Below are 54954 nucleotides of genomic sequence, written 5' to 3'. Positions count from 1 at the left end.
TGCAGATGATTTTCGAGCGCGCCCGGCATCATTTCGACGCCGCGCGCCGCGGTGATAAGGCGGGCGACACCCTCAAGGGCCTCACCCAGATCAATCTCTTTTTTGAGAACTCCACCCGCACGCTGGCGAGTTTCGAGATCGCCGCCAAGCGCCTAGGCGCAGACGTGGTCAACTTCGCCGCCGGCAGCGCCTCGATCTCCAAGGGCGAAAGTCTCGATGACACCGCCCTCACCCTCGCCGCCATGCGCCCCGATGTGCTGGTCGTGCGCCATAAATCAGCCGGCGCGGCGGCGCATTTCGCTCGCGTCACCGGCGTGCCGACTGTGAATGCAGGCGACGGCGCCCATGAACACCCCACCCAGGCCTTGCTGGACGCTTTCACCCTGACCCGGCGCTGGGGCGAGGTGGGCGGCCGCCGCATCCTGATCGTCGGCGACATCCTGCATTCGCGCGTCGCGCGCTCGAACGTCTCTTTGCTGAACCTTCTGAACGCCGAAGTGCGCCTGTGCGGTCCCGCCACCTTGTTGCCCGCCGACGCGGATCGCTGGGGCGTCACGGTGTTTCATGATCTTGAAGAAGCGCTGGAAGGGTGCGACGCCGTGATGGCGCTGCGCATCCAGAAAGAACGCATGACCGGCGGGCTGATCCCGTCTGACCGCGAATACGCCGCGCTCTGGGGGCTCAATGAAGCCAGGCTTGAGCGCGCTAGCCCAGAGTGTCTCGTGATGCATCCTGGCCCGATGAATCGCGGCGTGGAGATCGACGGCGCTCTCGCCGATGATCCCGATCGCGCGGTCATCCTTGATCAGGTGGAAAGCGGCGTCGCCATACGCTCCGCCATTCTCGAACTGATCACCGGACGCGCGCCCAACGGCGCCATCGCCGACATGCGCGCTCACGACATGGACGGGCTGGGAGACGGCGCATGATGCTCTTTGAAAACGCCCGCCTGATCGACCCCGCCACCGGACGCGATGAGTTCGGCGCCCTGCGCATTCGAGACGGCCTGATCGTGGAGAGCGGGCCTGGCCTGACGCCGATGGATGAGGAGCGCGTCATCGACGCCAAAGGCGCGGCCCTGGCCCCGGCGTTGATCGATATGCGCTGCACGGCGGATCCCGCCTCAACGGGCGCCCGCGGCGTGGATGCTGCGGCGCGCGCAGCGGCGGCGGGCGGTGTGGCGACGCTGGTCCTGTCGCCTGAAAGCGGTGACGGCTTCAAGCGCCCTGAAGACATTGCGGCGGTGGATGCGGCGGCTCTGACCAGCGCGGTGCGCCTTTATGCGGCCGGGCTGTGCGTCAGCTCTCAAGAAGACATGGCGGAAATCGGTTTGATGCTGCGAGCCGGCGCGCTCTATCTGGGCGATGGCGGCGAGCCGATCCTGGATACGCGCCTGGCCCGCAGGGTGCTCGCCTACACGGCGGGCTTTGACGCCTGGATCAGCCTGCGCCCCGAAGATGCCGGGCTCAGCCGCGGCACAATGGCGACCGAAAGCGATCTGTCCATGCGCCTGGGTCTGCCCTCGCGTCCCGCGCAATCTGAAACCATGGCGCTCAAGCGCGACGCCGCTCTGGCGGCGCTCACAGGCGCACGACTGATCTTTGACCGGGTCACCACGCAAGACGCCCTGAACGCCGCTTCAGACGCGCGCGCCAGCGGTCTGGAAGTCGCGGTCACAGCGCCGCTCACCCATTTCACCTTTAACGACCTGGATACGGGCGGACTCGACCCGCGCTATCGGCTTGAACCGCCCTTGCGCAGCGAAGCCGACCGTGAAGAGCTGATCACCGCCCTTTCGGAAGGCCGGATCGACGCCATCGTCTCAGACCATGTGGCGTGCACCAGTGAATCCAAAGCCCATCCCTTCCCCGAAGCCGCGCCCGGCTCGGCCAGCCTTGAAGCCTTGCTGCCGGTTCTGTGCACGATGGCCGAGGATGGCCGAATGAGCTTGGCGGACGCCCTGCGGCCCGTCACCTCCGGCCCTGCGGACATTCTGGGTCTGGAACAGGGACGGTTGGACGAAGGCGCCCCCGCCGACCTGGTGGTGTTTGATCCCAACGCGCCCTTCGTTTATGGCCGCGGCCCGATGCAATGCCGCGCCCCCAGCGCCTTTTCTGGCCGCCGATTGTTCGGCAAGGCCTTGATCACCATCGCGGAAGGCGCGATTATCTATCAACTGGAAGACGAGTAGTCATGTTTGATCCCTGGTTCGCGGCGGCGCTGGTCGTCGGCTATGTGTTCGGTTCGATCCCGTTCGGCCTGCTGCTGACCCGGCTGGCGGGGCTGGGCGATATCCGAGCCGTGGGGTCGGGCAATATTGGCGCGACCAATGTGCTGCGCACGGGCCGCAAGGATCTGGCGCTCGCCACTCTTATTCTCGATTCGGGCAAGGCGGGCTTTGCGTGTCTTCTGTTCGCCGCACTCGCCTCACCCACCGCCGGTCTGATCGCCGGCGGCGCAGCGTTTTTCGGACATTGCTTCCCGGTCTGGCTGAAATTTCAGGGCGGCAAGGGCGTCGCGACTTTTCTGGGCGTGCTGCTGGCGGCGTTCTGGCCCGTCGGCGTGCTGACCTGTCTGGTCTGGCTGGGCATGGCGCTTCTGATGCGGATGTCTTCGCTGGCGGCGCTTACGGCCGCGCTGGCCGCGCCGCTTCTGGCTTACGCCTTCGGCCAGGAAGCCGTCGCCGTGCTGGCCCTGTTCCTGGCGGTGCTGCTCTATTGGCGGCACAAGGACAATATCGGCCGCATCCTCACAGGCGATGAACCCAAAATCGGGGCGAAGAAAGCGTGAAGCGACAGCTCCTCTCCCCGAAAGAGCGTGTGGACTGGCTTCGCCTGTCGCGCACATCGGGGGTTGGACCTGTCACCTTCGCCAAGCTGATCGAGCGGTTCGAGACTGCGTCAAACGCCATCGACAATCTCGCCGATCTGTCAAAACGTGGCGGACGCGCCAAGCCGCTGAAAGCCATCTCCCGCGAGCAGGCTGAGGCCGAGCTAGAGGATCATGACCAGTTTGGCGCGCGTTTATTGTGTGCGTGCGAGCCTGACTTCCCCGCGGATCTCGCCGCCATTGATCCGCCGCCGCCGGTGATCAGCGTCAAAGGCAAGCTGGGTCTCAAGGACCGAATGATTTGCGCCATGGTCGGCGCACGCAACGCCTCCGCAGCGAGCCTGCGCTTTGCGGGCGATCTGGCGCGGGGCTTGGGCGAACGCGGCGTGATCGTAGCGTCCGGATTGGCGCGCGGCATTGACGGCGCCGCCCATGCCGCGAGCTTAGAGACCGGAACCCTCGCCGTGCTGGCGGGCGGGCTCACCTCCATCTATCCGCCCGAACACGAAGCGCTCTATCACGCCATCGCCGACCAAGGCCTTCTGGTGAGCGAAACGCCGCTGCGGTATTCCCCACAAGCACGCGATTTTCCGCGCCGGAACCGGTTGATCTCCGGAGTGTCGCTGGGCGTTCTGGTGGTGGAAGCCGCCGAACGCTCGGGCTCTTTAATCACCGCGCGCTACGGGCTGGAGCAAAATCGTGAAGTCATGGCCGTGCCCGGCTCGCCCATGGACCCGCGCGCACGGGGCTCGAACCGCCTACTGCAGGACGGCGCCGCGCTGGTCCAAGGCGTGGAGGATGTGCTGGCGGTGCTCTCCGGCGCCCGCCGCACCAGCCTTCAGGAGCCCGGCGGATCAGAGTTCGAAGACGAGTTTGACGACGCGGACGCGCTGAATGACGCCGTTGAGGATATCCGCGAACGCATCGCCGCCCTGCTCTCGCCCACGCCGGTGTCACGCGACGAACTGGCGCGCCTGACAAAAGCCCCCGCCCGTGTGGTTCTGGCCGCCCTTGTGGAGCTGGAGCTGGCGGGGCGCTGCGAGATCTGGCCCAACGGCATGGTCTGCAGCGCCTATCAGCCTTGATGCGGCCTAATCGCGCGGGCTGCCGTCAGGGTAGAAGGGAAACAGCGTGTCCGCATCGACGCCCGGGGTCGCCTTGGGCGGGTTCTGCGTCAGATGCCTGCACTCTTGCTCGATCACATGGGCGGCGGTGGCCAGCATGACCGACGAATTGTTCAGATCCGCCCTGTGCGCCACATGAGACAAGGCGGAGAGCATTTCGATGAGATAGCCTGCCGCTTCTTCAGTCTTGGCGGACGCAGGCGGCGTCTCGTCACTATTGGATGAGTTTTGCGAGGGAGATTGTATCATGCGCGCGCTTTGATTGCTCGTGGAACAACTTAATGGCGAGCCGTATACCTGTGTTCGCGCCAAGGCAAGCGGAAGCGCCATGTTGACAGGTTGGGGAACTAACCCCACCTTCCGCCGCCATTGTCCGGGCTTGCTTGACGCCGGTCGCCCCTGTCCTGATATCAGTGCTCCTATGAACGTCGTTGTCGTCGAATCCCCGGCCAAGGCCAAAACCATCAACAAATATCTGGGGAGCGATTACACCGTGCTCGCCAGTTTCGGCCATGTGCGCGACCTGCCGCCCAAGGACGGGTCGGTGCGCCCGGACGAAGATTTTGCGATGGACTGGACCGTTGAGGGCAAATCCAAAGAACGCATCAAGGCCATCGCCGACGCGTTGAAAAACGCCGACACCCTGATCCTGGCCACTGACCCGGATCGCGAGGGTGAAGCGATTTCCTGGCACCTGCTTGAAGCGCTGCAGAAGCGCCGGGTGCTCAAGGACAAGCAGGTTCAGCGAGTGGCGTTCAACGCCATCACCAAGAAAGCCGTCACCGACGCCATCGCCAATCCACGTGAGCTCGATATGGAGCTGGTGGAAGCGTATCTGGCGCGCCGGGCGCTCGACTATCTGGTGGGTTTCACCCTGTCCCCGGTGCTGTGGCGCAAGCTGCCCGGCGCGCGCTCTGCGGGCCGTGTGCAATCGGTCGCCCTGCGCCTGATCACCGAGCGTGAGACCGAGATCGAACGCTTCGTCACCCAGGAATACTGGTCAGTGGACGCCGATGTGCGCACAGACGGCGCCGATACGCTGATCGCCTCCAAGCTGACCCGGTTTGAAGGCGAGAAGATCACCCGTCTGACCATTGGTGAGGAAAAGCGCGCCCGCGCCGCGGAAGCCGCGATCAAAGCGGCGGACTTCACCGTCGCCTCGGTCGAGGCCAAACCCACCAAGCGCAATCCGCCGCCGCCCTTCACCACTTCGACGCTGCAGCAAGAAGCCGCGCGCAAGCTGGGCTTTGACGCCCAACGCACCATGCGCACCGCGCAGCGCCTGTATGAAGGCGTGGAGCTGGGCGGTGAGACGGTGGGTCTGATCACCTATATGCGGACCGATGGCGTCTCCATGGATATGGGCGCGATGATGCAGGCCCGCGACGTGATCGGCGAACGTCATGGCGCCGACTTCGTGCCGGAAAAGCCGCGCTTTTATTCCACCAAGGCCAAGAACGCCCAGGAAGCGCACGAAGCGATCCGGCCCACCAGTTTCACCCGTCACCCCGATGATCTGCGCCTCGACGCCGACCAGGCCCGGCTCTATTCGCTGATCTGGAAACGCGCCGTGGCCAGCCAGATGGAAGCGGCGCGCCTTGAGCGCACCACCATCGATTTTGAAAACGCCGACCAGTCGCTGGCCCTGCGCGCCACGGGTTCGGTCGTCACCTTCCCCGGCTTCTTCGCGCTCTATCAAGAAGGCCGCGACGACGAGGAAGACGAAGGCGAAAACCGCCTGCCGCAAGTGACGCAAGGCGCCAAGGCCAAGGCCGAGAAAACGCTGGCCGAACAGCACTTCACCCAGCCCCCGCCCCGCTTCACCGAAGCCTCGCTTGTGAAGAAGATGGAAGAGCTGGGGATTGGCCGCCCGTCGACCTACGCCTCGACCCTGTCGGTGCTGCGCGATCGCGACTATGTGCGGATGGAGGACAAGCGCTTCATCCCCGAAGACAAGGGCCGCGTGGTCATCGCCTTCCTGGAAAACTTCTTCCAGCGCTATGTCCAGTATGATTTCACCGCCTCGCTGGAAGACCAGCTCGACAAGGTGTCGTCGGGCGATCTTGAATACAAACAATTGCTGCGCGACTTCTGGAAAGACTTCCACGCCTCCATCGAAGACATCGCGGATCTGCGCATCGGCGATGTGATCGACGCCATGAACATTGCGCTGGCGCCGCTGATCTTCCCGCCGCGCGAAGACGGCTCGGACCCCAAGATCTGCCCCAAATGCAATGTCGGCGCGCTGTCGCTGCGTCTGGGCAAGCACGGGGCCTTCGTGGGCTGCTCGAACTATCCGGACTGCCGCTATACGCGTCCGCTCGGCGGCGGTGATCTCGATGCGGTCGAGGGTGATGGCGAGCTGGGCGAGCACCCTGAGACCGGCGCGATGATCGTGCTGAAAGACGGCCGCTTCGGTCCCTATCTGGAAATGCAGGTCGAGGACGAAGACAAACCGCGCCGCGGCTCCATCCCCAAGGGCTGGAACCCTGCCGACGTGACGCTGGAAAAAGCGGTCGCGCTGATCGATCTGCCGCGCAAGGTGGGCGTGCACCCTGAAGACGGCGAGATCATCGAGGCCGGGATCGGTCGCTATGGCCCGTTCGTCAAGCACGGCAAGACCTATGCGAACCTGTCGAGCGCCGAAGAAGTGTTTGAGGTCGGGCTCAATCGCGCTGTGGACCTGATCGCTCAGAAAATCGCCAATCCGCGCGGTCGCGGGGGCGCAGCGGCGGCCCCGCTGAAAGAACTGGGCGAGCACCCGCAAGACGGCGGCGCGATCAATGTGATGAGCGGCCGCTATGGTCCTTATGTGAAGTTCGGCAAGATCAACGCCACCCTGCCCAAGGATATGACGCCAGAAACCGTCACCCTGGAACAGGCGCTGGAGCTGATCGCCGCAAAAGCGGCTAAATCGCCTGCCAAGAAAGCGCCGACGAAGAAAAAAGCGCCCGCCAAGAAACCGGCGGCGAAAAAGCCAGCCGCAAAAAAGACCGACGGCGACACCAAGACCGCCGCAAAGAAAACGCCGGCGAAAAAACCGGCCACCAAGAAACCCGCGACAAAGAGCACAAAGGCTAAATCTTGAACGACGATCCCTACGCCCAATACGGTTTCACCAAGGATGCGCTGATAGAGGCGGTCCGTCTGGGCGAAGGACGCTTCACCAAGCGCGAACTCGCCAAGGCCCTGAAGCTGAAGGGGGATCAACGGTCAGGCTTGAAGCTCGCCCTGCGTGAGCTCGAAGATGGCGGCGAGATCCGCAAGAACGAGCAAAAAGCCTATGAGCTGGCCGACCAATTGCCGACAGTGACTGTGGTCGAAGTGATCGACCGCGATGTGGATGGCGAGTTTATCTGCCAGCCGGTCAAACCCGAGCTCCAAGGGCCCAAGATCATCCTCAAGCCGGGCGAGCGCACGCGCGGTCCGGCGGCGGGGATTGGCGACAAGGTACTGGCGCGCCTGACGCCCATGACCGATGAAGACGGCTATGAAGCCAGCGTCATCAAGAAGCTTGGTCAGTCCGCCCACAAGATTCTCTGCGTGCTGCGCGACAATACCCGCGGTCCAGCCCGTCTGGTCCCGGTGGATCGCCGGTCGCGCCATGAACTGGTCCCCGCGCGCGGCGAAACCGGCAAGGCCGAAGACGGCGATCTGGTGGTCGTGCGCATCGCCTCCGAGCGTCGGCACGGGCTGAAAACCGCCCTGATTGACGAGGTCATCGGCCGGGCGGACAGCGCCCGCGCCGGCTCGATCATCGCCATGGCCGAACATGGCGTGCCCGACGGCTTTCTCGACAGCGAGCTCAAACAGGTCGACGCCATCAAGCCTGTCACCATGGGCGATCGCGAGGACTTGCGCGACATCCCGCTGGTCACCATCGACCCGGTGGACGCGCGCGACCATGACGACGCCGTCTGGGCCGCGCCCGATGACGATCCGAAAAACAAGGATGGCTGGATCGTGATGGTCGCCATCGCCGATGTGGCCGCCTATGTCACCGCCGACAGCCCGCTCGACAAGGGCGCGCGCGCCCGCGGCGTGTCGGTGTATCTGCCCGACCGGGTCGTGCCGATGCTGCCTGAACGGCTGTCGAATGATCTGTGCTCGCTGCGCGAGGGCGAAGAGCGTCCGTGCCTGGCTGTGCGCATGGTGTTTGACCGCAACGGCAATCAGATCGGTCATCGCTTTATCCGTGGCTGGATGAAATCCGCCGCCAAGCTGGCCTATGAAGACGCCCAGGCCGCCATTGACGGCGCCGGGACCGGCAAGGCGGAAACGCTGCTTGAAGACGTGCTCAAGCCGCTCTGGGGCGCGTATGAGACGCTGCGCCAGGCCCGCAAGCGGCGCGAGCCGCTGGAGATTGATGCGCCTGAGCGCAAGGTGATCGTGGGCGAGGACGGCCGGGTTCAGGGCGTGCGCCTGCGCGAGCGCTTTGATGCGCACAAGCTGATCGAAGAGATGATGATCCAGGCCAATGTCGCCGCGGCGACGGCGCTGGAGGCCAAGACCACCCCGCTCATTTATCGCATCCATGACGAGCCGGGCTCTGAGAAGCTGGATAATCTCGCCGATTTCCTGCCCCATGTGGGCCTGAAATGGACCCGCGGCGAGCGCCCGACCGCCGCGCGTTTCAACACGTTGCTCAAAGCCTCCCAGCCCACAGACCATTATGAAACCGTCAATGAAGTGGTGCTGCGCAGCCAGTCCCAGGCGGTCTATGACACTGACAATATCGGCCATTTCGGGCTCAATCTGGCGAAATACGCGCACTTCACCTCGCCGATCCGGCGCTATGCCGACCTGACGGTCCACCGCGCGCTTATCCGCGCCTATAACCTGGGATCGGACGGGCAAAGCGATTCAGAACGCAGCCAGCTGCAACGCATCGCTGAAGACACCACCCAGAATGAACGCCGGGCCATGGCCGCCGAGCGCGATGCGACAGACCGCTTCATCGCCGCCTGGCTGGCGGATCGGGTGGGGACCGAATTCGCCGGCCGGATCACCGGCGTCACCCGCTTCGGCCTGTTCGTGCGCCTGCATGAAACCGGCGCGGACGGGCTGTGTCCGGTCTCGCGTCTGGGGCAGGAATACTATGTGCATGACGAGGCGGCGCACGCTTTGGTGGGGCAGAGCTCGGGCGGTCGCTACCGGCTGGGCATGGCCGTGACGGTGCGCCTGGATGAAGCAACCCCCGTGACGGGCGGGCTGTTATTCGACATTCTAACGCCGCCCGAACCAGGAAAACCGCTCAAGGGTCACGGTCGGCCGCGCGACAAGTACGAGCGCCGCGGCTCTCCCCGTGCGAAGAAACACAATGCCCGACGCAAACGATAAGACAGCGACGCCCAAAACCAGTCCCCGCCCCAAGCTCGCCTCGTCTCTTCTCCTGCGCCGCAAACGCGCCAATGGAGAGATTGAGCTGTTGTTTGGTCGGCGCTCGACCCGTCATGTCTTCATGCCGAAGAAATACGTCTTTCCCGGCGGGCGGGTGGACGCCACAGACGGCTATGCGCCGCTGGCGGAAGAGCTCAATGATCAGACCCGCTCGGTGATGACGCGCGTTCTGACCGAACGCCGCGCGCGCGCCGCAGCGGCTGCGGCCTTGCGCGAAACCGCGGAAGAGACCGGGCTCATCTTAGGCAAACCGGCGCAAGACGCGTGCAATTTCAAGCCGCCCTGGGCGCCGTTTGAAGCGGCGGGCGCTGCGCCCAACGCTGCGCCGCTGGACGTAATCACACGCGCGATCACACCGCCCAAGCGCCCACGCCGCTTTGATGCGTGGTTCTTCACTTGCGATGTGGAGCATGTGCACGGCTCAACGGACCTGACCAGCAATGGCGAGCTGGAAGACCTCAAATGGGTCAGCCTAGCGGATCGCGACACGCTCGATCTGCCTATCGCCACGCATTATGTGATCGGCGAGCTGGAAACCTGGCTCAAGGATCCGGCGCGCCCCCTGCGCTTCCTCAAAAGCACGCGCACCGGCCCTCAGGTCGAAACCCTATGAGCGCGCGCCCGATCAATATGGCGGCGCTGTTCCTGGCGGACCCGCATTCGCGTCAGATCGCCCTGGTGCGCACCGAAACCGGCTATCGCGCCCCTCAGGCGCGCCCTGTGCGCGGAGATGGATTGCCTGACTTCGGTGGCCCGGTGATTTCGCGCAAACGTCTGGGCGCGCCTGAAGCTCAGTCCGGCGCCTTCATGGACGCGGCCATAAGGGCGCTTTCAGAGGAGCTCGGGCAATTGCTCGCCCGGCCGCTGCATCCCGACATCCGACCGCCCCACACAAACCCCTGGGCGCGATTGGCGCGGCATCATCTACAACCCGATCGGGACTCGCTTACTTATCTGGGCCGCGCTCTGGACCCGGCGGACGCGTCTACACGTCGCCATGTGCGCGTTTTTACCGCCCCGGTCGCACGGATCTCAAATTCGGTGAAGCGTCGCAGCGGTGAGCGGGTGGCCTGGGTCAGCCCGGAAAAACTGCCCGATCTGTTGCAGGATCCGGCGCTCAATGTCTTTGGCGAGACCGCTCTGGCGTCGCTGGGCGGACGACCAAGGCCGCTAATGGTGTCATTCCGGGCGGGACACAGGCAGCAAGTCCGGCTATAGCCCGGTCGATGATCGCCAGATTCCTCTCCTCCCCAGACAAAGCCCGGACCCGGTCTCTGATCGCCGCGATCAGCTGCGCCGCGCTCGCCGGGTGCGGCTTCGGCCTGTTGATGCCGCTCGTCGCGCTCAATCTGGAAGCCATGACCGGCTCCGCCGCCGTGGTGGGCGCAAACGCCGCCGCAGCGGCGCTCTCAACGCTATTGGCGACGCCGCTCATCCCGGCCTTGATGGCGCGCACGGCGCCGCGCCAGACCGTGATCATCTGCGCCCTGATCACAGCGGCGGGATTTGTGCTGTTTCCCGCCATGCCAGACCCTGTGATCTGGTTCGTTTTGCGCTTTATAATGGGATTGTCGGTGACGATCATCTTCGTCGCCAGCGAGACCTGGATCAATCAGCTCGCCAAACCTGAAAGCCGCGCCAGCCTGCTCGCCGTCTACGCCACCGTGCTGGCGGGCGGGTTCGGGTCTGGCGGATTGCTGCTCTCGGTGCTGGGCTCGCAAGGCTGGACGCCCTGGATCGCCGGCGGGGTGATCTATGCGCTCGGCGCCCTGCCGATCATGATATTACGCGGCCCGCCCATCACACCGCCCTCTCTGGAGGAGTCCGGCCTCAAAGCCCTGCTGTCAGCGGCCCGCCTGGCGCCTCTGGCCATGCTGGCGGGGCTCGTGTTCGGCGGCCTCGAAACCAATGTCTTCGCGCTGATGCCGGTCTATGCCGAACGAATCGGCATTGCAGAGCGCGGCGTCGGCCTTCTGGTCGCTATCGGCGCCCTGGGGGCGATCGCCTTGCAGATTCCCTTGGGCAAGCTGGCGGACCGCACAGGCCGTGACCGCACTCTGTCCGGGGTCGCGCTCAGCGCTGTGATTCTGTCGGTCGCCATGGGGCTGGCGGGCGCGAATCTGTGGCTGTTGATCCCGATGGTGTTCTTTTTCGTCGGCGCCAGCAGCGCGTTCTACACGATCGGTCTGGCGATGATCGGCGAGCGGGTGCAGCCCGGCGCCCTCGCCTCGGCGAACGCCGCTTTCATCTTCGCCTATGGCCTGGGCTCGCTTCTGGGGCCGGCCCTGGGCGGCGTCTCCATGGACATCGCAGACCCCTGGGGCCTGATGGTCGCCTTCGCCGCCATGGCCGGACTGTACTTTACGCTGTCACTTGTGAGCAAAGGCCGCTCGAGGCATTGACAGCGTCGCGTGCGCGGGTATGTTCCGCGGCTCGCAGCGCCAGCCTCCTTGTCTGGCGCGCCAAGTTTATGTGTACGGGTGCGCGACTATGGCCAAGCCGACTACCATCAAAATCCGCCTGAATTCGACGGCGGGCACGGGCTATTTCTACGTGACCAAGAAAAACGCCCGCACGATGACCGAGAAACTCGTGCTGAAAAAGTACGATCCGGTCGCGCGCAAGCACGTCGAATTCAAAGAAGGCAAGATCAAGTAAGCCTGCGCTTTCGCGCGACTTGATCAGCTCTGACTGGAATAAGAAAAGCCGCCTGTGTATTCAGGCGGCTTTTCGTTTGGCCTCTATCACCCGGTTGCGCCCCGAGCGCTTGGCTTCATAGAGCGCCGTATCTGCGCGTTCGATCAGCGCTTCAACGCTATCGTCCATGAAGGCTTCGGCGATGCCGGCGCTCATGGTCACGTCAATCACATCGCCCGTTTCCCGCAAGGTCACCGGCGTGGCGCACACCGCCAGACGGGCGCGCTCCATGGCGTCTGACGCCTCTTTGGCGGTGGTGTTTGAGAACACGACCAGAAATTCCTCACCGCCATAGCGGCCCGCAACGTCGATGGCGCGCAACTCGCCGCCCAGACGTGCGCAAATTTCCTGCAGCACCTGATCACCGGCGTTATGGCCCCAGGTGTCGTTGATGCGCTTGAAATGGTCGATGTCGATCAATCCCACCGCCAGAGGCTCATGGGAGGCGTTCAGGCCGTCCAGAGCCTGACGCAAGCGTGAGACGGTATAGCGGCGGTTGAACAGGCCGGTCAGCGCATCGCGCACCGACATTTCAAGACTTTCATCCAGACGGTCGCGCAGGGCGTCGGCATAGCGTTTGCGCTTGAGCTGGGTGGAGCTGCGCGCGGACAGCTCGCCGGGGTCCAGCGGCCGAGAAATCACATCATTCACGCCCAGATCGAGCGCGCGCACCATGGTGCGCTTGTCCATCTCGTCGACGACGCCCAGAAGCGGCACCTGGCGCGTGTCCACATCCGAGCGAATACGCGCGCACAGCCGCAAGCCGTCAAAGCGCGGCGCGCTCAGATCGACAATGATCAGATCGGCATGTTCGGCCTGGGAGATCGCCAGACGCGGATCGCCATAGCCTTGCGCGTCCAGGGTGTCAGGCAGCGCCTTGACGATGCGTTGGGCGGCGTTCTGGTCCGCGGCGGCGACAATCACGCGCCCGCCGCCATTGGCCGGTTCGAATGAGGACATTTCAACGCCGCTGCTTTCGCGCTGGCGCAGCTCGTCCATGACGCTGGTCAGGCGCAACAGAGAGCGCACGCGCGCAAACAGGGCGACATCGTCCACAGGTTTGGTCAGAAATTCGTCAGCCCCGGCCTCAAGCCCGCGAATCCGGTCCGAGCGCTGGTCCAGCGCGGTCACCATCACGACAGGGATATGCCGGGTCGCGGGATCGGCTTTCAGCCGGCGACAGGTTTCAAACCCGTCCATGCGCGGCATCATCACATCCAGCAAGATCACGTCAGGCTTCTGGCTGCGGGCGAGGTCGAGACAGCTCGGCCCGTCCTCCGCCATCAAGACATCGAAATACTCAGCCGTCAGTCGGGCTTCCAGCAAACGCCGGTTCGTTTCGATATCGTCGACAACCAGTATGCGTGCGCTCACCGAAGGCTCCTTCTATTCGAGAAAATCCCGAACGGTTTTGATGAAGGACGCAACCGTGATGGGTTTGGATAGATAGCCTTCGCATCCGCCTTCACGGATACGTTCCTCATCGCCTTTCATGGCGAAGGCCGTCACCGCGACCACAGGAATGGCGGACAGCTCGGTGTCGTTCTTGATCCATTTGGTGACATCAAGACCGGACACTTCAGGCAGCTGAATATCCATGAGGATCAGGTCAGGCTTGTGCTCACGCGCCATATCGAGCGCCTTGAGGCCTTCACTGGTCTGCACGGTCTCATAGCCGTGCGCTTCGAGCAGATCACGAAATAACTTCATGTTCAGCTCGTTGTCTTCAACGATCAGAACTTTTTTGGACATGACCTGCAGCATTATAACCGCGCTTTCCCCAAATCGCCCCGCCGTCTTTGCAGCGTGAGCATCTTGACCATCCACAACGCATTAAACCCCACTTTCCTTAATCAACAGTGAGTCCCCGCCTTCGCATCGCGATTAGAACAAGATATGAACGCTGAAAGCGAAGAAAAAGAGGCGGTCCGTGTTGCGGTTAGGCGTGGATCTCGGCGGCACGAAAATCGAGGCCGCCCTGGTGGATGAGGCGGGCGCGTGCCTGATTCGGCGACGAACGCCCACGCCTGCCGCCTATGACGCCAAACTGGACGCCATTGCGGCGCTAGTGGCGCAGGTCGAGGACGAGGCGGGCGTTGCATCGCCCTTACCCGCCGGGGTCGGCCATCCGGGCTCGCTCAATCCGCGCACCGGATTAATGCGCAACGCCAATTCCACAGCGCTGAATGGCCGACCGCTTGATCAAGACCTCGCCGCCCGGCTGCAGCGCCCGGTGCGCTGCGCCAATGACGCCAACTGTTTTACGCTGTCAGAAGCGCGTGACGGCGCGGGTGCAGGCTGCACGAGCGTGTTCGGCGTCATCGCCGGCACGGGCGTGGGCGGCGGCCTGGTGATCAATGGCGCTCTGGTGACGGGTGCGGACGGCAATACTGGCGAGTGGGGCCATACCGCCCTGCCCTGGATCACCGCCGAGGAGCTGGCTGTCAGTCCGCCCTGTTATTGCGGCAAGACCAATTGCGTCGAAGCCTGGTGCTGCGGCCCGGCCCTGTCCGCTGATCATTTCCGCAACACAGGCCAGGAATTGAGCGCCCAGGAGATTGCAGACGCCGCCGCCAAGGGAGATGAAGCGTGCCAGGCCAGCCTGGAGCGCCACGCCCAGCGCTTCGCCCGGGCGCTCGCGAGCGTGGTCAATATCGTTGATCCCCAGATGATCGTTCTGGGCGGCGGCCTGTCCAACCTGCCCGGCTTTGCCTCAATACTTGAAACGCATCTTCAGGACTGGGCCTTCACCGATGAGCTGGTGACGCAGGTGCGCTCCGCCGTGCATGGCGACAGTTCCGGCGTGCGCGGCGCGGCGTGGTTATGGCCATGACCGCGCTCGCCTCGTCTCAGAGCTATTGCCGCAGCTGCCTCAACCCCGCCCCGCCCGGCGCGCAATGCCCATCCTGCGGCGGCGGGCCGGTGCTCAGCCATCCTGAACTTGATACGCTTTCCATCGCCCATATCGATTGCGACGCGTTTTTCGCCTCGGTGGAAAAGCGCGATAATCCTGAGCTTGAAGACCAGCCGGTCATCATTGGCGGCGGCCAGCGCGGCGTAGTGTCCACCGCCTGCTATATCGCCCGGCTCTACGGCGTGCGCTCGGCCATGCCCATGTTCAAGGCGCTTAAAGCCTGCCCGGACGCGGTCGTGGTGCGCCCGCGCATGGCGGTCTACGCCGCTGACGGCAAACGCATCCGCGCCATGATGGAAGATGTCACCCCGCTTGTGGAGCCGCTCTCCATCGACGAGGCCTTTTTAGACCTCTCGGGCACTGAAAAACTGCACGGCGCCGCCCCCGCGCAGACCCTGCTCAAGCTGCAGCGCCGGATCCTGGATGAGGTAGGCGTCACGGTTTCGGTGGGGCTGAGTTTTAACAAGTTTCTCGCCAAGACCGCGTCCGATCTCGACAAACCCAACGGGTTTTCGGTGCTGGGGCGGCAGGACGCGCCTGCTTTTCTGGCGCAGATGAAAGTGGGCGATGTCTATGGCGTCGGGCCGGTTCTGGGCAAGAAGCTCAATGCGGACGGGCTCTACACCCTGTCTGACGTTCTCAAACGCTCCGAAGGCGATCTGGCGCGCAAATATGGTGAGTCCGGGCTGCGCCTGGCTCGACTGGCGCGCTCTGAGGATACGCGCAAGGTCAGCCCGGCCCGGACAAGCAAATCGGTCTCGGCGGAGACCACCTTTAACGATGATGTGTCTGACAAGGCGGTTCTTAAAGACCGGCTCTGGCCGTTGTGCGTCAAGGTCGCCGACCGGATGAAAGCGAAGGGCGTGGCGGGTCGTGTGGTGACGCTGAAGATCAAGACTGACCGCTTCAAGACGATCACCCGGCGGCGCACCCTGACCGACCCGGCTCAGCTGGCGGACACGCTCTTTCGGCTCAGCGCTGACATGCTGGACAAGGAACCCGAAGGCGTGCGCTATCGCCTGATCGGCGCCGGCTATTCGGTGCTGGAGACCGCGATCGCGGATGCGGGCGACCTGCTGGACCCCAACGCGCTCAAACGCGCCGCGGCGGAACGCGCCATGGACGCTGCGCGCGCAAAGTTCGGCGACGCCGCCATCATCAAGGGCCGCATGTTGAAAAAGGACCGCGATTAGGCGCGGCGATGCGCCGGATCCGCGTCCAGCGACAGCCAGCGGAAAACCTGCGGCCAGAACACATCCGCCATGTTCGAGCGAAAGAGCCCGTCATGGCCCAAGGCGCCGAGCCCGGTATCCTCATGACGCACAAGCTTCATTTCGGTCGGCGCGTTTTCATACCGCTCCAGCAGCCAGCGCACGGTCTGAGGATTGGCGATCGGGTCGTCATCAGGCGTCCAGGCGCGCACCGGCGCGGTAAAGCCTTCATAGCGCGAGGTGAGGCCCAGCTCGGCGATGGCGTCGCGGAAGCATTCAGGGTTCACCCCGAATTCGCGCCAGTCCGCGAAAACGCGCGGCGGCAGCGGTTCGCCGCGCCAGAGCACGCCTTTGGGAATATGCCCGCGCAGCAACAGATAGGCCGGGCCGAACAGGCGCCAGAACGCCCAGGCGAAATATTTCAGCGGCGCGGACTGATCCCCCCAATACCCCGAAGACGCCGAGAGCATGGCCAGGCGGCGCACCGGCAGCGCCGGGTCGATCAAGGCTGCGAACTGCCCGCCGATGGAATGACCGACAATGTCCAGCGGCAAGCCGGGAAAGGCCTGACAGGCGGCGTCCGCGGCAGCGGGTATGTCATAGACCGCCCAGTCGAGCATGCGGGCGGTTTCCCGCCGGGGATGGCAGCGCGCGGATTCGCCCTGTCCGCGATAGTCAAAGGTCAGCACCGCCCAGCCGTTCTCAGCGGCGGCCTGGGCGAAAGGCGCATAAAAGTCCTTGCGATACCCCGTGGCCGGGTTCACCACCATCACAGCAGTCGGATCATCGGGCACGGTGAAACACGCCGACAGCAATTTGCCGTCCGCCGTCCGCAAGCGGACTGGTCTGAGCGTGGTCAAGCTGGCTGCATCGCGCGCCATGTGTTCACCTTGTCATGAACGTGCACCATGCAGGCCGGACCCACTGAATTCAACCCGCCCGCATCATTGCCAGACAGGGCCTCAAGCGCCTAACTGACAGTCTGATTTCCCCAACGGAGCGCCCCACATGGCTGATATCGACTCCCGCCTCAAGGAACTGGGCCTGACCCTGCCTGAAGCCGCCGCCCCCGTGGCCAATTACGTCCCCTACGCCCAGAGCGGACAGATCGTGCATATTTCCGGTCAGATCTCACTGGGTCCGGATGGCCTGGTGACCGGACGGCTCGGCGACGGCGTCTCTCTGGAAGACGGCCAGGCGGCGGCGCGGCTGTGTGCGCTGAACCTGATCGCGCAGATCAAGGCAGCCTGCGGCGGCGATCTGGGACAGGTCAAACGCATCGTCAAGCTGGGCGGTTTTGTGAACGCGCACCCTGACTTCTACGACATTCCCAAAGTCATCAATGGCGCCTCGGATCTGATGGTCGAGGTGTTCGGCGACGCCGGTCGGCACGCACGGTCCGCCGTGGGCGTTGCGGTCTTGCCGCTGAATGCTGCAGTTGAAGTGGACGCCGTCGTCGAGATCGCGTGATCAGGCTCGAAGATCAGTCCACGTCACCCTATATCCCGGCTCAGCTGAGACGTCTGGACGGGGCATGACCGACATTACCGTGCGCATGATCAGCCGGATGGCGCAGATTGATCCCGCCCAATGGGATGCTTGCGCCAATCCGGCGGGTCAGCCTTATGACCCGTTTTTAAGCTGGGACTTTCTCGACGCGCTGGAAACCTCCGGCAGCGCCGTGGAAGAGACCGGCTGGGGGCCGCGCCATCTCATCGCCGAAGATCAGGCTGGACACGTGGTCGGAGTCCTCCCGCTGTACCTCAAAGGTCATTCTTATGGCGAGTACGTCTTTGATCATGCCTGGGCGGATGCGCTAGAGCGGGCGGGCGGGCAGTATTATCCCAAGCTGCTGACCGGTGTGCCCTTCACTCCGGCGACCGGTCGGCGCTTTCTGTCGACTGACCCGGAAATTCGCCAAGCGCTGATCAACGCCGCCCGTCACGCGGCGCGAGAGCTGGGCGTCTCAAGCTGGCATGTGCTCTTCCCCGATCCACACACCCAGTCCGAGCTGACAGAAGCTGGCCTTCTGACTCGTCAGGATATCCAGTTCATCTGGGAGGATGACGGCTATGACGATTATGAGGGCTTCCTGTCCGCCCTCTCCTCCCGCAAGCGCAAGGCGCTGCGCAAGGAGCGCGCTGCGGCGCAGTCCGGCGTCGTGATTGAACAGCTCACCGGCGAGGCCCTGACCGAGCATCATTGGGACGTCTTCTTCGCCTGTTATCAGGACACGGGAGAGCGAAAATGGGGCACGCCCTATCTCAATCGCGAGTTCTTTGCCCTGGTCCATGAGCGGATGGCGGACAAGGTCTTGCTGGTGATGGCGAAAGACGGCGACCAGTACATCGCCGCAGCGCTCAACTTCATCGGATCTGACACGCTCTATGGCCGGTATTGGGGCGCGCTCGCCTTCTCAGACCAGCTTCATTTCGAGCTCTGCTATCATCAGGCGATTGATTACGCGCTGAGCTGCGGGCTCAAACGTGTCGAGGCCGGCGCCCAGGGCGGTCACAAGCTGGCGCGCGGCTACCGCCCGCAGCTCGTCTATTCCGCCCATGACATCCTGCATGACGGCCTGAGCGGCGCCGTGGACCGCTTCCTGCGCTCAGAACGCCGGGCGGTGGAAACCGAACGTCTGGCGCTCGACGCGGAGTCTCCGTATCGCAAAGATGGATAGGTCTTGGACCCGCTGCAGGTCTGGTCTAGGACTTTTGGGACTTAAAGCTGAGCAGGAGCGCGATCCATGAGCCTTCACGGGACCTATGACGACCAGAACATCTTCGCCAAGATCCTGCGCGGAGAAGCGCCCTGCGTGAAGCTTTATGAAGACGAGCACGTGCTGTCCTTCATGGACATTTTCCCGCAAAGCAAAGGCCATACGCTGCTCATCCCCAAGGAAGCCGCGCGCAACCTGCTGGAGATGTCAGACGCCGGCGCCGCCGAGGCGATCAAGCGCGTCAAAAAAGTCGCCAAAGCCGTCGAGACCGCGCTCAAACCTGACGGCGTCACCATCGCCCAGTTCAACGGCGCGCCGGCGGGCCAGACCGTCTACCACATCCATTTCCACATCATTCCCCGCTGGGAAGGCCAGGACATCGCCGGCCATGGCAGCGCCGGACAGGCGGATATGGATGAGCTGAACGCGCTGGCCGAACAGATCAAGGCCGCGCTCTAAGCCTTATCCGCACCACACGCCCGGCATGTCATAGGGACCGTGCCGGGCGGCGGACGCCCCGTCTGGATCACGCTCCACGATTTCAAACTGCGCCGTATCCACCGGCAGGATCGCATCGGCGTCTTCAAGCGGCTCAGCACCCAGCCCGGCGCCCGTCCGCGGCCCCAGAGCGCCTGTCTCATCCACCATTTCATGGCCGCCGCTGCTCCAGCGTGGATCAAACGGGTAGGTGCGCGCCATGACCTCGCCCTGACAATCATAGGCGATCCACTCAAGCCGCGAATGCGGCGCGCCCCTATCGTCTTCGACATAAAACCGGCGTCCGCCGAAGGCCTCCACACGCGCGGGCTCTTGGGTGAAATCAACCGCCACCACACGGCCCGTGACCGCGCTCTCAGACGCCGGATGAGCCAGCAGGGCCGTCAGCACGCTGGCGATGTGTAAGGCGCTCATCTGAAATCTCCCAGTCTGATCAGCGGTCAATCACTCCAGGATGCAAGCCATGCATAAGCTTGGCTTCACGCTCAAGACCAATCGCCCTAGCGTGCAGGAAATTTTTCAATTGAGATTTGACGCATGACCTCCGCCTTCTCGCTTGCCGCCAACTCGACCGCCGCCCTGTTTCCACGCACCTTCAAGGCGTCGGTGGCCCGTCAGTTCACCCGGCCGCGGGTGAAGCAGCAAACCGATCGCGGCCGGGACTGGCTCGAAAGCCTCGACAAGCAGACCTTCACCGGCCCTCAGGGCGAACAGCGGGTGTATCGCGGCGGCGACGGACCGCTGGTGTTCTTCCAGCATGGCTGGGAGGCGGACAGCGCGGACCTCTCGACGCTGGGGCAAGCGGTGATGGAGGCCGGATTCTCGGTCGCCATGATCGACGGCCCCGCCCATGGCCAGAGCGAAGGCCGCAAAGCCCATATCCTGCTCTTCGCCGAAGGCCTGGGCGCCGCGGCGGCCCAGCTGGGCCAGCCCCACGCCATGCTGGCTCACTCCATGGGCCTACCCGCGACTGTCCTCGCCAAGGCGCGCCATGGGCTCAAACCAGGCCGCGTGATCGGGCTGGGCGCGCCAGACGCCCTGCCCCGCAATGTGGAATTCCAAAGTCAGGCCATGGGGCTATCAAAGCGCGCCGTCCGCCTGATGCTGGAGTCGGTCAGCGAGCAGTTTGGCGAACCCGCGACCAATCTCGACATCACCCTGGACGCGCCGAACTTTGAGACGCCCGCCCTGATCCTGCACGGCGCCAATGACCAGATCGCCCCGCCCGTATGCGCCGAACGCATCGCCGCATCCTGGCCGGGCGCGCAATGGGAGGTGTTTGACGGCATCGGCCATCGCGGCGTGTTGCGCGATGACCGAGTCGTGAAGCGTGTTCTGGCGTTTCTGCGCTAGAGGTGCGGCCCCCACATGATCAATGTCGCGCCCACACCCCCTAATGCGGTGAGACCCGCGGCGGTGAGCGTAACGAGGGTGCTGCTCCATTTCAGCGCGGCGGAGCGGCTTTTCTGGGCGCTGAGATAGAGCTGCAGACCCGCCAGCGGGATCGCCATCACCCCGAACGCCAGGAAGATATCAAACCAGCCATTCATCTGGTTTGTGATGCCCACCGGGCCCACACTCAGCAACCAGGCGCCATAAAACAGGCGCATGAACCACACCCCGTTGGCGACCATGAACAAACGCATGGCCCAGGGCCTGTGACGGGCAATGTCGCGTTTCATGGCGAAATGAACCGTAAGCGCTGCGAACACCAGAATGAGCCCGGTGTTGAGCGTGGACGCGATCGCCCCGATATCATTGAGACGCGTCCCGCGTCCCCACACCATCCACAGACCGCCAAGCGCCAGATAAACGGCCAGCACCAAAAACACCCGACCGCTCATCCGGTGCAGCCTGGGCGCCCAATTGCGCAAGGGCGCGGTGAGTTGCATCAGCCCCGCCAGCGTCATGATCGCGGCAAGTAGGACATGGGTGATGAACATCAGATTGCCGAAGCCGTCCCCCGCCTCATACCCTTTTATCAACCCCACTTCGTCCCAGCGTTCAAACTGTCCGATAAGGGTTTTGGGCAGATAGGCGACGAGGATGTAATAGATGAACATCAACTGCCCGGCCGCGGCGGCCAGAAACCAAAGCTTGCCAGACAGGCTGTGCGCGCGTGCGACCCATGCCACCGAACGGGCGGCGGATTGTGAGGATGCCAAGGTTTGCGTCATCGAACCAACTCCTAACTTCGCCCGGTCTTTTTGCCGGGCCGATAAGAGCGATTTGCTGAATTGAGCGCCTTTCGGTCTTGCCGATTTGCATTCCGGCCAGAAAAAGCTGCAGATTGCGTACAGACATCGTCGCACCCGACGCCAGATGGACCATCGTCATGCTCGCCTTCGGCCTAGGCCTGAAACTTTTTTGCGCGATCTGGGCGGCCGCTTGGGCAGGCTGGGTGCTGATGCGCGGCCAGCGCACCCCGCTGCATCTGAGCTGGGGCGTGTTCACTCTGTGCATGGGCGCCTTGCTGGTAGCTGAAGGTCTGGGCGACTCGCTGGGGTCGGCGCGGCTTTGGCTGCTGATGCTCAGCGGCGGAACCTGTTCGGTCTTCTGGCTGTTCACCCGCGCCCTGTTTCACAAAACCACCGCCTTTGGACCGTTCGAGCTGGCGCTGGTCGCCGGGATCATCGCCCCGTCTATGATCAAACCGGTTTTGATCATCTCTGGCTTTAACGCACCGATAGACATTCTCGTGAACGCCCAAACCATGCTGAGCTCGACCGCTTTGATGCTGTCAGTCTGGGAAGCTGCGCGGAACTGGCCGAGCGCCGAACACATGAATGAGCGGCGCTTGCGCATTGGCTATCTGGCCGTTTTCTGCTCAGGGGTGTTTTTGTGCGCGATTGTGTTCAACACAGGTGCGCCGATTTCACCTCAACTTGTCACCTTGATTGAAGCCTTGTGCGCGGCCGCGATTCTCACCGTCGGCAGCGTCGCGATTGTCTACAGACACGCCCATCCCGCACCCGATTGGCGGCCTGCGCCAGAGGCGACCGAGACGGATGTGCAGCTGGGACAGCGCCTGATCCGCCTGATGGATCGTGAGCAGCTGCATCTCGATCCCGACCTGAACTTGCGATGTCTGGCGCAAGCTCTGGGCGAGCCGCCCAACAAGGTCAGCCGCGCTATCACCGCCGGTCTGAAGGCCGCCAATGTGAACCAGCTGATCAATGCGCGCCGGATCGCTCACGCCCAGTCGCTGCTGACGGATCCCGACAAGGATTCGCTGACGATTTTGCAAGTGGCGCTGGAAAGCGGATTCAATTCGATCGGCCCGTTCAACCGCGCCTTCAAGGCGATCACCGATCAAACCCCGCGTGACTATCGGCGAGGCCGGGATCCTGCTGCACAAGGATTGGCGGCTGAGTGAGAGACCTGAGCTAGCGTCTTACCACAGCTAAGGTTTCAAACGCCCGCTCCAGCGCCAGATCCTCGCCGTCGGGACCAAGCCTGTCCGCGCTGTCGAGCACGATATCGGCGCGATAGTCTTCTCGCGGCGCGCCATCCACATGATAGAGCGTCTCAGTGGGCAGCTTCACCGTCCAGCCGGTTTCGGGCAGGTCATAATCATAAATCGCGCCCAAAAGCCCGGCCATGGGCGCGGCGATCGTCACGGCGTCCGCGACAGCGTCGAGCCCCATCGTCAAGCCTTCGCCCATCGACCCGGTCCAGCGTCCCGCCAGCACCACGACCGGAACGCCCGCCAGGCTGTCGCCACGCGGCAGGACCTCTTCAACCCATTGCCGGGCGACGCCGGTATCGCGTTCAATCTGAGGCAAGGCGTGGCGCTGATAGGGTTTCGTCTCATCGACCAGTCGCCCCATTAGGGCGCGGGCGTAAAGCGTGTCGCCGCCGCCGGGCGTATCGCGCAGATCAATGATCAAGCCGTCAGGACGCGGTCCCGAGAGCGCTTCATCAATGGCGGCGATCAGATCGCTGTTCCCCAGAGAATCGTTAAAGCGCAGCACCCGAACGCCCTCGCGCTCGGTCACGCTGATCAGCGGGCGGTTTTCTGTCTCCACCTGATAGAGATTGGGCAAGGTCAGCGCTTGCTCTTCTCCATCAAAGTCAGAGAAGACGAACACCCGTTCCTGGTCGCGCGGCCCCGCCGTCAGAACACGCGCGGCGAAGCCTTTGCCGGCGCCTGTCTCATAAGGACCGCCGCACAAACCGGCGACAGCCTCTTGCATCGGTTGACCAGCCACAGAACTGATCCGCCATCCCGGCTCCACACCCGCTGTTTGGGCGGGCGATCCCCGCCGTACATCCGTCACCACATAGGCTTCGTCGCGAAACTCGACCCAGAGATCATTATAGCTTGGCGTCAGACCATAGGAGCTGGGCGACGACACGCCGAGAATGGCATGATGGTCTTGCAGTGCGTTCACCGCGCATTCGGCAAACCGCAACAGGCTGGCCGCATCTGTAACGCTCTCGACATCGACGCCCTGAGCGCCGCGAGCCGGATTGCCTCCGTCAAAGCGATGCGCATAGGCGTATTGGCGGTCTATGAGATCGAGCACAGTCTCGGCGTCGGCGCGATAATCGGGCGTTTGCGCATATGCGCCAGCGCCCAAAAAGAACGCGCCGCTGAGGATCAGCGACGCGTTTTGAACGCTCAGGAGCTTCACTTGACCGTCTCTTCAGTCTTTTTCTTTTTGCGCTTTGGCTTTGCGTCGTTGAGACGGTCGCCCGGAATGATCTCGAAATCGAGACGTTCAGGATCCGCCGCATCCACGTCGACTTTCACCACGCCGCCTTTTTTCAGCTGACCAAACAGGATCTCTTCCGCCAGCGGCTTCTTAATGTGGTCCTGAATGACCCGGCTCAGCGGACGCGCACCGAATTTCTCGTCATAGCCGCGCTCACCCAGCCAGCGATTGGCGGCGTCGGTCAGCTCGAACGTGACGCCGCGATCGGCCAGTTGCGCCTCAAGCTGCAGAACGAACTTCTCGACCACGCGGCCGATCACGTCGATCTTCAGACCCGCAAACGGGATGATGGCGTCCAGACGGTTGCGGAATTCAGGCGTGAACAGACGCTCGATGGCGGCCTGATCCTCGCCGTCGCGCTTGCCGCGGCCAAAGCCGATGGCTTCCTTGGCGGCGTCGGCGGCGCCGGCGTTTGAGGTCATGATCAGGATGACATTGCGACAATCCACGGACTTGCCGTTGGCGTCGGTCAGCTGACCATTATCCATCACCTGGAGCAGGATGTTGAAGATGTCCGGGTGCGCTTTCTCGATCTCATCGAGCAGCAGCACCGAATGGGGATGCTGGTCGATGGCGTCGGTCAGCTGGCCGCCCTGATCATAGCCCACATAGCCCGGAGGCGCGCCCAGAAGGCGGCTCACCGTGTGGCGTTCCATGTATTCCGACATGTCAAAGCGCAAGAGCTCGACGCCCAGCGTATCCGCCAGCTGTCGGGCCACTTCGGTCTTGCCCACCCCGGTCGGGCCGGAGAACAGGTAAGAGCCGATCGGCTTGTTGGGTTCGCGCAGACCGGCGCGGGCCAGCTTGATGGCGCTCGCCAGCTTCTCGATGGCGTCGTCCTGACCGAACACCACGCGCTTGAGCGACGTGTCGAGATCACGCAGCACGGACTCATCGGACTTGGAGACCGATTTCGGAGGAATGCGGGCAATCTTCGCGACCACAGCTTCGATATCTTTGACGCCGATGGTTTTCTTGCGTTTGGATTGCGGCACCAGACGCATGGAGGCGCCCGCCTCGTCGATCACGTCGATGGCTTTGTCCGGCAGTTTGCGGTCACCGATATAGCGATCTGACAGTTCCACGGCGGTTTTCAGCGCCTCCGCTGTGAAGCGGATATCGTGGAAGTCTTCGAAATACGGCTTCAGCCCCGTGAGGATCTTGATCGCGTCGGGAACAGACGGCTCCTTCACATCGATCTTCTGGAAGCGCCGCGCCAGGGCGCGGTCCTTCTCAAAGTGCTGGCGGTATTCCTTATAGGTGGTCGAGCCCATGCAGCGCAGACCACCCTGTTGCAGGGCCGGCTTCAAGAGATTGGACGCATCCATCGCGCCGCCTGACGTGGCGCCGGCGCCGATGACAGTGTGAATCTCGTCAATAAACAGCACCGCGTTCGGACGCGCTTCCAGCGCCTTGACCACCTGTTTGACGCGCTCTTCAAAGTCGCCGCGATAGCGGGTGCCCGCCAGCAAAGCGCCCATGTCGAGCGAATAGATGGTGGCCTCGGCCAGTACTTCCGGCACTTCGTGTTCAACGATCTTGCGCGCCAGACCTTCGGCGATGGCGGTTTTGCCCACGCCTGGATCACCGACGAGAAGCGGGTTGTTCTTGCGGCGGCGGCACAGCACCTGGATGCAGCGCTCCACCTCATGCTCGCGCCCGATCAGCGGATCGACGCCGCCCTCGCGCGCTTTTTCATTCAGATCGACGCAATAGGCGGACAGCGCGTCGTCTTTTTCCTCGGCGCCCTCACCCAACTCGGCGGCGTCTTCGTCCGCGCCCCTGGCGGGTCGCGCTTCGGATTCGCCAGGCTTTTTGGAGATGCCGTGGGAGATGTAATTGACCGCGTCATAACGGGTCATGTCGCGTTCAGCGAGGAAGTATGCCGCATGGCTTTCGCGCTCGGCGAACAGCGCCACCAGCACATTGGCGCCCGTGACTTCGTCGCGACCGGAATTCTGAACGTGGATGACCGCGCGCTGGATGACGCGCTGGAAGCCGGCGGTAGGCTTGGCGTCCTCGCCATCATCCACGATGAGGCTCGCCAGTTCTTCGTCCACATACTCGTTGAGCGTGTCGCGAAGTTCGTCCACATCCACGTCGCAGGCGCGCATCACCGCGGACGCATCCACATCTTCACACAGCGAGAGCAAGAGATGCTCCAGCGTTGCGTATTCGTGCTTGCGTTCGGTCGCGGCCGTCAGGGCGCGATGCAGGGAACGTTCGAGAGTGGGTGAGAAAGAGGGCAAGGCCTAATCCTTTTCCATCGTGCACTGTAACGGATGCTGAGCACGGCGCGCAGCGTCCATGACCTGGGCCACCTTCGTTTCGGCGACCTCGTATGTGAAAACGCCACACACGCCGACTCCATGTTGGTGCACATGGAGCATGATGCGAGTCGCGTCTTCTTGCCCCTTGTGAAAAATGCGCACCAAGACCTCGATGACGAACTCCATGGGCGTGTAGTCGTCATTGAGCAGTAAAACCTTGTACATCGACGGACGCTTGGTCCGTGCGCGCGGCTTGACTGTTACGCCGGTCTCCTGATCGGGCAGGTCTGGCTTGTTCGGCTCACTCATAGGCAGTCTGGCGTCTCGCTAGCGTTACGCCCCAGCTTGATCCGGTTTTTCAGCCGCGGCAATCAATCATGATATTAAATAAGCGCGGCAGGGTTACAGAGAACCCCCTCAACTGATCACAACACAGTTTAAAGCCTAATTGACCGTGGAAAGCGGACAAAAAAATGGTCCGGCGCGGACGCCGGACCAGTCAGGGAGGACTCGAGGCCGGGCGACGCGTCGAGGCGACGCCCGGCGATAGGGTGCGCCTTAACGCTGGGACTGCATCAGTTCCAGGGCGGCGGAGAAACGCTCATTGATCGGCTTGAAGGATTCCTTGAACAGGTTCGACATCAGGTCGGAACTCTTGTTCATCTCAGCCATCAGGGCGTCCATGGACGACTTGGTGTAGTCGGACTGGATCTCGATCAGTTCCTGGACCGATTTCGCGCCCGCCATGGATTTCGCGGCGGTCATGCCGTCTTCCATGGTTTTCTTGGCGAAGGCCAGATTGGCGGCGTTCAGTTCTTCGATGGATTTGGCGGCGGTGGTGCTCGACGCGATCACGGCGTCCACGCTGTCCTTGTGGAATGCGCTGAACTCGTTGACTGCGGTCATGGACTTTTCAAAGCCGTCTTTCAGGGCTTCGTTTGACGCAGTGGTCATGGTTTCGATCGTGTCTTTGGCGGTATTTTTTGCGGTGGTCATCGACGTGTCTCCAGAATATTTGCGCGGGGGCGAGGGTTTTCGGGCTTTGCTTTGACCCGTTGTCTTTTTGGCGGCCCGCTTCACCGGCGCCTTGGCGGCCGGTTTGGCGGGTTGAGCCGATTGCTTCGCTGGCTCAGCAGCAGCCTTTGACTTCGCTTCCGATTGAGCGCCCTCACCGGTTTTCGCTGTTTCAGCGGCCGTTTGAGGCGTCTCTGACGCAGTTTTATTCGGAGTCGCGTTCGCCATTTGGGGCTCCATGCGTTCCCTGTTGTGTTAGCAGGTGCAGCATATATGACGCGCGAGCACCCCTCAGTCAAGCAATTATTGTGCGCTGCACAAAACGCCGCACCCCTGCTGGGACAGTGGATCGACACAGTTAACGCTCGAGCAAGGGCTTAGCGGCGAGTATGCGTTCATGGCTCGTTTTCTGATTGTCTTTGTCTGCTCCCTGAGCATGCTCGCCCTCGCCCCTCGTGCGCAGGCCAGCGAGCGATACGCCGCTTTCGTGGCCGATATGCAGACGGGAGAAGTTCTGCACGCCCGGCGTGCGGATGCGCTGCGCTACCCCGCCTCACTCACCAAGATGATGACCCTCTACATGCTGTTTGACGCGCTCGAGCGCGGCGAGCTCGCTTTGGACGACCCGATCACAGCCTCAGCAGAAGCCGCCAGCCGCCCCGCCTCTCGGCTCGGTTTGCAGGCGGGACAGACGCTGACTGTCGAAACCGCGATCCGCGCCCTGATCATTCAGAGCGCCAATGACGTGGCGGTCGCCGTCGCCGAACATCTGGAGAGCGACGAGGAGCGTTTCGCAGAGGTGATGACGACCCGCGCCCGAGAACTGGGCATGGCGAACACCGTCTTTCGCAACGCATCAGGACTGCCCGATGCACGCCAGCAGACCACGGCGCGCGACATCGCCCGCCTCGCCTATGCGCTTCACCGTGATTTTCCGCAACACTACGCGTATTTCAGCGAGACCCGGTTTCGCTGGAACGGCGCCACACATCGCACCCATAACACGCTGGTGGGTGACCAGCCCGGCGTGGACGGGCTTAAAACCGGCTATATCCGCGCCTCGGGCTTCAACCTGGCCGCCAGCGCCGAACGTGACGGACATCGCATCATCGCCGTGGTGATGGGCGGCGCTTCAGCATCCGTGCGCGACGCCCATGCGCGCGAACTGATTGAAGCCGCGTATTCCGCCATCAACGCCCGCACTGAAAGCCGCATGCTGGCGTCGCTGAACATGCCGCGCCTCAATCCCGTGCGTGAGCAGGAGATTCTGACCGCCGAACTCAGCACCCTGCCCGCCCAGACGGCTCAGGGCTCAGCCCCCGGCGTTCCAGCGGCGCGGGTCGAGCTTGAGCCTGTCGGCGAACCCCGCGCATTCAGCACGTCTGAAACGCCGCCGGGCTGGGCCATACAGGTGGGCGCCTATACGTCACAGGCCGCCGCCTCCGCCCGGCTTGAAAGCGTTGCGATGATGGGGCTGCATACTTTGCTGGGCGACGCTCAGGCGCGTGTGGAGCCGATGCAGCGCAATGGACGCCAGCTCTGGCGGGCGCGCTATGCCGGCCTTGACGGTTCTCGCGCGCAATCCATCTGCCAGCGCCTGGAAGCGAGCGGAGAATCCTGCTTCGCCGTGCCGCCCGCCGCTTAATCGCCCAGCAAAACGTCACGCGCTTGCTGGACTTTGGCGGCCAGTGCGTCGCTGCCGCCCTGATCAGGGTGCACCCGCTTCATCATGGACCGATGCGCCTTTCGGATCTCGGCTTCATCGGCGTCCGGGCCGACGCCCAGAATCGCACGCGCTTCGTCAACACTCATGCCGGTTCGCGACGGTGCAGCGCTGCGTCCGTCGGTCTGTTGATCCGTACCGCTTGAGCCTGGCTTTGCGCCGCGCATGGCGACGCCCAGAAAGCCCAGGGCGGCCCCGATCAGCGGCACGCCCGCCACAGCCAGGCCGCGTATGGTCAGCAAAGCACCCAACACGACGCCGCCAACCCCCAGCACCCACCGCAGCAGCCGGGCCGCGTCTTTCGACGGCAGGCGCGCCATCACCACCGCGAATACGATTGCCAAAGCGGCCAGCGCCAGAAGTCCGTAAAGGATCATCAATCGTCCTCAGATCGCCATCAGAACGGAAACGGCTTCCCGCTCAGTCCGGGCAGTTTGAGCACGATCAGCAGCTCGCGCAATTCCTGGCGGGCGGCCACATGGCTCATGGTGAAGGTCATCGACGAGCCCGCCTCGGTCAGATCCAGCAAGGTGAGCCCGGCGGGAAACAGCTCGCGATAGATCACGCGCTCTGAAAAGCCCGGCGCCAAGCGGAACCCAACGCGCTCTGACAAGGCCTTCAACCCTTTGCCCACACGGCGCTTATTGCGCGAATCCAGATTGGAGATCCGGTTGCGCATCACCAGCCAGTCGATGGATTTGCGCTCGCGCATGGCTTTGCGCTTTCGGCATTCCCAGACCATTTCAGAGTACACGCTAGGTCGGCCCACCTCGAACGTATCGCCGTCGATTTCCGCCAGCAGGGCGAAGTCGACGAAGCTGTCATTGATGGGCGTGATCAGGGTGTCGGCGCTGGAATGAGCGAGCCGGGCGTAATGGGTGTCGCCGCCGGGCGAATCCACAATGATGAAATCACAGCCGCGGCAAAGCTGCCCCAGGGTTTCCTCCCAAGCGGCGCGCTCTTCGGATTCCACGTCATCCAGCGAACGCGATTGAGAGATCGGCAGGCGCCCTTGAACGGGCATGGGCAGCGAGACGCCGCGCGCATCCGCCCATTTCCGGCGATTGTCCAGATGCCGGGTCAGGCTCGCCTGGCGCAGATCGAGATCGATCACCCCCACGGTCTGCCCCATGCGCATCAGAGCCACGGCCAGATGAATGGCGACGGTGGATTTACCCGCCCCGCCCTTTTCATTTCCGACCACGATCACATGCGCGCCCTGAGCGGCGCGACCTGGTGACTCAACGGCGCCAGCAGACACGGTGACGACTCCCCAAACCCTTATTGACTGCGGCGCTAGCATGCTCCGCAGATATTCGAAAGGTCTGTTATGGCCCTAACCGGGCAGCGCTTCACCGGTAAAATGCGTCGCCTGACACCACAGGCCCGCCGCTTCCGCTTGCGCACACAGGTCCAGCGCCTCCGCCCGGCTGTCAAACGGCCCCGCTTTCAGGCGCAAAAACTCTCCCTGCTCCAGCTGCACGCGTTCGATGCGCGGCTCCGCCGCTGACAGGGCCGGCAACTGAACGCCGAGCTGGCGCCAGCCGATCTGGGCGTTGCTGAGCAAGCGATAAGACGCCAGATGCGCCCCATACATCAGGCTTTGTGCGCCTTCAAGGTCCGGCGCGGGCGCGAAGCTCATCGCCTGAACAGGAGCAGGTAAGGGCTCGGGCGACGTGTGAGGCGCGGTTAAAAGCGCGGCCCGCAGCGCGCCCATTTCAGCGCTGGCCGCCTCGACGCGATCAGGATGACTGGCGGCTGTCTCTTCCAGAAGCTGCGCCAGTTCAAGCGCAGGCTGGGCGCGCGTTTCCACAGATGGCGATCCCAGACTGACACAGCCCGTCAGACCCAGTGTCGCAATCATGATGAAGACCAAGCGCATGCCGTATTCCCTAAACCGAGTCGCACGCTTGCGAGACTGCCACGGCTAAGGCTAGCGTGCAGCCGGTATTTTCGCCCAGGAGGCCGCCGTGACCCACGGTCCCGAACTCGCCTTGCCCGCCGCCTACTCCATCGCCGCTGTCAGGGACCAGGTCCGCCACTGGCGCTCGGACCGTCTGCGCATTGGTTTCGTACCCACCATGGGCGCCTTGCATGAAGGGCATCTGGCGCTGGTCAAACAAGCGCTTGGATCGGCAGATCGCGTCATCGTCAGCATTTTCGTGAACCCGACCCAGTTTGCCCCTGGCGAGGATTTTGATGCCTATCCGCGCACGCTCGAACAAGATGCGGACAAGCTGGCGGAAACGGGCGCGCATCTGGTCTACGCCCCGGACGCACGCGAAATGTATCCCGAAGGCTTTGTCACCAACGTCTCGCTCACCGGCCCGTCCCACGGCATGGAAAGCGTGTCGCGTCCTCACTTCTTTAACGGCGTTGCAACTGTGGTGTGCAAGCTGCTCAACCAGGTCCAGCCGGATGTGGCGGTGTTTGGCGAGAAGGACTACCAGCAGCTCATGGTGATCCGGCGCATGGTCACTGACCTTAACCTGCCCGTCGAAATCCAGGGCGGCGAGACCGTGCGTGAAGATGACGGCCTCGCCCTCTCCTCGCGCAATGTCTATCTCAACGCCACCGAGCGCGAGCGCGCCGCGCGGCTCAATGTGATCTTGCAAGAATTCGCGGATGCCCTGTCGAGCGGCGCGAATGTGGCGGACGCCCAACACCAGGCCCAGCTCAAGGCGCAATCGGCGTTTGATGGCGTGGATTATGTGGTCGCGAGGGACGCTGAGACCCTGGACGCCCTGCCGTCCGGCCCGATTGATCGCAATGCGCGCGTGTTGGCGGCGGTGCGGGTCGGCAAGACGCGTCTCATCGACAACCGAGCGGCGCCCAAGACATAGGCTACCAGGCGCCCAGCTCGATCAGCTTGCGGCGCAGCTCGTCCGGCAAATCCTCGCCGCCCGCATGTTCAGTCAGGTCGGCGGGCGCATCTTCCGCCTTCAGATAGCGCCAGCCCTGGAAGGCGCGCCGGGGCGACGGCGCCGTGCGCACCAGCTTGTTCTCAAGCCAGATATTGCAGCGCTTGATCCCTTCGGAATCGGTGAACTCTTCCAGATCGAGCACGGTCTGGCGCACCTGGATCACCCGCTTGATCACCCAGTACAGAGAGCCGCCCGCCAGGATTTCATCCTTGCGTTTGGGCGTCATGCGCGTGGTGTGCATGGTGGGCTGGCCATCATGACGGTCGAGCCAGCCTTGCAGCTGTTCAACGGAGTCCACGCCCACGCACAATTTGACAAGATTCAGCGCCATACCGCCGAATTAGTGCGACTCCGTCGCCTCAACAACCGACCCGCCTGCAGTCGGCGCAGCCCATTCAACGTCAAGAATCTCAATCGTCATGTTCTCGTCAAACGACTGGAACGCTGCAGACCCGGCGATGTTGAAGTGCATGCCTGCCAGACGCGGGCCGTTCACCGTCTCATCAAAGACGAAATCCTGCAGGAACTGGAAGCCGTCAATGCGAGCGGCGAAATTGGGCTTCACGCTTTCTTCGAGCCTGAGATGAAACGCCTGCACATGACCATTGGCGGCGTTCACATGGACTTCGCCCTGCATCGCTTCGAGCATGCGCTGTTCCGTCCGGTCCGGTTCGCCCTCTGAATCCGGCATGGCGAGCGGCACGAAGCCGTAGATCAGGCGACCGTCTTCCTCGCGCAGAAAACGGACATCGTCACCGATGATTCTGCGAATTTCTTCCGGGTCAAAACCCTCAGCGCCGAACCCTGAGCTTTCATCGCTGTCTTCAGACGATTCATCGCTCTCATCGTCGTCCGAAAGATCGACCCACAGCTCTCGCTGGGCTTCATTGAGGGTGTCTTCCGGCGGCGCCAGCAGCGTGTAATCGCTCTCTCCGGCCTCGGATTCGACCATGCGCACCATGATGCGATCATTATTGACGCCAATACGCATATCCACGCGCGCCGCGACAGGCTCATTGATCGGCGCAGAAAGCGCCTGTTCCAGCGGCTCTGGCAACAGAGCAAAAGCGGAAGTCGCGGAAAACAGTGCGGCGCAAGCGCCCAGCATCAGGCTGCGAACCATGGGGGAAAAGCCTCTTCTCATCCAGAAAGCGACAGTTTCGCCTTCCTAATACGGCGAGACTAGGGCGTGTACCGGACAAAACGCCTCGGAGTCAGGCGGGTGCGCGATCGGTCAGGCCATCCTTGCGCGCCAGATCCACATCAAACGTGGTGTCGCTTTTGGGCGCCGGGCGCGTCTGACCGCCGAAGGCGCTCTGATAGGCCTTGAAAGCTTTTGACAGGCCCAGCTTGGCGTAGGCCTGCACACCACGGCTTGAGGCCGTGCGCGGGGTCCAGCCCGCCTGACGCAAAACGCCATTGGCGTGATAAACGCCGTTCTGAAGGGTGGATTGCGGCGTCACCATCTCGACGGTGATCGACACGTTCAACCCGTCGAGATTTTCCACCCGGTGTGGCGAATGCAACGGCCAGGACACAAACGCGCCCGGATCAAGGTCAATCTGGGCGGCCTGGGCGTCCCAGGACGGGTCAAATGGCACGTCCTCGGTCTGGGTCTTGTGAAGGATCGCCTCCATGGACTGCTCATCCACGAAGGGCGCGCGCGGCGGATAAATCCGGAAGCGCTTCTTGCCTTTCACATGCAGCAGCAGGGTTTCGGAGACGTCGGAATGATAAAACACCTGTGCGCGCGGGCTGGAGATAAGAATGCCGCCATAGGCGCGCAGCGGGTTGAATCCCGGATTGAGACGCTTGAGCTGAGCGATCAGGGCCTCAAAGATCGGCTTGTAGATCGCATCCGTATCCATGGCCTGGCGAAGATTGATCCACAGCTTGCCGGCGCGGACGGCCTCGACCAGCTCACGGCCTTTCAGGTCGCCGCCTTCTCCCGCCCGCCAGCTTTCGCGGTCGGTCGGATCGTCGCCCATGGTGCAAATATCTGTCAGGGCTTTGGGATGCCGGTTCAACAGCGCCGCGAGCGCCAGCTCGCTGAAGGCCGGATCCATATGAAGCCGATGGCGCGCGGTGACGACGCCGGCGCGGAAATCTTTCCGCTTGTCTTCATTCCAGTCGATCAGCACAGGGTCGGTCATCACACAGCTCCGTCGCAATCTGGGACGCCATGACGTCCCTGGTCACGAGCTGTGCATCGGATGGGCCAAACTCAGGCCTTGAGGTCTTATTCGTCGGCGAGCGTGACCAGCACGGCGCCGTCTCCGACCTGTGAGCCTTCAGAGGCGCCGACGCTTTCCACCACGCCGTCACGCGGCGCGGCGAGCGCATGCTCCATTTTCATGGCTTCCAGCACGGCCAGGGTCTGGCCCTTCTTGACGGCGTCTCCGGCTTTCACCGGCACCGACAACACCTTGCCGGGCATGGGCGCCTTGATCGCGCCGCCCGCTTCAAGAGCGTCCGCCAGCGCGGCGGGATTATAGAGCTCAATCAGATGGGTTTCGCCCTGACAGGTCACTAGCACGCCCCGCCCGCGCAGCTCAACGCGCGCCGACACAGTGCGGCCGTCCAAGCGAGCGTGAACCTGCGAGCCCGTGAGACACAGATCGGTCAGCGCATAGCCCTGATCGCCGATCTGAGCTGTGAGCTGAGCCTTGTCGCGCTTGAGCGAGACGGACAAGCGCGCCTCCTCTGCCTGGAAGCCCAGCTCGATCACGGCGTCAGAATTCGTGCGGAAGCCGTCACGCACCGACCAGGGGTCGGTTGATGTTGCAAATGCGCCAGCTCCATCCGTCAGACGCAGCGCCGCTGCGAGATAGCTGAAGGCTGGCGGCGATTTGGGCGCCAGCTCTTCCAGTCGGGCGTCAATGAAGCGGGTATCCACCTCGCCGGCGCGGAAATCGGCATGGGTCAGGGCCCGGCGCAGGAAGCCCGCATTGGTCTTGACCGGATAGACGCGCACTTGCGTATCCAGCACGTCCACCAGACGGTCGATCGCGTCTTCACGGGTCTCAGCGAAGGTGATCAGCTTGGCGATCATGGGATCATAGTGCAGCGAGACTTCACCGCCCTGACGCACGCCCGAGTCCGTGCGCACGCCGTTGGCGAGATCGGTGTCAGGCAGATCAAGATAATCCAGCGGTCCAATGGAGGGCAGGAAGCCGGTGGCGGGATCTTCGGCATAGAGCCGCGCTTCCATCGCCCAGCCTGACAGGCTGATCTGATCCTGTTGCGGCACGGACCCGCCCGACGCCACGCGCAGCTGCAGTTCGACCAGATCGGTTCCCGTCACCGCTTCCGTCACCGGATGTTCGACCTGAAGACGGGTGTTCATCTCCATGAAGTAAAAGCCGTCTTCACGCAGCGGACCGGAGCCGTCGACGATGAACTCCACTGTGCCGGCGCCGACATAATCCACAGCCTGAGCGGCCCGCACCGCCGCCGAGCACATGGCGGCGCGCACATTGGGCGTCATGCCCGGCGCAGGGGCTTCCTCGATGACTTTCTGGTGGCGGCGCTGCAGCGAGCAATCACGCTCGAAGAAATGCACCACCCGGCCCCGACTATCGCCGAACACCTGCACCTCGATATGGCGCGGGCTGGAGATGAATTTCTCGATCAGCACCCGGTCATCGCCAAAGCTCGACGCCGCTTCGCGTTTGCAGCTTTCCAGCGCTTCCAGGAAGGCGTCAGACGCCTCCACCTTGCGCATGCCTTTGCCGCCGCCGCCGGCGACCGCCTTGATCAGCACTGGATAGCCGATCTGGTCCGCTTGGGTCTTGAGATGATCAGGGTCCTGCTCAGCGCCGTGATAGCCCGGCGTCACCGGCACGCCGGCTTTCTCCATAAGGCTCTTGGCGCGGTCTTTCAGACCCATCGCCTCAATCGCTTCGGGAGACGGCCCCACAAAGGTCACGCCCGCCTTGGCGCAGGCGCGAGCGAAGTCGGCGTTTTCAGACAGGAAGCCATAGCCAGGATGGATCGCGTCAGCGCCTGTTTTCTTCGCGGCGGCGAGAATGAGGTCCGCTTTCAGATAGCTGTCACGCGCCGGCGCAGGCCCCAGAAGGACCGCTTCATCGGCCAGACGCACATGGGGCGCGTCCGCATCCGCTTCGGAATAAACCGCCACAGTGGCGACGCCGAGCTTGTGCGCGGTGCGCATCACACGGCAGGCGATTTCGCCCCGGTTGGCGATCAGAAGCTTTTTCATCATGGGTGGACATCCATTGCGGTGAAAGCTGTTGGCGCGGTTTTGGGCCAAGCGGGCGGCGGGCGCAAGCTCAGCTCTCTGCTGAGCGGCGTTCCGCACCGCGGGTGAGCACCACCAGGACAAGGCTGATCTGCATCAACAAGAACCAGCTGCCGAGCTTGGCAAACGACACCATCTCCCATTGATGCTCTTGCCCCGGATAGCTCCAGGCGCGCGCAAAGGTGCCGATATTCTCGGCGAACCAGATAAACAGCGCGACCAGCACCAATCCCAGCAAGAGTGGCATGAAGCGGTGCGCGCGGTGAGGTCGGAACCAGATCACGCACGGGCCATAGATCAAGGCGCTGGCCGCGAACAGCGCCCAACGGATATCGACCACATAATGATGGCTGAAGAAGTTGATATAGATCGCCAGCGCCAGCGCCGCCTGCGCCCAGACAGGCGGGAAACGGTCAAAGCGAAAGTCGAAAATCCGCCAGACCCGGGTCATATAGCTGCCGACGCTTGCGTACATGAAACCTGAGAACAGCGGCACGCCCCAAATGGCGAAGAGCGCCTCGTTCGCGCCGGGATAAACCCAAGAGCCCGCATGAACCTTGAAGATTTCCATCACGGTGCCAACCACGTGAAAAACTGCAATGACGCGCACTTCCGCCCAGCTTTCCAGACGAAACGCGATCATGCCCAGCTGGATGGCGACAGCGCCCAGCGTGATCACGTCAAACCGATGCAGCGGCGCAGTGTCGGGATAGACCAGATAGACGCCCAGAATGAGCGCCAGCATGAGCCCGCCAAACAGGCAGGCCCACCCTTGTTTGATCCCGAAGCTCAAGAACTCGAACGCCGCGAGCGAGACAGGCCCCCTTACCCAGCGGGCGCGCAAGGCCTCTCGCTCGCGGTGAAACCAGGCTTCAAGCTCACGCAACCCCAAGCGCGTCAGTCCACCCAAAAGGGTTTGCGCTTTTCAAGGAAGGCGGCCAGGCCTTCACGGCCTTCTTCGCTGACCCGGCGGTCGGCGATCTGATGGGCGGTCTTGCGCAGAAGATCGTCATTGATGTCGTGATCGGCGACCATGTCCACCAGCTCCTTGGCGTCGCGCACCGCGCCGGGCGCCGTCTGGAAAGCGAGCTTGCCGAGGTATTCCATCATGTCGTCAAGCTCGTCCGCGCTGTCCACCACATACTGGGCGAGGCCCATCTTGTGCGCGTATTCGCCGTCAAACCCTTCGCCGGTGGCGAACAGCGCGCGCGCATAACGCGGACCGATGGCGCGCACCACGAACGGCGAGATGGTGGCTGGGGTCAGCCCCAGGCGGACTTCGGAGAAGCGGATCTTGGCGTCTTTCACAGCAACAGCCACATCGCACGCCGCCATCAGCCCGGCGCCGCCGCCCATGGCCGCGCCTTGCACCAGCGCGATCGTGGTTTGCGGCAGGTCATAAAGCCGCTTGAGCATCCGCGCGAGGTTCAGCGCATCCGCCTGGTTGTCGTCATGGGTCCAGTCAGCCGCCGCCTTCATCCATTCAAGGTCTGCACCAGCGGAAAAGCTCTTGCCCGAACCGCGCAGAAACACCACGCGCACTTCGTCGGTGTTGGCGCGCAGGGTTTCGAAAATGTCAGACAGGCGCGCAATGATGTCGGCGTTGAACGCATTGTGCTTGTCAGGACGGTTCAGCGTCACGATGGCCGCGCCGCCTTGGGTCACATCGAGCAGAACTTCATTTTCAGCAGCCATCAGACATCGCCTTTTGTTATCGCCGGTGGGTCGTCCTGATTACAGCGCCGCGCCGCCTGGGCCAAGCCGTCAGCTCTGCGTCCAAATGACGACAGCCCGCCGCCGGTTCCGGCGGCGGGCTGCTTCAAGCCTGATGGTCAGGCCTGTCTAGCGCGGCATCACGATGGCTTTGATGATGAACAGCACCGTCAGGCCAACCAGATAGGCTGCGCCCAGAAAGGCGATGTATTGCCAGTACAGCATGTCGGTCACGGGCGGGATCGAGAACGCAGCCCCGTCACGCACCATGGGCAGCACCACATCGACGATCACATGCACGATCGCCGCCATCACGGTGAAGATCAGGATCGCCGCGTATTCCTGCATCAAAAGGGCCATCACCAGCCCGATCACCCCCATTTGAACGCCGAGGAAGATCCAGTTGATGGATCCACCGTCGCCATGGGTGGAATATTGCAGCCCGGCCATCAGCCAGGCCCAGACAGGCTCGATATAAGCCCAGATTTGATCGATAAATTCCATAGTCATCCCCTCGCCAGCCAGCCTGATACAGGCCGTCACTGAGTGAAGCGTGCCAAGAAGTTAACAAAAATCAAGCAAAACTCTTGTTGCAGCGCCCAAAAAGCGACGCCGCAGACAGGAATCCTCAAGTTTTTTCAGCACACATGGTTAACGCTTGAAGAGCAGACGCTTGATCATCGCAAAAATCGAAATGACCACCAGATAGCCCACCAGCACCACGGCGGCGTAGCGCCAGTACGTGCCTTCAAGGATCGGGGGCAAGCGCAACGCGGCGCCATTCGCGATCACCGGGATCAAAACATCCACCGCCAGATGGATCACAGTCGCCGCCAGAATGATGACCGGCAAGCGCTTGAGATCAGGCAGCACAAACGCTGCGATCAGCGCGATCAAAAGCCCCTGCACCGCATTAATTTCATTAAACCCGGCGCGCATGAACGCCAGCACGTCGTTTAGAATATCCATGATCGTCCCCCAGACCGATTAAGGATTACGACGCCAGCCTGCCCAGCTTGCGCACGGCTTTGAGCATGCGCTCACGCCTTTGGGGGCTGGACTCCACCAGACCGAAGACGCTGTGACGGACGGGCCCGAATCCCGAGATCTTGAACATGCCGGATTCCAGACCCTTTAGCGAGTGAGCGCCGAATAAAAGCTTATAAGCCGCTCCGGGCATGCCCATGGTCACGATCAGGCGCGCGGACTTGCCTTTCATCTTCTGGGCTGGCCAGCCGGCGCCTTCCTTGTTCTGATCGAGAAAAAAGCCGCCGCGAGCAAGATGCTCCAGCACCGTACGTGACTTGGCCGGCAGGCCGCCCAGCCAGAGCGGGAAGATCATCGTCACATGATCCGCGTCGCGCATCGAAGTCCGCAACGGGTCGAGCACCGGGTCAGGCGGCGTCAGGAAATCCTCCGCCCGGTCGAGCGCCGGCAGCTCCAGCTCACCCAGATTAAACCGCGTGACCCGGCATCCCGTTTCCAGCGCCGCCTCTTCATAGGCGTCCGTCAGCGCCGAACAGAACCGCTCGGGCGATGGGTCGGGGTGGGCGTTGAGAAGGCAGATTTTTCGGATCATGGCTCTCTCCTCTGATGAGAAGAGAATACCGCTATTCATTGCGCTCTGTCATGCGACACAGAGCCCATGCCCGGGCGCCTAGCGCGCGGCGATCTCCACCCAGACCTCGTTGCGCCGGAACGGCCCTGGAATCCACGGCGGATCATAAGACGCGTAGGTCGGCGCGCTCAGCGGCTCAAGTCCTTGCTCTTGCAGATACGCTTCAAGCGCCTCTCGCCCTCTCTGGGCGCGGGCGTCATTCATGATGCCGGAAAACTGGTAGACAGCGATGCGCCGCGCGGGCTGTTCGCGCAGGGTGACGTCATCATTCATGGGAGCTGGAAGCGTCTCCATGGTCCATTCAGACGGCATGATGAACGCCACCGTCCAGCGCCCCTCCGCGTCGGCTTCCGTGGTCACCGGCGCGGTCATGGCGATCTCCTGCCCTGATCGCGTGGAGGTGACCGGCGCGGTCATGGCGATTTCTTCACGCGGCTGGTTATCGCCGAAGATATACCCGGCCAGCGGGCGAAAGCCGCGCCCGCTGGCCTGCCGGCGATCACCCTCGACAACCACTTCAGCAATGATCTGGGGGGCGTAATCGCGGATCTCGATGGGTCCGTCGCGCTCCACCAGCGTATAGGCAGGTTCTTCAGCAGCCATGGCCGGGTTCGAAACGAGAGCTGAAACCAGCCCCAGAAGGCAGGCGAGTATTCGCATGGTTTAGCTCCTTGTGTGTCATGGAGCTTTATACGGAGCCGCCGCCGTGACGGATCAAAAGGGTTAGGCTTCCCAATCCTCGCGACCATGTCGAATGCGCAAGATCAGGACTTCTGCTGCTGGATTTACAAGATAAATGACGATGTGAGCGCCATGCGCATGACACCTGACAGGCGGTTCGATCTCTGTCCTTTCCCGGGCGGCGAAGGGATGGGCCGCCAGAAAATGGAAAGCCATTTCAAGATCAGTCAGGTACCGATCAGCCTGCGAAGTCCCGAACTGGCGGACGCCGTCAAAATACAGAGCGATAATGTCGTCTTCAGCGGCGCGACTGAGCTTATAGCTCATCGCCCCTTACTCGGCAGCGTTCAGTTGGCTCAGGGCTGCGGCGCGCAACTCATCCAGAGTGCGTGAGCCCTCTCCGCTCTCCAGAGCTTCAGTGACCAGAGCCTGCATGTGACCGATTTTGGAGCGCCTGTCCTGATCTCGACGGATCAGATCGCGCACATAATCACTGGCGTTACTGTAGCGTCCGCCTTCAGTTTGCGCCTCAACCCAGGCTTTCATCGCATCAGGCAGAGAAACATTCATCGTCGCCATGGCATGCTCCTTCTAAAAAGTAGCATGCCACAGATTGGCAAAGATTGCCAAACTACATCCGGAAGACGCCGAACTTCGTGTCTTCCACCGGGGCGTTGAGCGCGGCGGACAAAGCGAGGCTGACCACGCGGCGGGTGTCCTGGGGCTCGATCACGCCGTCATCCCAGATGCGGGCGGTGGAGTAATAGGGCGAGCCCTCTTCTTCGTATTTTTCGCGGATCGGCGCCTTGAAGCTCTCTTCAGCCTCGGCGCTCCAGTCCTCGCCGCGCAGCTCCATGCCGTCGCGCTTGACGGTTGCGAGCACGCTGGCGGCCTGTTCGCCGCCCATGACGGAAATGCGGGCGTTCGGCCACATGAAGAGGAAGCGCGGACCAAAGGCCCGGCCGCACATGCCGTAATTGCCCGCCCCGTACGAGCCGCCGATCACCACGGTGATCTTGGGCACTTTCGCGGTGGAGACGGCGGTGACGAGCTTGGCGCCGTCCTTGGCGATGCCGCCCGCCTCGTATTTGGAGCCCACCATGAAGCCGGTGATGTTTTGCAAGAACAGAAGCGGGATCTTGCGCTGGCAGCACAGCTCGATGAAGTGCGCGCCCTTCAGGGCGCTTTCAGAGAACAGAACGCCGTTATTGGCGATGATGCCCACGGGCATGCCGTGAAGCCGTGCAAACCCGGTGACGAGGGTCTCGCCATAGAGCTTTTTGAACTCGTCAAATTCTGACCCGTCCACCAGACGCGCGATCACTTCGCGCACATCAAACGGCTGTCGGGTGTCCGCGGGAATGACGCCGCCCAGCTCTTTCGGGTCAAGGCGCGGATCGCGCGGGTCTTCCAGGAAAAGCTGTTTGGGTTTGACGGTGTTGAGCCCCGCCACGATGCGGCGCGCGATCTGCAGCGCATGGTCATCATCGGCCGCATAATGGTCCACCACACCAGATTCTCGGGCGTGAACGTCCGCGCCGCCGAGATCTTCCGCCGAGATCACCTCGCCCGTGGCGGCTTTCACCAGCGGCGGGCCGCCCAGGAAGATCGTGCCCTGTTTTCGCACAATCACGCTCTCATCTGACATGGCCGGCACATAGGCGCCGCCGGCGGTGCAGCTGCCCATGACGACCGCGATCTGGGGGATGCCTTCAGAGGAGAGATTGGCCTGATTGAAGAAGATGCGGCCGAAATGCTCCTTGTCGGGAAACACTTCCGCCTGGTGCGGCAGGTTCGCGCCGCCCGAATCCACCAGATAAATGCACGGCAGGCGGTTCTCGCGCGCGATCTCCTGGGCGCGCAGATGCTTCTTCACCGTCATCGGATAATAGGTGCCACCCTTCACCGTGGCGTCATTACAGACGATCACGCATTCCCGGCCCGACACCCGGCCAATACCGGTGATCATGCCCGCGCCGTGCACATCGCCCTCATACATGCCGTGTGCGGCCAGCGCGCTCAGCTCCAAGAAAGGCGAGCCGGGATCCAGAAGGCGCTGCACCCGGTCGCGTGACAAGAGCTTGCCGCGCTTGAGGTGCTTTTCGCGCGCCCGTTCGCTGCCGCCCAAAGAGGCTTCAGCGGTCTTCTCCCGCAGCTCGGCGACCAGCTCATCCATGGCCTCTGAATTGGCCTTGAAGCTGTCTGAGGACACGTCGAGCTGGGTGTGAAGTTCGGTCATGGCGCGATTTTCCGTCTGGTGGAACAAGACTGACGCGCTGCTTAGCGCGGAGGCGCATGCGAGCGCAACGCTTTGCATCCGATCAGAAGCCCAGTTGCATCATCGAGACAATAGAAGACTGCAAACTCTGGAAGGTTCTCATGCTTGCAACGCTCTCACTCGCCCTTTCCCTTCTCTCCTCCCCGGTTCAGACCGAATGGATTGAAACGGACGCCGCCCCGATCGAGGTGATGGTGCTGGGCAGTTATCACTTCACCGGCGGCGGTCAGGACCTGCACAATCCCGAAGTCGATGACCATCTGGCGCCTGAGCGTCAGGCCGAGATCGTGGAAGTGATCGACGCGCTCGCGCAATTCGCGCCCACGAAAGTCATGGTCGAGCTCACCCCGGAGTATGAAGACGCGTTCAACGCCGACTATCAGACCTATCTGGCGGGCGAACGCGCCCTCACAGTCAATGAACGCCAGCAGCTGGGGATGCGGCTCGCAGCGCGTCTGGGTCATGAGCGGCTATACGCCATCGACCAGGCCTCAGACATGGACTTTGAGGGCATGATGACCGCCGCCGCCGAGGCGGGCCAGGAGCGGCTGCTGGGCGAGTTCGGCAATTTCAACGCCGCCGTGCCGGTTCTGATGGCCGACATGGAAAGCGGCACTGTGATGGAGCGCTTGCGCGGCTCCAATGCCCAGTTCGCCCATGACGCCCACGGATTGTATCTGACGCTGGCGCAAATGGGCACGACCGAAACGCCGATCGGGGTTCAGGAAATGGGGGAATGGTGGACGCGCAATCTGGCGATTTTCGCGAACGCCGCCCGTCACGCTGAACCTGGCGATCGTTTGGTGCTGATCTATGGCGCCGGCCACAAGCACCTTCTGGAGCAATTCTTTGAAGATGCACCCGGTTTTCGCGTAGTCGATCCGCTGGACACACTGACGCAATAAACAGGCGCGCGCAGCCGCAACGCTTGTTCACGCCTTAAGGGCTCGGCATGGTGTCTTCCACGGAGGAGATGCCATGACCGAGTATACGAGTTTCAAAGTCACGCAGGACGGGCCGATCGCCCGCATCACCCTGAACCGGGCGGACAAGCGCAACACCATGACGCCCGCCTTCTGGGCGGAATTGCCTCAGGCTGTGGGCGCTCTGTCGGACGCCGGCGAGACCCGGGTTCTGATCCTGGACGCGGAAGGTCCGGTCTTCACCGCCGGCATGGATATCTCGGTCTTCACGGATCCCAATGCGCTGAAAACCGACTCAGCCTCGATGCGCGAAGCCTTCATGACCGCCGCGACAGCGCTTCAGGACAGCTTTACGGCGTTTGAAAAAGCCCGCTTTCCGGTGATCGCCGCCATTCAGGGCCCCTGCGTCGGCGGCGGCGTGGACATGATCTGCGCGGCGGACATGCGCTATGGCACGCAAGACGCCTGGCTGCGCATTGAAGAGACCAATATCGGCATGTTCGCTGATGTGGGTACTTTGCAACGCCTGCCGGGCCTGATCCCCGAAGGCGTGGCGCGGGAGCTGGCCTATACCGGTGAAACCCTGAGCGCAGAGCGCGCTGAAAAGCTGGGGCTGTACAATGAAGTCCTTGAGAGCCCTGAAGCGCTGAAAGCCCATGTGGACGCAGTGGCTCAAAAAATCGCCAGCAAGGCGCCGCTGACGATCTCTGGCGTCAAACGCTCCCTCCTCTATGCGCGCGACCATACCGTGGCCGACAGCCTCGAGCACGCCATGACCCTGCAGGCCTCGTTCTGGTGTCCTGAAGACATCATGGAGGCGATGACCGCCCGCGGCGAAAAGCGCGAGGGCGCGTTCCAGGCTTTGACGCCAGTGAAGCGGATGGGGCAGTCTTAACCCCAGGAGGGCATGAGAGAAGGATCACGGACCATGGCATTGGGACTGCGTTTTCTTCCATTTTTCAACCGCGTTGAAAAAGCCGCGCTGTCCGCTGTGGAGGCGGAGGTGGAGTGGTTCTGCCTGCCCGCCGGCCAGACCCTGTTTGAAGAGGGCGAGGTCGCAGATTCTTTCTATCTGGTGCGCTCGGGCGCCCTCGCCGCTTTTCGCACCGGCGCGGATGCGCGCCCCGAACTGGTGGGGCATATCCGGGCGGGCGAACCCATCGGCGAGATGGCGCTGGTGGAGGACCGGCCCCATTCAGCCAGCGTCTACGCCTTGCGTGATTCAGAGCTGGTGCGCCTGCCCAAGGCCGCCTTTGACAAACTGACCAACAAGCACGCCTCGCTGATGCGCGAGCTGAGCAAGATGATGCTGTCGCGCATCCGGACCGGAGATTCCTATCGCCGGTCCGAACCGCGCGTCTTCGCGCTGATTTCCACCTCGCCGACGATTGATCTTGAGTATCGCAGCGATCTTCTGAAGACCGCGCTCAAGGAAATGGGGGTGACGTCCGTGTCCTGCGGTCTGGAGTGCGCGGACTGGCCCGGCCCCAAGCTCGACATTCTGGAAGCCGAGCATGACATCGTCATTCTCCAGGCCCGACTGGGAGAGAGCAACTGGGCGCGTCGCGCCATGGCGCGGGCGGACCGGATCTGGATGCTGGCCCGCGCCGATGCTCGCCCCTCTATCCCGCTCATGCCTGACGATCCCTCGCCGGCCGCCAAGCTGAAGCTGATCGATGTGGTGATGGTGCACAATGAGGGCGTGCGAAAAGCCGCTGCGCCGTCTGACTGGATCAACGCCGCGGACGCCGCCCGGTGTTTTCACTGGCGCCAGCAGAACGCCGGCGATGTGCGCCATATGGCGCGCACCATGGCGGGCAAATCGGTCGGGCTGGTGCTGTCAGGCGGCGGCTCGCGCGCTTACGCCCATGTGGGCGTGATCCGGGCGTTCAAGGAAGCCGGCGTGGAGTTTGATTTCTTCGGCGGCGCCTCCATGGGCGGCATCATCGCGGCCGGCGCGGCCATGGGCTGGGACAATGGTGAGCTCGAAGACCGGATGCGCCGCGCCTTCGTGAACTCAAACCCTTTGAGCGACTGGGTGATGCCCGTGGTCAGCCTGACCCGCGGCAAACGGGTGGACCGGCGCCTGAAAGAGCATTTCGGCGATGTGGATATTTCTGAGCTGCCGCGCCCGTTCTTTTGCGTGTCCTCCAACCTGTCGACCGGCGCGACTCGCATTCACCGCTCCGGCTCTTTGTCGCGCGCGCTGCGGGCCTCCATCGCGATCCCGGGCCTGTTGCCGCCCATTGTGGACGGCGACGACGTTCTGGTGGACGGCGCGGTGTTCAACAATTTCCCGATCCAGGAGCTCAAGGCCTATCACCGGGGCGTGAATGTGGGGTCGGACGTCACGCGCAATAACGCCATCAACGCCGATGATTTCCGTGATCCGCCCAATTTCGCCGGCTGGGTGGCGCGCCATGGCCTGTCAGACCCGCCGCCCATCGCGTCGCTGCTGATGCGGGCGGCGACCGCCGGCACGCTAGAGCAACACGCCCTCACCCGCCGCGCCGCCGACATTCTGGTCCTCCCCGAACTTAATCTCGACATGCGAGACTGGAAGCGGTTCGACGAAGCGGTGGAGGCTGGCTATACAAGCGCCAAGCAAATGCTCGAGCAAATGCCTCAGGCGCTGGCGAGCCGGTTCAGCTGACGACAACTGACATGGCGGCGCCGCCGCGATGAAACTTCCGCCTGTCCTTGCGCGTTCTTGATGCTGACGTCCACCGGACACGCAAACAAGGAGCGCACGATGATCGAGCGGACCCAAGCCAATGGCGCAGATATTCCCAAGCTGGGCTTCGGCACCTGGCAGTTAGAGGACGAAGACGCGACGCGCGGCGTCGCCCATGCGCTCAAGACCGGCTATCGCCATATCGACACCGCCCAGATTTACGGCAATGAAAAAGAGGTCGGCGCAGGCCTGCATCAAGCCGGCGTGCCTCGCGAAGACATTTTCCTGACCACCAAGGTCTGGCGCGACAAGTTCAAGGACGGCGATCTTCAAGCCTCGGTCAAAGAGAGTCTGGATAAACTTAAAACTGATTATGTGGACCTGCTGCTGCTGCACTGGCCCGTCCCGGAAGTCCCGCTTGATGAAACCATGCAAGCGATGAACGACGTCGTGGACTCAGGTCTCGTCACGCATATCGGCGTGTCCAACTTCACCGTAGACCTGCTGGACGAAGCGCGGGCCCATTCCAATGCGCCTCTGGCGGTCAATCAGGTCGAATATCATCCCTTCCTCGATCAAAGCGCCGTGCTCAACGCCTGCCGTAGCGCTGGCCTGTCGATGACCGCCTATTCCCCGATCGGGCAAGGCAAGGTGTTTGAAGATGAGGTGATCAAGGAGATCGCCAGCAAACATGGGGTCTCCCCCGCCCAGATCGCCTTGCGGTGGCTGGTGGATCAAGACAGCGTCGTCGCCATCCCGCGCAGCTCCAGCGAGGCGCACATCGAGTCCAATTTCAAGATTTCAGAGATCGATCTGAGCGAGGAGGAAACGGGGCGCATTGACGCCTTGCGCAGCCCGCAGGGCCGTTTGATTGATCCCGATTGGGCGCCCGATTGGGACAAGTAGGCTCAAAAAAACCCCGCGCCCATGGCGCGGGGTTTTTTGTGTCTAGCGGGATAGCTCTTCAAGTTGGCTCTCCAGCTCCAGCGCCCGACGCGCCGTAAAGCCGCTGAAGCACGAATTGTGAACCACGCCCCTCATCGTGCCGCCTTCATAGGCGAGCCCGCGCTGTTCGCACTCGGCGTCGCGATATTGCAGCCAGAGCCGTTGCGCAGCCAGCAAAGCGTCACGCCGCGCCGTCATATCACGCTCCAGCATCCTCTCGCGCATCCGGGAATAGGCCGCATTCAGGCGCTGATCCCACAGCGCGTTTTCACGACGCTCGCACTCCATCATGCCATAGGTCGTATAACCGCCCGGATCCTCCTGGCAGGCGTTCGAGACGGCCCCTATGCAGCTTTCCGCATACTCGGCCTGCGCCAGACAGGCGTTCAGACGCGCTTCGTCGCTTGAAGGCGCGGCGACAGGCGTTTTCTGGGCGCTCAGGCTCAGCGTCAAAGCCAGTAATTCGATCAGCATGGCGTCCCCTTCAACTCTCTGATTGATCAAGCTGCTGGGAAACTAAGGCGATTTTCAGCCCTTTGGCGACCAGAAAGGATGGCCGAGCGCCTGGCGGCTCATCGTCTCGCCATCCTGGTTGCCGAAAGCTGGAAAGCCGCCCGCATCCTTCAACAATCGCGCCGTATGCATGAGGTTCCAGCTCAGGATGGTCGCATTCGTCTGGGTGAAAGCGTTGTTGCGGCCTGCCGGCGCCCCGCCCTCACTTTCATCACCATAGCTCAACCCCGGACCGATCTCACCAATCCAGCCCGCATCCGCCTGGGGCGGAATGACATAGCCAATGTGTGAGAGCGCATATTGCAGCGTCATGGCGGTGTGCTTCACCCCGTCCTCATTGCCGGTGATCACGCAGCCGCCCGTCTTGCCGTAATAGACAAACTGGCCGTTCTCCTGACGCTGGCCGGACTGGGCGTAGAGCCGTTCGATCAGCATGCGCGCGACCGAGCTCTCTTCGCCCAACCACAAGGGCGTGCCGATAACTAATATGTCCGCCGCCTTCACCTTGTCCCAGATTTGCGGCCAGTCATCGCGGTCCCAACCTTTGTCGGTCATATCCGGCTGAACGCCGAAGGCGATCTGGTGATCGACCAAACGCTCGCTGTCCACGCTGACGCCTTGGGTTTTCATGATGGCGCGGCACACATCCATCAGATCATCAGTATGAGACGCTTCGGGCGAGCGTTTCAGCGTGCAGTTGATGAACAGCGCCTTGAGGTCGTCATAGCGGGCGGGCGGGGAAAGTTTGGACTCAGCCATAAAGGTCGCCTCTTCATGCAGAAAAAAGCCCGCGCCGAAGCGCGGGCTCTGAAGTCAGGGGAGCGTCGTATCATTCGACACAGACACAACGCCTCAGCCCTTATTTCGTTGCATTAAACAGCTCGCGACCGATCAACATGCGGCGAACCTCGCTGGTGCCGGCGCCGATCTCATAGAGCTTGGCGTCACGCAGCAAGCGGCCCGTCGGGTATTCATTAATATAGCCGTTGCCGCCCAGGATCTGGATGGCGTCGAGCGCGCACTGGGTCGCCGCTTCAGCCGCAAACAGGATGGCGCCCGCCGCGTCCTGACGGGTGGTTTTCTTGGCGTCGCATGCCTGGGCCACCGCATAGACATAGGCGCGGCTGGCGTTCATGCGGGTATACATGTCGGCGATCTTGCCCTGGATGAGCTGGAACTCGCCAATGGCCTGGCCGAATTGCTTGCGCTCATGAACGTACGGCATGACCACGTCGAGGCAGGCTTGCATGATGCCCACAGGGCCGGCCGCCAGCACCGAACGCTCATAATCGAGCCCGCTCATCAATACGCGAACGCCGCCTCCGATCTGACCCAGAATATTCTCTTCGGGCACTTCGCAATCTTCAAACACCAGCTCGCCGGTTTCAGAGCCGCGCATGCCCAGCTTGTCGAGCTTCTGGGCGATGGAGAAGCCCTTCATGCCCTTCTCGATCATGAAGGCGGTGATGCCCTTGGAGCCCGCTTCAGGATCGGTCTTGGCGTAAACCACCAGCGTATCGGCGCTCGGGCCGTTGGTGATCCACATCTTGTTGCCGTTGAGGACGTAGTGATCGCCCTTTTTCACGGCTTTCAGGCGCATGGAGACCACGTCAGAGCCCGCGCCGGGTTCGGACATGGCCAGCGCGCCCACATGCTCGCCGGAGATCAGCTTGGGCAGGTATTTCTGCTTTTGCGCTTCAGAGCCGTTCAGACGGATCTGATTGACGCACAGATTGGAGTGCGCGCCATAGCTGAGGCCCACCGAGGCGCTGGCCCGGGAGATCTCCTCCATGACGATACAGTGTTCGGTATAGCCCAGTCCGGAGCCGCCATACTCTTCCTCGACGGTCAGGCCCAGAAGGCCCAGCTCACCCATCTTGGTCCAGAGGTCGGCGGGGAACTCGTCCTTGGCGTCGATTTCAGCGGCGCGCGGAGCGATATGATCGGACGCGAACGACTGCACGGTATCGCGCAGCATGTCCGCGGTGTCGCCCAGAGGGAACTCGAGCGAAGGGTACTGGTTCGAAATCATAGACCGCGAAATACCACGCGCGGGCGGCGCGTCAAGTTCGCACAAATCTCGCCAATTCAGGCGCGCGGCGCTATTTATCGTTGCGTCGCCCGATAATGAACCAGGCCGACGCCGCGCTCAGCAGCACGCCGGCGCCGAACACGATCGGACCCAGTGGCGAATAGGACAGGCCCAGTTCCATATAGGCGTCCATGTTCGCGGCGATGTCCCAGCCGCCCAGGCCGACCATCGCGCCGCCCACAGCCAGCGAGGAGATGAACATCACATCCCCGCCCTTGGACTGGGTCGGCTCTGTTTCCAACGCCGCAGGCGCTTCGGTCCCGGCCACCACCGTGGGGTCCAGTTCTTCGCCGTCCTCATGAAGCTCGTGATGGGGGTCTTCGTCATCCTTGTCGGGATGATCTGGGCCTTCCACATCACCCGACATGCCTGGCGCGGACGCCGGCGCAAGCGCAGGATGCGGCGGCGCAGAGAACACCTCGGCGCCATTCGGCGCGTCATGAGACGCCGTCAACGCTTCGGGGGCAGCGTCCTCATCCGCCGGAACTTCAACCGAAATCGCATCATCTGAGTCAGACAAGGGCGCAGCGATTTGAACACTGTCCACATCCCCGTCGGCGTCCGCGTCTTGCGCGTCTGAACCCTGCGGCAACGCCTCGGGTGCAATCGCGGTCACTTTAATCGATGAGACCTGCAATGCGCCGTGAAACGGCCCCATCGGCACGGCCGTGCTGCTGAACAGACTGCTCGGTTTGGCTCTCACATCCTCTTGCGGCGCCACGGGCTGAGCGGTCTCGCTCGCATCGCGGGTCACGGAGGGTAAGGCCATATCCACATGAGCCGTGGACAAGAAGCTGTAGCCAAGTTTGACGGGATCATCCGCCTGCGTTGACGCCGGAGCCGTCGCAATGCTGGCGGAGACCTGCTGGGCCATACGCGCCATCACGGCGGCGATGGACGCGTCCTGCGCCTGTTTCACGGCATCGAGATCAGGCTGAGCCTCATCAGCCTCTGGCGCGTCAAACGTTTCCGTCGCCTCAGAGGCTTCAGTCTCCTCAGTCGCAACCTCAACCTGCTCAGGCGCTTCCCCCAGTTCGCTGAGCGCCGCAGATTCCGCAGGTTCTGAAGACTCGGCGTCTGACGCCTCAACCATCTCAGGCTCACCCGTTTCGGATTCACTGTCGGACTCGTCTTGTGACGCGTCCTCACCCTGTTCGGCGGCGGCTTCGGGGTCTGGCGAAACGATTTGGGGCTCTACACGGCTGTCCCCTGCCGTCTCGTCGTCCGGCGTTTCAAAAGCAATATCGAGCTCAACCAATCCGGACGATGCGTCATGCGCGTCTTCCGGCTCAGGCTCAGGCTCAGGCTCAGGCTCAGGCTCAGGCCCAGCTTCTGCCTGTGCGTCGTCGACTGGCGCGGCGTCGGGCTCGTCCGGAACAGCCTCGTCTTCTACAACCTGAGACAGCGCAGCTTCAGCGGCTGGCGCTTCAGCAGGCGTTTCAGCTGCGATGTCCGCCCCCGCCTCCGATGCCGGTTCGGGTTCAGCCACCATGGACGGCGCGTCGATATTGGCCGCGCTATCTTCCAGCCCTGACAGATACAGCGCCTTTTCCGCCGCACGGCGGGTGACCAAACGGTCAGAGACAACCAGCCGGCCGTCCTGATCGGCGCGCACCCAGGTTTCGATGGCGGCGGCGGCGTCGCGATGACGGCCCGCTCGCGCCAAACGCGCCACGTCAGACACCTTGAACGCCCGCAACCCCACTGAGAGGGCGAAGGACACCAGCGCATCGCGCATGGGCGCCGCCATCTCCGCGCCGACATTGGCGTCAATGGTCTGCTCGGCGCGCATGACGTCATAGATCAGCAGAAGTTCGGCGTCTTCGGGCTTCAGCGTGACGCCTTCTTTTGCAGAAGCGGTATGGCCATAGCCGACCGTCCAGCGTTTGCCACGCCGTTCAGCCTCCGCCAGGAAGGGCTCGTGAGCCTTGATCAGGTCGCGCGCGGCGCGGGTGGATTTCAAACGCGGTGTCATCGCTGTCCCGTTTCGAAACGGTTGGATCTTCAGTCATGAAGCGCGATGCAAACTCAGGACCGTCAGCGCTCTGACGTCGAGAAAATGTCCACCGCGTCCAAAGCCGTAAAGGGCGCAAAGAAGCCTGCGCCCGATCCGCCGCCGATTAACCAGATCGCGCCATTAACGCTGACCACCCCTGCCTCTGTGCGGGCGGCGGGCATATCAGACAGGCTTTCCCAGGTCTCAGACCCGGCGTTCAGCGCGACATGACTGGCCAAGGTTCGACGCATATCTGCGCTGCGCCCGCCAAAGACATGAACGGCGCCATCCAGCACAGCGGCGGCATGGCCGGCCCGGGGTTCAGGCAGATCCGGGGCGCGGCGCCAAGTTTGAGACAGTGTATGGTAAACATCCACACGCGATGTCGCCTGCCCGTTCCGGGCGCCGCCGATCAGCCAGATTTCATCACCCAAGACCACGGCCGCCGCGCCCCGACGGTTGATCTCGTCAGGCGCTTCCGCGGCGTTCCAGCTCTGCGTTTCAGGGTCATAGACAAACAGGCCCGGTGCGCCGTCTTCACCGCCCAGGGCGTAAAGCCGGTCATTGACAGAAACCAGAGACAGGCTGGCCTTGGCGCCGGGGAGCGCCGTCTCCGCGCTCCACGAATCTGTTTCGGGATCATAGGACCAGACCTGGTCGATCGGTTCCGCGCCCGCTTCTGACGAATACCCGCCCGCCACATAGATCTTGCCGCCCAGCACCGCCATGCCAAAGCGCTCCAGCCCCATAGGCATGGGTTTGAGCACGCGCCAGGCGCCGCTTTCAGGGTCATAGACCTCCAGGGCGTCGCGCGGATTGGCGAGACCGGCGCCGCCCGCGGCATAGATCCGGCCGTCCAGCACCGTCGCAGACAGCCCGGCCCGCGCCTGATCCAGACGCGGCCCGATCGCCCATGGACCTGACAGGCGCAGCCCGCTGTCAAAGGATGGCGTCTGCACCCCGGAATCCTGAGCCGCTAACGGCGACGCGCCGACAAGAGCGATTATTAGCGCCAGAGCAGCATGGTTCATGACAAAGGCCTCCCTCAGGATCGTAGTCTGCCTACAGGTCGCGCGAGATTAAAGCAGAACAAGGGCGCCCAGGCCCAAAAACACGACAAATCCCACCACATCCGTCACGGTCGTGACAAAAACCGATGACGCGACAGCCGGGTCGGCGCCGAAATGCTTGAGCCCCAAGGGCACCAGAACCCCTGCAAGGCCGGCGATGGCGAGGTTGATCACCATGGCCACCGCGATGACCCAGCCCAGATCCGGTTCCTGGAACCAGACTGCGGCGATGATCCCCATGATCACTGCGAAAATGACGCCATTCACGAGCCCCGCCGCCGCTTCGCGCCAGACGAAGCGGAGCGAGTTCGCGCCGGTCAGGTCACGCGTCGCGAGCGCGCGCACCGCGACCGCCAGCGATTGCGTGCCGGCGTTTCCGCCCATGGAGGCGACGATCGGCATCAGCACCGCCAGCGCCACGAGCTGGGCGATGGCCTGGTCAAACAGCGCGATCACCAGCGAAGCCAGCACCGCCGTGCCCAGATTGACCAGCAGCCAGGGCGCGCGAGATTTCACTGATTCCCAGACCGTATCCGCCAGACCGGCTTCGTTCACCCCGGCCAGCGCCAGCAAGTCTTCCTTGTTCTCTTCCTGGATGACGTCGACGATGTCATCGACAGTCAGCATGCCTTTGAGACGGCCCGAATCGTCCACCACAGGCGCCGAGATCAGGTGATATTTCTCAAACAGATACGCGGCGTCTTCCTGATCGTCTTCGGGACGGATCGTGATCTTGGCCGATTCCATCAGCTCAGAGAGCGGCGTCTCGCGTTGAGAGCGCATCAGGCGGCTGACAGGCACCGCCCCGATGGGGCGGAAGCCTTCGTCCACGATGAAAACCTCAAAGAAGAGGTCCGGCAGCTCTTCGCCCGCAAGCCGCATATGGTCGATAGTGTGACCCACCGTCCAGAATTGCGGTGCAGCGACAAACTCGCGCTGCATCAGGCGACCGGCGGTCTCTTCCTCAAACGCGAGCGAAGCTTCCAGATGTTCGCGATCTTCGGCGGAGACAGCGGCCAGCACCGCTTCACGCACGTCCGGCTCCAGCTCTTCGACCACCATGGTCTTGTCGTCGGAATCCAGACCATCCAGCGCGTCTACGATCTGCTGGGTCTCCAGCAGATCAAACAGGCCTGCGCGCGTGTCATACCCGATCTCGGCCAGCACTTCGCCGGTGAGCAGCGACGCGTCGAGCTCAGCGAGCAGTCGCTGCTGGTCCCAGCTGAGTTGTTCGATCAGGTCCGCAATGTCCGCCGGGTGCAAGGGCGCGAGCAATTGCCGGATCAATGTGGGGTCGCGATCCGCAATCGCGCCAATCAGTTCCACAAGCACCCCTTCAGGCAAATCCATACCGGTTGTCACATCGTCACGGTGCAGCTCTTCAACCGGTTGCGTCATGGCGTCTCGCGTTTTTCTGGAATGGGGGGCAGCGTGTAAGACACGATACTCGCGGGCGCCGATGAAATCGAGATGGCGCGTGCTGTTGTCGCGAAAAAACAAAAAAGCCTGACGCGTCAGCATCAGGCTTATCTGTCAGCGCTTGCAGAAAGCGCGAAAGATGGTGCGGCCGAGAAGACTCGAACTTCCACGGGTTTTACCCCACAGCGACCTCAACGCTGCGCGTCTACCAATTCCGCCACGGCCGCGAATTCGGGAAGCGGGCGTGTACCAAGCCCGGCCCCTCTTGTGAAGCCCTTATGTGAGGTGCTTATGCAGCGAAATAGTCGTGAACGTCTGCAGCGTCAGTGATCGAGACCGCCACCCGATCGCCCTGGATGATGATTTCACCACGCGCGATCGGATGGTTATTGGCCAGAATCCACACTTCGTCATGCTCGGCGGCGTCCAGGGGAATCACCGCGCCCCGGCCCATGCGCAGGAATTGGTGAATCGGCAGCTTGGACCGGCCCAGAAGCACGGAGATTTCGACCTGAACGGCGCCTAATTGGCTCATGAAACGTGCATCACTGTTGCTCTATGGCGCATAACCCTTGTCATGCGCGTTCAGTCTCACGATGTTCCGCTACGGTTTCTCGACAGTTAAGGGCCTGCAAGATCATGACAGACGCGACCATCGGCTGGGCGGTCTCTGAGGCCCGTATCCCCTACCCTGACGCCGTGGCCGCCATGGAAGCGCGCGCCGAAGCCA

The 54954-nt window shown here is 62.7% G+C and carries 57 protein-coding genes and 1 tRNA gene (2 of these 58 only partly in view); 24 read left to right on the top strand and 34 right to left on the bottom strand.

Annotation, left to right across the window (positions count from 1 at the left end):
• The 4 genes in view from ACQ66J_RS13435 to dprA are tightly spaced (at most 2 nt apart) and all read left to right on the top strand, a layout consistent with a single transcriptional unit that may run on beyond the window.
• A protein-coding gene (locus tag ACQ66J_RS13435; RefSeq protein WP_430432024.1) for an aspartate carbamoyltransferase catalytic subunit crosses the window boundary here: on the top strand, nt 1–929 show its 3' portion. Its footprint begins 76 nt before the window's first position; 929 of the gene's 1005 nt are visible here — the last part of the coding sequence; its start codon lies beyond the left edge, outside the window; its stop codon occupies nt 927–929.
• Complete coding sequence (locus tag ACQ66J_RS13430) at nt 926–2191, top strand: dihydroorotase (RefSeq protein WP_430432023.1); 1266 nt, start codon at nt 926–928, stop codon at nt 2189–2191. The genes ACQ66J_RS13435 and ACQ66J_RS13430 overlap by 4 nt, the downstream gene beginning before the upstream one ends.
• Before the next feature lie 2 nt (nt 2192–2193).
• Complete coding sequence (gene plsY, locus ACQ66J_RS13425) at nt 2194–2790, top strand: glycerol-3-phosphate 1-O-acyltransferase PlsY (protein WP_430432022.1); 597 nt, start codon at nt 2194–2196, stop codon at nt 2788–2790.
• A complete protein-coding gene (dprA, locus tag ACQ66J_RS13420) occupies nt 2787–3914 on the top strand; it encodes a DNA-processing protein DprA (RefSeq protein WP_430432021.1) in 1128 nt (375 codons plus the stop codon). Before plsY ends, dprA begins: the two co-directional genes overlap by 4 nt.
• Nucleotides 3915–3920: 6 nt before the next feature.
• On the opposite strand, the gene ACQ66J_RS13415 is transcribed toward dprA, so the two are convergent.
• Complete coding sequence (locus tag ACQ66J_RS13415) at nt 3921–4202, bottom strand: hypothetical protein (protein ID WP_430432020.1); 282 nt, start codon at nt 4200–4202, stop codon at nt 3921–3923.
• Between the two features lie 172 nt (nt 4203–4374).
• Here ACQ66J_RS13415 and topA point away from each other — a divergent pair, with 172 nt between their 5' ends.
• From topA to rpmG, 6 genes are all read left to right on the top strand, one after another.
• Nucleotides 4375–7041 carry a type I DNA topoisomerase gene (gene topA / locus ACQ66J_RS13410; protein ID WP_430432019.1) on the top strand — a complete coding sequence of 889 codons (2667 nt, stop codon included), beginning with the start codon at nt 4375–4377 and terminating at the stop codon, nt 7039–7041.
• Complete coding sequence (rnr, locus tag ACQ66J_RS13405; RefSeq protein ID WP_430432018.1) at nt 7038–9293, top strand: ribonuclease R; 2256 nt, start codon at nt 7038–7040, stop codon at nt 9291–9293. Before topA ends, rnr begins: the two co-directional genes overlap by 4 nt.
• The gene (locus tag ACQ66J_RS13400; protein WP_430432017.1) at nt 9274–9966 is read left to right on the top strand and encodes an NUDIX domain-containing protein; all 693 of its coding nucleotides are present in this window, start codon (nt 9274–9276) and stop codon (nt 9964–9966) included. The genes rnr and ACQ66J_RS13400 overlap by 20 nt, the downstream gene beginning before the upstream one ends.
• Nucleotides 9963–10571, top strand: coding sequence for a hypothetical protein (locus ACQ66J_RS13395; RefSeq protein ID WP_430432016.1), 609 nt, complete (start codon nt 9963–9965; stop codon nt 10569–10571). The genes ACQ66J_RS13400 and ACQ66J_RS13395 overlap by 4 nt, the downstream gene beginning before the upstream one ends.
• Nucleotides 10572–10579: 8 nt before the next feature.
• Nucleotides 10580–11755 carry an MFS transporter gene (locus ACQ66J_RS13390; protein ID WP_430432015.1) on the top strand — a complete coding sequence of 392 codons (1176 nt, stop codon included), beginning with the start codon at nt 10580–10582 and terminating at the stop codon, nt 11753–11755.
• Between the two features lie 88 nt (nt 11756–11843).
• A complete protein-coding gene (gene rpmG / locus ACQ66J_RS13385) occupies nt 11844–12011 on the top strand; it encodes a 50S ribosomal protein L33 (protein WP_009800672.1) in 168 nt (55 codons plus the stop codon).
• Between the two features lie 60 nt (nt 12012–12071).
• Here the strand turns inward: rpmG and ACQ66J_RS13380 are convergent, their stop codons facing one another.
• Both ACQ66J_RS13380 and ACQ66J_RS13375 read right to left on the bottom strand, forming a co-directional pair.
• Entirely contained in the window at nt 12072–13424 is a 1353-nt protein-coding gene (locus ACQ66J_RS13380) for a PleD family two-component system response regulator (RefSeq protein ID WP_430432014.1), read from the bottom strand.
• A gap of 12 nt (nt 13425–13436) precedes the next feature.
• Entirely contained in the window at nt 13437–13802 is a 366-nt protein-coding gene (locus ACQ66J_RS13375; protein WP_028284823.1) for a response regulator, read from the bottom strand.
• 178 nt (nt 13803–13980) lie between these two features.
• Between ACQ66J_RS13375 and ACQ66J_RS13370 the strand changes: the two genes are divergently transcribed.
• Nucleotides 13981–14883 carry an ROK family protein gene (locus tag ACQ66J_RS13370; RefSeq protein WP_430432013.1) on the top strand — a complete coding sequence of 301 codons (903 nt, stop codon included), beginning with the start codon at nt 13981–13983 and terminating at the stop codon, nt 14881–14883.
• The gene (locus tag ACQ66J_RS13365; protein ID WP_430432012.1) at nt 14874–16157 is read left to right on the top strand and encodes a DNA polymerase IV; all 1284 of its coding nucleotides are present in this window, start codon (nt 14874–14876) and stop codon (nt 16155–16157) included. The genes ACQ66J_RS13370 and ACQ66J_RS13365 overlap by 10 nt, the downstream gene beginning before the upstream one ends.
• On the opposite strand, the gene ACQ66J_RS13360 is transcribed toward ACQ66J_RS13365, so the two are convergent.
• Nucleotides 16154–17056: an alpha/beta hydrolase family protein gene (locus ACQ66J_RS13360; RefSeq protein ID WP_430432011.1), complete on the bottom strand. Its 903-nt coding sequence runs from the start codon at nt 17054–17056 to the stop codon at nt 16154–16156. The genes ACQ66J_RS13365 and ACQ66J_RS13360 overlap by 4 nt on opposite strands.
• 127 nt (nt 17057–17183) lie before the next feature.
• Here ACQ66J_RS13360 and ACQ66J_RS13355 point away from each other — a divergent pair, with 127 nt between their 5' ends.
• The 3 genes from ACQ66J_RS13355 (at nt 17184) to ACQ66J_RS13345 (ending at nt 19353) form a co-directional block, all read left to right on the top strand.
• A complete protein-coding gene (locus tag ACQ66J_RS13355) occupies nt 17184–17645 on the top strand; it encodes a RidA family protein (RefSeq protein WP_375549242.1) in 462 nt (153 codons plus the stop codon).
• A 64-nt stretch (nt 17646–17709) separates the two neighbouring features.
• Nucleotides 17710–18855 (top strand): GNAT family N-acetyltransferase, encoded by a 1146-nt coding sequence (locus tag ACQ66J_RS13350; RefSeq protein ID WP_430432010.1) that lies wholly within the window; start codon nt 17710–17712, stop codon nt 18853–18855.
• A gap of 66 nt (nt 18856–18921) precedes the next feature.
• On the top strand, nt 18922–19353 hold the full coding sequence (locus ACQ66J_RS13345; RefSeq protein WP_430432009.1) for an HIT family protein: 432 nt from the start codon (nt 18922–18924) through the stop codon (nt 19351–19353).
• A gap of 3 nt (nt 19354–19356) precedes the next feature.
• Here the strand turns inward: ACQ66J_RS13345 and ACQ66J_RS13340 are convergent, their stop codons facing one another.
• A complete protein-coding gene (locus tag ACQ66J_RS13340) occupies nt 19357–19806 on the bottom strand; it encodes a hypothetical protein (protein ID WP_375549245.1) in 450 nt (149 codons plus the stop codon).
• Nucleotides 19807–19929: 123 nt separating this feature from the next.
• Here ACQ66J_RS13340 and ACQ66J_RS13335 point away from each other — a divergent pair, with 123 nt between their 5' ends.
• On the top strand, nt 19930–20745 hold the full coding sequence (locus tag ACQ66J_RS13335) for an alpha/beta fold hydrolase (protein WP_430432008.1): 816 nt from the start codon (nt 19930–19932) through the stop codon (nt 20743–20745).
• Here the strand turns inward: ACQ66J_RS13335 and ACQ66J_RS13330 are convergent.
• Nucleotides 20742–21569: a DUF2306 domain-containing protein gene (locus ACQ66J_RS13330; RefSeq protein WP_430432007.1), complete on the bottom strand. Its 828-nt coding sequence runs from the start codon at nt 21567–21569 to the stop codon at nt 20742–20744. The genes ACQ66J_RS13335 and ACQ66J_RS13330 overlap by 4 nt on opposite strands.
• Before the next feature lie 113 nt (nt 21570–21682).
• Here ACQ66J_RS13330 and ACQ66J_RS13325 point away from each other — a divergent pair, with 113 nt between their 5' ends.
• Nucleotides 21683–22768: a helix-turn-helix domain-containing protein gene (locus tag ACQ66J_RS13325; RefSeq protein WP_430432006.1), complete on the top strand. Its 1086-nt coding sequence runs from the start codon at nt 21683–21685 to the stop codon at nt 22766–22768.
• Between the two features lie 10 nt (nt 22769–22778).
• Here ACQ66J_RS13325 and ACQ66J_RS13320 read toward each other — a convergent pair whose 3' ends face one another.
• The 4 genes from ACQ66J_RS13320 to ACQ66J_RS13305 all read right to left on the bottom strand — a co-directional run bounded on the left by ACQ66J_RS13320 (nt 22779) and on the right by ACQ66J_RS13305 (nt 27376).
• Nucleotides 22779–24029 carry a S41 family peptidase gene (locus ACQ66J_RS13320; protein ID WP_430432005.1) on the bottom strand — a complete coding sequence of 417 codons (1251 nt, stop codon included), beginning with the start codon at nt 24027–24029 and terminating at the stop codon, nt 22779–22781.
• Complete coding sequence (gene clpA / locus ACQ66J_RS13315) at nt 24026–26359, bottom strand: ATP-dependent Clp protease ATP-binding subunit ClpA (RefSeq protein ID WP_375549250.1); 2334 nt, start codon at nt 26357–26359, stop codon at nt 24026–24028. Before clpA ends, ACQ66J_RS13320 begins: the two co-directional genes overlap by 4 nt.
• A gap of 3 nt (nt 26360–26362) precedes the next feature.
• Nucleotides 26363–26689 (bottom strand): ATP-dependent Clp protease adapter ClpS, encoded by a 327-nt coding sequence (gene clpS / locus ACQ66J_RS13310; RefSeq protein WP_107713385.1) that lies wholly within the window; start codon nt 26687–26689, stop codon nt 26363–26365.
• A 249-nt stretch (nt 26690–26938) separates the two neighbouring features.
• Nucleotides 26939–27376: a phasin family protein gene (locus ACQ66J_RS13305; protein WP_375549251.1), complete on the bottom strand. Its 438-nt coding sequence runs from the start codon at nt 27374–27376 to the stop codon at nt 26939–26941.
• A gap of 415 nt (nt 27377–27791) precedes the next feature.
• Between ACQ66J_RS13305 and ACQ66J_RS13300 the strand changes: the two genes are divergently transcribed.
• A complete protein-coding gene (locus ACQ66J_RS13300) occupies nt 27792–29039 on the top strand; it encodes a serine hydrolase (protein WP_430432004.1) in 1248 nt (415 codons plus the stop codon).
• Here the strand turns inward: ACQ66J_RS13300 and ACQ66J_RS13295 are convergent.
• The 3 genes from ACQ66J_RS13295 to ACQ66J_RS13285 all read right to left on the bottom strand — a co-directional run bounded on the left by ACQ66J_RS13295 (nt 29036) and on the right by ACQ66J_RS13285 (nt 30999).
• A complete protein-coding gene (locus ACQ66J_RS13295) occupies nt 29036–29494 on the bottom strand; it encodes a DnaJ domain-containing protein (RefSeq protein ID WP_430432003.1) in 459 nt (152 codons plus the stop codon). The genes ACQ66J_RS13300 and ACQ66J_RS13295 overlap by 4 nt on opposite strands.
• A gap of 20 nt (nt 29495–29514) precedes the next feature.
• Nucleotides 29515–30378, bottom strand: a complete 864-nt coding sequence (locus ACQ66J_RS13290) for a division plane positioning ATPase MipZ (protein ID WP_375549254.1) — start codon at nt 30376–30378, stop codon at nt 29515–29517.
• Between the two features lie 75 nt (nt 30379–30453).
• Nucleotides 30454–30999 (bottom strand): SPOR domain-containing protein, encoded by a 546-nt coding sequence (locus ACQ66J_RS13285; RefSeq protein ID WP_430432002.1) that lies wholly within the window; start codon nt 30997–30999, stop codon nt 30454–30456.
• 88 nt (nt 31000–31087) lie between these two features.
• Here ACQ66J_RS13285 and panC point away from each other — a divergent pair, with 88 nt between their 5' ends.
• Entirely contained in the window at nt 31088–31960 is an 873-nt protein-coding gene (gene panC, locus ACQ66J_RS13280; RefSeq protein WP_430432001.1) for a pantoate--beta-alanine ligase, read from the top strand.
• A gap of 1 nt (nt 31961) precedes the next feature.
• Here panC and ACQ66J_RS13275 read toward each other — a convergent pair whose 3' ends face one another.
• The 13 genes from ACQ66J_RS13275 to ACQ66J_RS13215 form a co-directional block, all read right to left on the bottom strand.
• Complete coding sequence (locus tag ACQ66J_RS13275) at nt 31962–32372, bottom strand: DUF1489 family protein (RefSeq protein WP_375549257.1); 411 nt, start codon at nt 32370–32372, stop codon at nt 31962–31964.
• A 9-nt stretch (nt 32373–32381) separates the two neighbouring features.
• A complete protein-coding gene (locus tag ACQ66J_RS13270; protein ID WP_430432000.1) occupies nt 32382–33164 on the bottom strand; it encodes a hypothetical protein in 783 nt (260 codons plus the stop codon).
• 91 nt (nt 33165–33255) lie between these two features.
• Nucleotides 33256–34194 (bottom strand): cupin-like domain-containing protein, encoded by a 939-nt coding sequence (locus tag ACQ66J_RS13265; protein ID WP_430431999.1) that lies wholly within the window; start codon nt 34192–34194, stop codon nt 33256–33258.
• Nucleotides 34195–34280: 86 nt separating this feature from the next.
• Entirely contained in the window at nt 34281–36266 is a 1986-nt protein-coding gene (locus ACQ66J_RS13260) for a biotin carboxylase N-terminal domain-containing protein (protein WP_430431998.1), read from the bottom strand.
• 67 nt (nt 36267–36333) lie between these two features.
• Nucleotides 36334–37212: a DUF817 domain-containing protein gene (locus ACQ66J_RS13255; protein WP_430431997.1), complete on the bottom strand. Its 879-nt coding sequence runs from the start codon at nt 37210–37212 to the stop codon at nt 36334–36336.
• Nucleotides 37200–37997: an enoyl-CoA hydratase-related protein gene (locus ACQ66J_RS13250; protein WP_375549262.1), complete on the bottom strand. Its 798-nt coding sequence runs from the start codon at nt 37995–37997 to the stop codon at nt 37200–37202. The genes ACQ66J_RS13255 and ACQ66J_RS13250 overlap by 13 nt, the downstream gene beginning before the upstream one ends.
• A gap of 147 nt (nt 37998–38144) precedes the next feature.
• Nucleotides 38145–38519: a hypothetical protein gene (locus ACQ66J_RS13245; RefSeq protein WP_375549263.1), complete on the bottom strand. Its 375-nt coding sequence runs from the start codon at nt 38517–38519 to the stop codon at nt 38145–38147.
• Nucleotides 38520–38666: 147 nt separating this feature from the next.
• The gene (locus ACQ66J_RS13240; protein ID WP_375549264.1) at nt 38667–38984 is read right to left on the bottom strand and encodes a hypothetical protein; all 318 of its coding nucleotides are present in this window, start codon (nt 38982–38984) and stop codon (nt 38667–38669) included.
• Nucleotides 38985–39009: 25 nt separating this feature from the next.
• Nucleotides 39010–39594 (bottom strand): NAD(P)H-dependent oxidoreductase, encoded by a 585-nt coding sequence (locus ACQ66J_RS13235; RefSeq protein WP_375549265.1) that lies wholly within the window; start codon nt 39592–39594, stop codon nt 39010–39012.
• 78 nt (nt 39595–39672) lie between these two features.
• A complete protein-coding gene (locus ACQ66J_RS13230; RefSeq protein ID WP_430431996.1) occupies nt 39673–40293 on the bottom strand; it encodes an SOUL family heme-binding protein in 621 nt (206 codons plus the stop codon).
• 63 nt (nt 40294–40356) lie between these two features.
• Nucleotides 40357–40641: a type II toxin-antitoxin system RelE/ParE family toxin gene (locus tag ACQ66J_RS13225; protein WP_430431995.1), complete on the bottom strand. Its 285-nt coding sequence runs from the start codon at nt 40639–40641 to the stop codon at nt 40357–40359.
• 6 nt (nt 40642–40647) lie between these two features.
• On the bottom strand, nt 40648–40893 hold the full coding sequence (locus ACQ66J_RS13220) for a type II toxin-antitoxin system ParD family antitoxin (protein ID WP_430431994.1): 246 nt from the start codon (nt 40891–40893) through the stop codon (nt 40648–40650).
• 52 nt (nt 40894–40945) lie between these two features.
• Nucleotides 40946–42553, bottom strand: a complete 1608-nt coding sequence (locus ACQ66J_RS13215) for a carboxyl transferase domain-containing protein (RefSeq protein ID WP_430431993.1) — start codon at nt 42551–42553, stop codon at nt 40946–40948.
• A 140-nt stretch (nt 42554–42693) separates the two neighbouring features.
• Here ACQ66J_RS13215 and ACQ66J_RS13210 point away from each other — a divergent pair, with 140 nt between their 5' ends.
• The 4 genes from ACQ66J_RS13210 to ACQ66J_RS13195 all read left to right on the top strand — a co-directional run bounded on the left by ACQ66J_RS13210 (nt 42694) and on the right by ACQ66J_RS13195 (nt 47095).
• A complete protein-coding gene (locus ACQ66J_RS13210) occupies nt 42694–43497 on the top strand; it encodes a DUF5694 domain-containing protein (protein ID WP_430431992.1) in 804 nt (267 codons plus the stop codon).
• A gap of 73 nt (nt 43498–43570) precedes the next feature.
• The gene (locus tag ACQ66J_RS13205; RefSeq protein WP_430431991.1) at nt 43571–44410 is read left to right on the top strand and encodes an enoyl-CoA hydratase-related protein; all 840 of its coding nucleotides are present in this window, start codon (nt 43571–43573) and stop codon (nt 44408–44410) included.
• Nucleotides 44411–44443: 33 nt separating this feature from the next.
• The gene (locus ACQ66J_RS13200) at nt 44444–46168 is read left to right on the top strand and encodes a patatin-like phospholipase family protein (RefSeq protein ID WP_430431990.1); all 1725 of its coding nucleotides are present in this window, start codon (nt 44444–44446) and stop codon (nt 46166–46168) included.
• A gap of 99 nt (nt 46169–46267) precedes the next feature.
• Nucleotides 46268–47095, top strand: coding sequence for an aldo/keto reductase (locus ACQ66J_RS13195; protein WP_430431989.1), 828 nt, complete (start codon nt 46268–46270; stop codon nt 47093–47095).
• A gap of 42 nt (nt 47096–47137) precedes the next feature.
• Here ACQ66J_RS13195 and ACQ66J_RS13190 read toward each other — a convergent pair whose 3' ends face one another.
• From ACQ66J_RS13190 to ACQ66J_RS13155, 8 genes are all read right to left on the bottom strand, one after another.
• Entirely contained in the window at nt 47138–47608 is a 471-nt protein-coding gene (locus ACQ66J_RS13190) for a lysozyme inhibitor LprI family protein (protein ID WP_430431988.1), read from the bottom strand.
• A gap of 54 nt (nt 47609–47662) precedes the next feature.
• On the bottom strand, nt 47663–48406 hold the full coding sequence (locus tag ACQ66J_RS13185) for a flavodoxin family protein (protein ID WP_430431987.1): 744 nt from the start codon (nt 48404–48406) through the stop codon (nt 47663–47665).
• Between the two features lie 100 nt (nt 48407–48506).
• A complete protein-coding gene (locus ACQ66J_RS13180; protein WP_375549276.1) occupies nt 48507–49679 on the bottom strand; it encodes an isovaleryl-CoA dehydrogenase in 1173 nt (390 codons plus the stop codon).
• A 70-nt stretch (nt 49680–49749) separates the two neighbouring features.
• Nucleotides 49750–51714, bottom strand: a complete 1965-nt coding sequence (locus ACQ66J_RS13175) for a glycoside hydrolase family protein (protein ID WP_430431986.1) — start codon at nt 51712–51714, stop codon at nt 49750–49752.
• A gap of 62 nt (nt 51715–51776) precedes the next feature.
• A complete protein-coding gene (locus tag ACQ66J_RS13170) occupies nt 51777–52766 on the bottom strand; it encodes a Kelch repeat-containing protein (protein WP_430431985.1) in 990 nt (329 codons plus the stop codon).
• 48 nt (nt 52767–52814) lie between these two features.
• Nucleotides 52815–54203 (bottom strand): magnesium transporter, encoded by a 1389-nt coding sequence (mgtE, locus tag ACQ66J_RS13165; RefSeq protein ID WP_430431984.1) that lies wholly within the window; start codon nt 54201–54203, stop codon nt 52815–52817.
• A gap of 161 nt (nt 54204–54364) precedes the next feature.
• A tRNA-Leu gene (locus ACQ66J_RS13160) sits at nt 54365–54451 on the bottom strand.
• A 62-nt stretch (nt 54452–54513) separates the two neighbouring features.
• Entirely contained in the window at nt 54514–54759 is a 246-nt protein-coding gene (locus ACQ66J_RS13155) for a FliM/FliN family flagellar motor switch protein (protein ID WP_028284815.1), read from the bottom strand.
• A gap of 104 nt (nt 54760–54863) precedes the next feature.
• On the opposite strand from ACQ66J_RS13155, the gene lipB reads away from it, so the two are divergent.
• Nucleotides 54864–54954, top strand: the 5' portion of a protein-coding gene (gene lipB, locus ACQ66J_RS13150) for a lipoyl(octanoyl) transferase LipB (protein WP_430431983.1). 590 nt of this gene lie beyond the right edge of the window; only the first 91 of its 681 coding nucleotides appear in the window; it begins with the start codon at nt 54864–54866; the stop codon falls past the right edge of the window.

Origin of the sequence: Oceanicaulis sp. (assembly GCF_965284345.1) — a bacterium.
Taxonomy (GTDB): Bacteria; Pseudomonadota; Alphaproteobacteria; order Caulobacterales; family Maricaulaceae; genus Oceanicaulis; species Oceanicaulis alexandrii_A.
The sequence above is the reverse complement of the archived record's forward strand: the minus strand, read 5'-3'. Positions and strand labels throughout refer to the sequence as shown.

What these genes read in the sequence shown, in the direction of transcription:
- ACQ66J_RS13430 (WP_430432023.1), top strand. Translation starts at nt 926, where the DNA reads ATGATGCTCTTTGAAAACGCCCGCCTGATCGACCCCGCCACCGGACGC.
- plsY (WP_430432022.1), top strand. Translation starts at nt 2,194, where the DNA reads ATGTTTGATCCCTGGTTCGCGGCGGCGCTGGTCGTCGGCTATGTGTTC.
- ACQ66J_RS13415 (WP_430432020.1), bottom strand. Translation starts at nt 4,202, where the DNA reads ATGATACAATCTCCCTCGCAAAACTCATCCAATAGTGACGAGACGCCG.
- topA (WP_430432019.1), top strand. Translation starts at nt 4,375, where the DNA reads ATGAACGTCGTTGTCGTCGAATCCCCGGCCAAGGCCAAAACCATCAAC.
- ACQ66J_RS13400 (WP_430432017.1), top strand. Translation starts at nt 9,274, where the DNA reads ATGCCCGACGCAAACGATAAGACAGCGACGCCCAAAACCAGTCCCCGC.
- ACQ66J_RS13395 (WP_430432016.1), top strand. Translation starts at nt 9,963, where the DNA reads ATGAGCGCGCGCCCGATCAATATGGCGGCGCTGTTCCTGGCGGACCCG.
- ACQ66J_RS13390 (WP_430432015.1), top strand. Translation starts at nt 10,580, where the DNA reads ATGATCGCCAGATTCCTCTCCTCCCCAGACAAAGCCCGGACCCGGTCT.
- rpmG (WP_009800672.1), top strand. Translation starts at nt 11,844, where the DNA reads ATGGCCAAGCCGACTACCATCAAAATCCGCCTGAATTCGACGGCGGGC.
- ACQ66J_RS13375 (WP_028284823.1), bottom strand. Translation starts at nt 13,802, where the DNA reads ATGTCCAAAAAAGTTCTGATCGTTGAAGACAACGAGCTGAACATGAAG.
- ACQ66J_RS13365 (WP_430432012.1), top strand. Translation starts at nt 14,874, where the DNA reads ATGGCCATGACCGCGCTCGCCTCGTCTCAGAGCTATTGCCGCAGCTGC.
- ACQ66J_RS13360 (WP_430432011.1), bottom strand. Translation starts at nt 17,056, where the DNA reads ATGGCGCGCGATGCAGCCAGCTTGACCACGCTCAGACCAGTCCGCTTG.
- ACQ66J_RS13355 (WP_375549242.1), top strand. Translation starts at nt 17,184, where the DNA reads ATGGCTGATATCGACTCCCGCCTCAAGGAACTGGGCCTGACCCTGCCT.
- ACQ66J_RS13350 (WP_430432010.1), top strand. Translation starts at nt 17,710, where the DNA reads ATGACCGACATTACCGTGCGCATGATCAGCCGGATGGCGCAGATTGAT.
- ACQ66J_RS13345 (WP_430432009.1), top strand. Translation starts at nt 18,922, where the DNA reads ATGAGCCTTCACGGGACCTATGACGACCAGAACATCTTCGCCAAGATC.
- ACQ66J_RS13340 (WP_375549245.1), bottom strand. Translation starts at nt 19,806, where the DNA reads ATGAGCGCCTTACACATCGCCAGCGTGCTGACGGCCCTGCTGGCTCAT.
- ACQ66J_RS13335 (WP_430432008.1), top strand. Translation starts at nt 19,930, where the DNA reads ATGACCTCCGCCTTCTCGCTTGCCGCCAACTCGACCGCCGCCCTGTTT.
- ACQ66J_RS13330 (WP_430432007.1), bottom strand. Translation starts at nt 21,569, where the DNA reads ATGACGCAAACCTTGGCATCCTCACAATCCGCCGCCCGTTCGGTGGCA.
- clpS (WP_107713385.1), bottom strand. Translation starts at nt 26,689, where the DNA reads ATGAGTGAGCCGAACAAGCCAGACCTGCCCGATCAGGAGACCGGCGTA.
- ACQ66J_RS13305 (WP_375549251.1), bottom strand. Translation starts at nt 27,376, where the DNA reads ATGACCACCGCAAAAAATACCGCCAAAGACACGATCGAAACCATGACC.
- ACQ66J_RS13300 (WP_430432004.1), top strand. Translation starts at nt 27,792, where the DNA reads ATGGCTCGTTTTCTGATTGTCTTTGTCTGCTCCCTGAGCATGCTCGCC.
- ACQ66J_RS13295 (WP_430432003.1), bottom strand. Translation starts at nt 29,494, where the DNA reads ATGATCCTTTACGGACTTCTGGCGCTGGCCGCTTTGGCAATCGTATTC.
- ACQ66J_RS13285 (WP_430432002.1), bottom strand. Translation starts at nt 30,999, where the DNA reads ATGCGCTTGGTCTTCATCATGATTGCGACACTGGGTCTGACGGGCTGT.
- ACQ66J_RS13275 (WP_375549257.1), bottom strand. Translation starts at nt 32,372, where the DNA reads ATGGCGCTGAATCTTGTCAAATTGTGCGTGGGCGTGGACTCCGTTGAA.
- ACQ66J_RS13270 (WP_430432000.1), bottom strand. Translation starts at nt 33,164, where the DNA reads ATGGTTCGCAGCCTGATGCTGGGCGCTTGCGCCGCACTGTTTTCCGCG.
- ACQ66J_RS13265 (WP_430431999.1), bottom strand. Translation starts at nt 34,194, where the DNA reads ATGACCGACCCTGTGCTGATCGACTGGAATGAAGACAAGCGGAAAGAT.
- ACQ66J_RS13260 (WP_430431998.1), bottom strand. Translation starts at nt 36,266, where the DNA reads ATGATGAAAAAGCTTCTGATCGCCAACCGGGGCGAAATCGCCTGCCGT.
- ACQ66J_RS13250 (WP_375549262.1), bottom strand. Translation starts at nt 37,997, where the DNA reads ATGGCTGCTGAAAATGAAGTTCTGCTCGATGTGACCCAAGGCGGCGCG.
- ACQ66J_RS13245 (WP_375549263.1), bottom strand. Translation starts at nt 38,519, where the DNA reads ATGGAATTTATCGATCAAATCTGGGCTTATATCGAGCCTGTCTGGGCC.
- ACQ66J_RS13240 (WP_375549264.1), bottom strand. Translation starts at nt 38,984, where the DNA reads ATGGATATTCTAAACGACGTGCTGGCGTTCATGCGCGCCGGGTTTAAT.
- ACQ66J_RS13235 (WP_375549265.1), bottom strand. Translation starts at nt 39,594, where the DNA reads ATGATCCGAAAAATCTGCCTTCTCAACGCCCACCCCGACCCATCGCCC.
- ACQ66J_RS13230 (WP_430431996.1), bottom strand. Translation starts at nt 40,293, where the DNA reads ATGCGAATACTCGCCTGCCTTCTGGGGCTGGTTTCAGCTCTCGTTTCG.
- ACQ66J_RS13225 (WP_430431995.1), bottom strand. Translation starts at nt 40,641, where the DNA reads ATGAGCTATAAGCTCAGTCGCGCCGCTGAAGACGACATTATCGCTCTG.
- ACQ66J_RS13220 (WP_430431994.1), bottom strand. Translation starts at nt 40,893, where the DNA reads ATGGCGACGATGAATGTTTCTCTGCCTGATGCGATGAAAGCCTGGGTT.
- ACQ66J_RS13215 (WP_430431993.1), bottom strand. Translation starts at nt 42,553, where the DNA reads ATGACCGAACTTCACACCCAGCTCGACGTGTCCTCAGACAGCTTCAAG.
- ACQ66J_RS13210 (WP_430431992.1), top strand. Translation starts at nt 42,694, where the DNA reads ATGCTTGCAACGCTCTCACTCGCCCTTTCCCTTCTCTCCTCCCCGGTT.
- ACQ66J_RS13205 (WP_430431991.1), top strand. Translation starts at nt 43,571, where the DNA reads ATGACCGAGTATACGAGTTTCAAAGTCACGCAGGACGGGCCGATCGCC.
- ACQ66J_RS13200 (WP_430431990.1), top strand. Translation starts at nt 44,444, where the DNA reads ATGGCATTGGGACTGCGTTTTCTTCCATTTTTCAACCGCGTTGAAAAA.
- ACQ66J_RS13195 (WP_430431989.1), top strand. Translation starts at nt 46,268, where the DNA reads ATGATCGAGCGGACCCAAGCCAATGGCGCAGATATTCCCAAGCTGGGC.
- ACQ66J_RS13190 (WP_430431988.1), bottom strand. Translation starts at nt 47,608, where the DNA reads ATGCTGATCGAATTACTGGCTTTGACGCTGAGCCTGAGCGCCCAGAAA.
- ACQ66J_RS13185 (WP_430431987.1), bottom strand. Translation starts at nt 48,406, where the DNA reads ATGGCTGAGTCCAAACTTTCCCCGCCCGCCCGCTATGACGACCTCAAG.
- ACQ66J_RS13180 (WP_375549276.1), bottom strand. Translation starts at nt 49,679, where the DNA reads ATGATTTCGAACCAGTACCCTTCGCTCGAGTTCCCTCTGGGCGACACC.
- ACQ66J_RS13175 (WP_430431986.1), bottom strand. Translation starts at nt 51,714, where the DNA reads ATGACACCGCGTTTGAAATCCACCCGCGCCGCGCGCGACCTGATCAAG.
- ACQ66J_RS13170 (WP_430431985.1), bottom strand. Translation starts at nt 52,766, where the DNA reads ATGAACCATGCTGCTCTGGCGCTAATAATCGCTCTTGTCGGCGCGTCG.
- mgtE (WP_430431984.1), bottom strand. Translation starts at nt 54,203, where the DNA reads ATGACGCAACCGGTTGAAGAGCTGCACCGTGACGATGTGACAACCGGT.
- ACQ66J_RS13155 (WP_028284815.1), bottom strand. Translation starts at nt 54,759, where the DNA reads ATGAGCCAATTAGGCGCCGTTCAGGTCGAAATCTCCGTGCTTCTGGGC.